The organism is Actinoplanes solisilvae (genome assembly GCF_003999975.1).
In the GTDB taxonomy this organism is placed as follows: domain Bacteria; phylum Actinomycetota; class Actinomycetes; order Mycobacteriales; family Micromonosporaceae; genus Actinoplanes; species Actinoplanes solisilvae.
The window spans coordinates 1-56,643 of sequence record NZ_RJAC01000012.1 but is presented as its reverse complement, the minus strand read 5'-3'; the positions used below and the strand labels follow the sequence as shown (position 1 = coordinate 56,643).

Genomic DNA, 56,643 nt, shown 5'->3' with positions numbered 1-56,643 from the left:
GCCGTAGCCACCGCGACCAGCGCGGACGCCGCAGTCGGCTGCCAGGTCCGCTACGCCGTCGCGAGCACCTGGCCGGGCGGCTTCGGCGCGAGCGTCGACATCACCAACCTCGGCGACCCGCTCACCGGCTGGACCCTCACGTTCACGTTCACAAGTGGACAGACGATCACGCAGCTCTGGAACGGATCGGTCACCCAGTCCGGGTCGGCGGTGACCGTACGCAACGCCGCCTGGAACGGCTCCCTCACGACCAACGGCACCGCGAGCGTCGGGTTCAACGGCTCCTGGACGGGCAGCAACCCGGCGCCCGCGTCGTTCGCGCTGAACGGCACGCCCTGCACCGGCACCCCGACGACACCACCGACCACTCCCCCGTCCGGCGGGCCCGTGAAGATCATGGCGCTGGGCGATTCGATCACCGGTTCACCGGGCTGCTGGCGTGCCCTGCTCTGGCAGAAACTTCCCGCCGCCGACGTCGACTTCGTCGGCACGCTCCCCGGACAGGGCTGCGGCTTCCCCTACGACGGCGAGAACGAGGGGCACGGCGGCGCGCTGGTCACCACCGTCGCCGACCAGAACCAGCTCGTCGGGTGGCTGGCCGCTTCGGACCCCGATGTCGTCCTCATGCACTTCGGCACGAACGACGTCTGGAGCAATCTCGCGCCGTCGACGATCCTGGCCGCGTACACCCGCCTGGTCTCTCAGATGCGATCCGCGAACCCGGCCATGAAGATCCTCGTGGCTCAGATCATCCCGATGAACGCCTCGAACTGCGCCGAATGCGGCCAGCGCGTGGTCAACCTGAACGCCGGCATCCCCGGCTGGGCGTCCGGCCTCTCCACGGCCGCGTCTCCGATCACGGTCGTCGACCAGTGGACCGGTTTCGTCCCCGCCACCGACACGTACGACGGTGTCCACCCCAACAACGCGGGCAGCGTCAAGATCGCCGACCGCTGGTACCCCGCCCTGAGCGCCGTGATCTCGTAATCCGCAGGCGGGCCGTCGCGAGATCAGCCAGGCTCGGGCGCCGCGAAGATCAACCGGGTCGGCCGCCGCGAAGATCAAGCGGGCCGGCCGCCGCGAAGATCAAGCGGGCTGGCTGCCGCGAAGATCAGCCGGGTTCGGGGGACACCAGCGGGACATCGGCGTCGCAGTCGGGGCATCGCGTGCGGCCGAAGAGGCGTGTCACGGCCGTAGCCACCGCGTCCCGGCCTGCTCCCACAGCCTCGGCATGGACGCGGACCGCCACCGGAGAACTCAGCCCCGGCGAGATGGCCGGGTCGGTGAGGTCGACGAGGGTCTCCTCCCCGCATTCCGGGCATTCCACGTCGACCTCGCCGTCGAGAACGCGGTCGAGTTCCTTGCCCCAGACCTCGTCGCCGTCGAGGCCCAGCACGGCCTGCTGCAGGTGAACGAACATCTCGTCGCTCGAAGCCGTCGGCAGGCACTCCGTGGCCAGCGCCCGCAGGGTCGCGATGTCGCCGGCGTGGACGGCCCGGTCGGCGTCGGTGGCGTCGACCGCGATGAACCCGGCCAGACACATCGCCTGCTCCCGCGAGCGCGGCGTGAAGCTCGCGCAGGTCTGCGCCAGCCAGGGCAGCAGGGCCGCGCTCGCCGGGTCGCAGGTGCCCTGGTGGCACGACTGCTGCCAGATGTCGTTCCAGGCCGGGGAGGCGGGGTCGGCGGCCGCGAGATCGAAGATCGTCACGCAGGCACGGTAGCGCGCTGATGGCTCCACTCGAGCAGCGGCTGCAGGGCGGCCATCAGCTTCTGCCCCTCGGGCGTGGGGTCGTACAGGATCTGGACCGGGGTGCTGGGAATGACGGTGCGGGTCATCAGGCCCTCGGACTCGAGTTCCTTGAGGCGCTGGGCCAGCAGCCGGTCGGAGATGCCGGAGACGGCCTGGCGGAACTCGCCGAAGCGGCGGGCACCGCGCAGGGCGGCCAGCATGATCGCCCCGGTCCAGCGGCGCCCGACCAACTCCAGCGAATCTTGGAACAGGCGGCAGCTTGGCTCGTCGATCGCTTCGAAACGGTTGTTCACTTACCAAAGGTTAGCGACTAACCCAAGTTTTGGCCACTCGGCCCCGCGTTCCGAAACTGGGGAGCATGACCGAACACCCCATCACCTTCGGGGTCAGCGCCGACCCGTCCGTGGCCGCGCTCCGCGAGACCCGAAACCTGGCCCGGCTGGCCGAAGAGACCGGCCTCGAACACCTGGCCTTCCAGGACCACCCCTACCAGCCCACCCACCTCGACGCGTTCACGCTGATCGGCCGCCTGTCCGCCGAGACGACGCGGCTGCGCTTCCTCACCGACGTCGCCGACATGCAGCTGCGCCCGCCCGTAATGCTGGCCAAGACCGCCGCCTCGCTGCACGCCCTCACCGGCGGCCGCCTCACGCTCGGGGTCGGCGCGGGCGGCATCCCCGACGCGATCAATTCCATGGGCGGCACCGGTCGCACCGGGAACGGCCTGGTCACGTACGCGGAAAGCTCTTTGCTGACGCTGCGCCGAGCACTCCGAGGCGGCCCGGTTCTGCCGCCGAACGCCCGGCAGCCGTACGCGGCGGGGCCGTCCGCGCCGATGCCGATCTGGCTCGGCAGCCAGAAGCCGCGCATGCTCGCGCTCACCGGCCGGCTCGCCGACGGCTGGATCTCCCCGCTCAACATCTATGTCCCGCCGGCCGAGGTGCCGTCACGGCAGAGGCTGATCGACGAGGCGGCCGTGGCAGCAGGTCGTGATCCACGCGAGATTCGCCGGATCTACAACGTCATCGGCACCATCGGAGCTTCCGGCGGCGGTCCGGGACTCAACGGCGGCGTGCGCGAGTGGATCGACACCCTCGGCACCTGGCGCGACGAACTGGGCTTCGACACGTTCATCTTCTGGCCGGTCGGCGACACGCTGCGCCAGGTCGAGAAGTTCGCCACCGAGATCGCCCCGGAGGTGCGGCGATGAAGATCGTGACCGCGGACGACTCCCGGTACGCCCTGCTGCGTTCGAGCTATACCCGCACGTCCAGCCCCGCCGTGGTCCTGCTCCCGACCAGCGCCGAACAGGTGCGACAGGCCTTGGCGTACGCCCGGGAGCGCGGGCTGCCCATCACGGTGCGCAGCGGGGGCCACGGACTGGCTCCCCGCGACTCCGACGGCGGCGCGGTGATCGACCTGTCCGGGCTCGACCGCGTCGACGTGCTCGACCGGGCGAACCGCCTGGTGCGGGTCGGGGCCGGCGCTCGCTGGGCCCGGGTGGCGGCGGCGCTGCGCCCGCACGGCCTGGCGATCAGCTCAGGCGACCACGGCAACGTCGGCGTGGGCGGCCTGGCCACGGGCGGCGGGGTCGGCTGGCTGGTCCGCTCGTTCGGCCTGACCATCGACCGGGTCCGCGCCGTCGACGTGCTGCTGGCCGACGGCACCCTCGTACGGGCCGACGCGTCGCACGAGCCCGACCTGTTCTGGGCCGTCCGCGGGGCCGGGGCCGGTGTGGGCATCGTGCTCGCCATCGAGATCGAGGCGGCCGAGGTCACGAACGTGGGCCTGACCCAGCTCGCGCTGCTGGCCGACCCGGACGGCCGCACCCTGACCCGCTGGCGCGACGCCGTGGCCGAGGCACCCCGTTCGCTGTCCACGATGGCGATGCTCATGCCGTACGGCGACGCCACGGTGCTGCAGATCACCGCGGTCACCGCCGACGGCGATCTCGGCCCGGCCCGTCCACTGACCAAGATCGGGAAACTGCTGGACTCGAGCAGCGGCGTGGTGCCGTACACGTCGCTCGTCCCCACCGCCCATCTACACCCGAACGTGGGTCAGCAGCCCGCGACCACCACCAACGGCCTGCTCACGCTCGACCGCGGCTCGGCGCGCGCGCTGATGACCGCGTCGAACAGCGCCTTCGTGCAGCTCCGCTCGATGGGCGGCGCGGTCAACGACGTCCCGGCCGAGGCCACCGCGTACCCCCATCGCCACCAGGACACCCTCGCGGTGGCCACGGTCTTCCCGCCGCACGGCGCCCGCGTGCTGGACGCGACCTGGCGCCCGGTCGCCCGCCACGCCGACGGCGCCTACGTCAACTTCGAGTCCCGCCCGGCCGAGCACTTCGACCGCGTCTACCCCGGCGAGACCGGCGCCCGGGTCAGGAAGCTACGCCACCACTACGACCCGGTCGGCGTGCTGAGCCCGCCCGGCTGACCGTCGCGACGGCGGGCGTACTCCCAGATGTACCGGTCGATCTCGAGGGGCTCGTCGTCCGGGCCCGACTCGAACAGGATGCGGTGCAGCTCGGCCGAGGTGCCGCGCTCGGCCAGCAGCCACATCTTCGCCGGTTCGGTGGCGTAGCCGAGTTCCTCGAAGTCGCCGATCGCGGCCCGCCACAGGTAGTCACGGTCGAACCAGCGCAGCAGGACGGGAAGCCGCTCGCGCAGGCCGGCGGCGATCCGGTCGACCACGGGCCCGGGCTGCGCCCCCGCGTCGACGACCCACTGGTCGGTGCCGTCACCGTCGTCGGGCGGACGCACCCGGCCGAAATAGGTCGTGTGCGACGTGTTCGGCCGTCTGGTCGCCGGGAGGTCGCGGTCGTGCACCTGCCACTGCCAGTAGGGCGCCAGCAGGAAGCCGATGTTCACGTAGAAGCGGGTCTCCCCGAAGAAGGCCTTGTGAGACTGCAGGTCGACGATGACCACGTCGCCGGCCGGGCTGTACCGGCGGAAGACGTGACCATCACGCTCGAGCCCGAACTCGGCCAGCCGCTCGGCGAGCAGGCGAGCACAGGCGGTCAGTACGGCCTTGGTCATGAACGATCTCCACGGTCGGCGAGCCCCGTTCCTATCACAGCGGGGTACGGCGCCAGCGCGGATCCGCAGTTGGCCGAGCTCTGCTGCTGCGGCACCGGCGTCTTGGCCTTCTCGTCGATGTAGACGATGTCCGGCTTGCCGTCCTGCTTGCGGGAATCGTGATATTTGCAGCCCAGCCAGGCCCGATCGACGCGAAACTATGCCCTCTCGCGGGCGGTGATCAGCTGGACCTCCAGGGGGGCGCTGACCGAGCCGTCCGCGGCCAAGTAGGGCGCCAGCACCACCCGGCAGTCGGCGACGATGCGGGCGTGGGTGGCGGCGTCCACATGGCCGCTGACGGGGAGCAGCTCGGCGTGCAGGAAGGTGTCCAAAGTCGGCAGGTGGGTGGCGCTCATCCAGGTGGTGAAGTGGTCGATGTGCCAGCCGGCGCGGGTGCACAGATCGGTCAGCAGGGCCGGGTCGCCGACGTTGAAGTAGGCGCCGATCACCGCGGCCACCGCCGGGCCGGCGTGGCGGGCCACCACCTCGGTCAGAGCGACGTAGCCGGGGCTGGCCGCCAACCGCCCGGGCACCTGCAGTCCGAGGCGGCCGCCGACGCGGGCCATCTCGCGCAGCACGCCCACCCGGTCGGGGAAGAACATCAGCGCCGCCTGGGAGACCACGACGTCGAACGCGCCGTCGGCGAACGGCAGTTCGAGAGCGTCGCCGAGCTGCCAGTCGAGGTCGGGGCGTTTGCGGCGGGCGATCGCCAGCATGGCCGGGTTGAGGTCGAGGCCCGTGACGCGGCCGGCGGTCGAGGCGCAGGCCACGGCTCCGGTGCCGCAGGCGACGTCGAGCATGGTCTCGTCGACGGCGGGGGCGACGGCTTCGATCAGGCGGCGGGCCCAGCCGGCGAACAGGGCGGGCACGAACGTGGACTCGTAGAACTCGGCGGCGTCGGCCGGAAGTGCGTACGTCATGTTCTCAGGGCACACCCGGACGGGCCGAAGGGACAGTCCGGTTTCCGTACTTGCGCGGCCGGTGCATGGTGAACGGGTGCGGGGCTACGGACAGTACTGCCCGATCGCGTTGGCCGCCGAGGTCTACGCCGAGCGGTGGACGCCGATCATCATCCGGAATCTCGATCTCGGCTGCGAGCGGTACACCGAGATCCTCGAGGGCGCGCCCGGCCTGCCGCGCAGCGTCCTCTCCCAGCGGCTGCGCCTGCTCGAGCGGGCCGGGGTGGTTCGCCGGGAGCGGGCCGGCCGCGCCACCTCCTACCGGCTGACCGACAGCGGACGCGAGCTGGCCCAGGTGGGTGACGTGCTCGGCGGGTGGGGCGCCCGCTGGCGTACGGCCGATCCGGAGCGCCAGGACCCCTATCTCGCACTGTGGACGATGGCGCGCATGATCGACCCGGACGGGCTGCCGCGGGCGCGGATCGTGGTCGAGTTCCGGATCACCGACCGGCGGCCGCCGAACCACTACTGGCTGGTGCTGGCCGCGACCGGCAACGAGGTGTGCGCACAGTCGCCGGGGTTCACCGAGGACGGCGTGGTCACGGCCGACGTCGCCACGGTGGTGCGGTGGTACGCCGGGCAGGGCACGATCGCCGTCGCCGGGCCGCCCTGGCTCGAACGCCTGGTCACGCAGTGGGGCAGGCTCAGCCCGTACGCCAGGAGCAGGTGACGCCCCGGTAGGGCGGGCCGGGAGTGAACCGGTCGATCTGCCGCACGGTCGTCTCGCCGCGCTCGAGCCGTTTGCCGTTCCAGGTCCAGCGGATCTCGGTCGTGCGGGCTCCGGCGCGGTCCAGAGCGGCGCCGCCCTCGACGAGTTCGGGCTTGCCGTCGCCGTTCACATCCGAACAGCCCATCCCCGAGGTGTACGTCGGTGAGGTGCTCACGGTGAACGCGGGGCTGATCAGCACAAGGCCGTCGGAGGTCAGCGACAGCAGGCGGAAAGTGCCTCCCGTGCCCAGCGCGACCTCCTCCCCCGGTTCGCCGTCGAGGTCGAGATCGGCCAGCACGGACGGGTTCTCGTCGCGGCTCAACAGCAGCGCGAGATCCGACACTCGTCCAGCGGCCAACACCGCGCGGGCCGTCCAGCGGTCATCGCGGCGATAGAGCAGCAGCGTGTCGGCCTTCCCGTCGCCGTCGAGGTCGGTGCGGACGGCGCTGCGGCAGAGCGAGTCGGGTGGCAGGAACGCGTTCACGGCGCTACCGCACCGCGTGCCGCCGAGCCGCGCCAGACCGGTGGCGGCCGCGGCCGGGAAGTCGCCGGGCGGCAGGTTGTGGGTGAGCGACGTCCACGTGCCGTCCATCGCGACGCACAGGCGGTAGTTGCGGCCGAGCGCGGCCGTCTGGCGAACGATGCCCACGTCCTCGGGCGGCACGCCCATGTCGGTCAGCCGGGCCGGATAGGTGAGCAGGTTGGGGTCGGCCAGCCCGTAGACGAAGCCGTCGCGGGCGGTCTCGTCGCACGGCCAGCGCAACGGCGGCGTCGTGACCAGGGCGGCGACCGCCTCGGTGACCTGCTCGCCGTCCAGGCTGGTGTTGGTGAACACAAGACCGGCGGCGGGCAGAGCGCCGACGAGGTCGTCGCGGCGCGCGGCGGCGTACAGGCGCTCCTGGGTGTTGATCACCGCGGCCGGGATGGCGCCGCCGGGCTCGTTGAGCGCCTTCTGCGGGATGACCGGGCTGCGGTCGGCGACGACCTGCCTCTCCCCCGCGTCGAGGGCGTCACCTCGACCAAGAGCTTCGAGTACGGAGGGCAGGCCGCGGATCGCGGTGACGACAGCGCGAGTGACGGCGCCGCGCTGCTGCTTCGCGAGCTCTTCGGGGCCCTCGGGCGGGACCGGCCAGCCCGCCAGCGCGTCGGTGACGCAGGTCTGCACACGGTCGGTCTTGACGGTCAGTGCGCAGCGGACGGCTTTGACCGTCACGGGCGGGGGGACGTACGCGTCGCTCATGACCTCGACGACGTATTCGGCCGTCGCCACGTCGAGACCGCCCCGCAGCGCGAAATCGACGGTCGCGTAGCCGCCCGGAAGCGCCAGGTCGAGCGAGCCGTTGCCGGGCAGGAACGTGTGGTCGCGGTCGGACTCGGCCAGCCGGCGCCACACCGTGCCGGCCACGGTCGGCGGGCCCGCCGGGGTCACCCGCATCGGCGGATAGTCGCCCAGCTCGGCGAACTGGCCGGACGCGCGGTTGCTGGTCATCCGCATCAGGGCCGCCCGGTCGGCGGCGCCCGCGGCCACGCACGTACGCACGACGTCGCCCTCGGCATGGACGGTCCAGCGGTCCGAGCGGGTGGTGCCGCAGTCGGGACCGGTCGCGTCGTGGGCGCCCGAGCCGGCCAGAAGATCAGGACCCCGCACCACCGTACGGCCGGCCGACGTGATCGACAGGGTGCCGACGGTCGCCGTGATCGTGCCGGCCACGCGGTCGACCACCCCGCCCTCGCCGTTCCAGCCGCCGACGACGTCGCGTGTCACCAGCGTGGCCAGGTCGCCGGTGGCGTCGACTGCCTTCTCGCCGGCCTTCTCGCCGGCCTTCTCGCCGGTCAGGGGCAGGGTGACGGTGGCCGAGGTGCGCAGCTCCGCGTCGCCGAGTGCGATGTCGACCGGCTCGGTGATCCAGGTCAGCCCCGGCGGCGCGGAGATGCTCGGGCGGGGCGCGATGCGCACCTCGGTGTCGCGGCTGAGCGCTCCCGGCTCGAACCGGACAGAAACCCCCGACGGGGTGGTGATCGTGCCGCCCGAGGCCGCGCTGATCTCGGCGACGGTCGCCGGGGAGCGCAGCGACCAGGCGACGACGCCGACTGTCGCCAGGAGCACGGCCGCCACGACCGCGGCCAGGGCCACACGCACGAATCTCCTCCTGGATCCTGAGGGATCCACGGTAGGAACGAGGCTCAAGTGCGGTGCACCTCCGGACGGGCGTTATTTGACGGCCAACTCGCCCAGCTCGGACCAGTCGTCCTGGTCGACCGACTGGCTCACGATCTTGGGCGTGGCCCGCAGATAACGCGGCAGGTCCTGCTGGGCCTGCTTGAAATGGGCCGATCCGACGTGCGCGGCACCGGCGTCGCCGTCCCGGAAGGCCTCGACCAGCACATATTCGGTCGGGTCGTCGAGGCTGCGGGACCAGTCGAACCACAGACAGCCTTCCTCGGCCCGGGTCGCCGCGGTGAACGAGCCGGCGATCTCGGGCCACTTGTCCGCGAACTCTGGCTTGATCGGGAACTTGGCGGTAATAAAGATCATCGGGGCTTCCCTTTCGCGCAAATGGTGAATGGCGTTCCGTCTATCCTCGCCCGGCCAGCACGCTGAGGAGCATGACGGTTCTTCAATCCGTCGAGCGGGCGATGCGCGTGCTCGACCACATCGCCGCCGCACCCGGCCCGGTGCAGGCCAAACAGATCGCCGCCGCGCTCGGCCTCACCCTGCCGACCACCTATCATCTGCTCACGACCCTGGTCAGCGGAGGCTATCTGGTCCATCTGACCGAGGAGCGGGCGTACGCCCTGGGGCACCGCGTCGATGACCTGGCGCGTGGACTGCACCGGCAGATCGAGGCCCCGCCCGAGGTGCGGCGGGTGACGTCGGTGGTGCACCGCGAGGCGCAGGCCGCGTCCTACTACGCCACCCTGCGCGACGCCGAGATGATCGTCGCGCACGTGGCCGAGTGCCCGGCCCACCCACGCATCCGGCCGCTGGCGGTCGGCTTCCATCAGGCGCCGCACGCGACGGCGTTCGGCAAGCTGATGCTGTCCCGGCTGCCGGTCGACGACCGCGAGACCCTGCTGGAACACACCGGAACGCCGGCCGTGACCGCCGCGACGGTCATCGACCGAAGCCTGCTGACGCGCCAGCTGCGCCAGGTGCGCGAGACCGGCCTGGCCGTCGAGGTCGACGAGTTCCAGGACGGCCTGACCTGCATGGCCGCCCCGGTCACGGACGCCGTCGGCCGCTTCGTGGGCGCCGTCGCCGTCTCCATGCCGACCACCCGCCTGCGCGACGACCGCCGCTCCGTCGAACGAGCCGTACGCCTCGGCGCCGTCCGGGCCACCCGGGCGATAGCCCTCTCCACCGCCACCAGAACCGGCCGCCTCCTCTGAAGTTGTCAGGGGCATCACCCCCGCCTCCCTGTGGATAAGTCGATTTGTCCGCTCCCGCCGCCCTACTCTCAGGCCGGCCCCCTGGGTGGGAGGGGTAGGGCTGGTGAGAGGGCTACGGCACGAGGATTCCGCGGCCCTGCAGTCGCCCGGCTTCCAGGTCGTCCATCGCCTCGTTCACCGCGGTCAGCGGATACGTGCGGGTGTGCAGCGTGACCTTGCCCTGGGCGGCGAGGGTCATCAGCTCGTCGAGGTCGTTGTACGAGCCGACCAGGTTGCCGATGATGTTGCGTTCGGTGGAGATCAGGTCGATGGTCGGGATGTTCACCGTGCCGCCGTAGCCGATCACGTAGTAGCTTCCGGCCCGCCGGGTCATCGTGAGCCCGAGCTTCTCCGCGCCCTGTTCGCCGACGAAGTCGAGCACCACGTCGGCACTGTCGGTCAGTTCGTCCCCGTTCGCGACAACCTCGTGGGCGCCCAGCTCGCGGGCCAGTTCACGGGCCTTCTCGTTGGGGTCGATCACGACGACCTCGGCCGCGGTCATGGCGACCAGGCACTGGATGCCGATGTGGCCGAGCCCGCCCGCCCCGATCACCACGCAGGTCCGGCCCGGGTAGAGCAACGGCACCGCCTTCCGTACGGCGTGGTAGGCGGTCAGCCCCGCGTCGGCGAGCGCGGCCACCGCCGCCGGTTCGAGGCCGTCGGCCAGTTTCACCACCGAGCGGGCGCTGGTCAGCAGATATTCGGCCATCCCGCCGTCGCTGTCGATGCCCGGGAAGCGGGAGTTCTCGCAGTGCACGTCGTCGCCGGAGCGGCAGGGACGGCACAGGCCGCAGGTCACCAGCGGGTGCAGGATGACCGCGTCGCCGGGGGCCACGTTCGTGACCGCGCTGCCGACCTCGCGCACCCACCCGGCGTTCTCGTGCCCGATCACGTACGGCAGCTGCACGCCGGACTTCTCGGCCCACTGCCCCTCGATGATGTGCAGGTCGGTGCGGCACAACCCGGCCGCGCCGACCTGCACCAGCACGTCGAGCGGTCCGGTCACCTTGGGCTCGGGCACCTCGTCGATCGACGGTCGTTTGCCGTAGGAGTGCACTCGGACAGCCTTCATCGGCTTCGCCTCCTCGCGTCTGCCGGTGGGTCGCGGGTTCCACGGCCCACCGGCAGCCTGCGCAGGAGCGTGCTCAGTGCGTAAGTTCGGGTTCAGATGATGACAACGGCTCCCCCGGTTTGTCGGTCGGGTCGTCGTGTTTGCGGGCCAGTCTGCTCGGCCACCACATGTGCCGGCCGATGTCGAGGTTGAGCGCGGTGACCAGCACCGAGCGCACGATGATCGTGTCGAGCAGGACGCCGAAGGCCACCGCGAACCCGATCTCGACGAACGCGACCAGTGGCAGGCTGGCCAGCGCCCCGAACGTGCCGGCCAGCACGATGCCGGCCGAGGTGATCACGCCACCGGTGGCGGCCAGGCCGACGACGGCGCCGCGCCGGGTGCCGTGCTGGTGGGCCTCCTCGCGCACCCGGGTCATCAGGAAGATGTTGTAGTCGATGCCCAAGGCGACCAGGAACACGAAGACGAACAGGGGGAACGACGTGTCCTCGGCCGGGAAGCCGAAGATGTGCCGGAAGACGAGCGTGCTGATGCCCAGCGCGGCGGCGAAGGAGAGCACGACCGTCGCGATCAGGATCAGCGGCGCCACGATCGCCCGCAGCAGCAGCCCGAGGATCACGAGCACGACCAGCAGCACCAGCGGGATGATCAGCCGGTTGTCGTGGTCGTTGGCGTTGTTGATGTCGAGGATGATCGCGGTGCCGCCGCCGACCTTGGCATCGGCGCCGGGCACGGCGTGCACCGCGTCGCGGACGCGTTCGACGGTCTGCTGCGCGGCCTTGCTGTCGGGGGCCTCGGACAGCGTTCCGTCGATGAGGGCGAGGTTTCCGCGGACCACCGGTTCGGTGACCTCGGTGATGCCGGGGACCGCGGCGAAGGTCTGCCGCACCTGCGCGGCGCTCGCCGCGTTGGCGATGACCGTGACGGGCTGGCCGCCGCCGGCCGGGAAGTGCCGGGCGAGGGCCTGTTCGGCGACGGTCGACGGCTGTTCGGTGGTGAACTGGTCGGCCTGGCTGAGCCCGGTCGCGTTGAGCTGGAGCAGGCCCAGGGCCATCGCGCCGAGCACGACCGAGGTGGTGATCCAGACGCGGCGCGGGTGGCGGGCGATGCGGCCGCCCAGCCGGGCCCAGAAACCGGTCGTGGTCGGCTCGGGAGTGCCGAACTTGGGGCGGACCGGCCAGAACAGCCAGCGGCCGAAGATCACCAGCAGGGCCGGGAGCAGGGTGACCATGGCGGCCAGGCCGACGACCACGCCGATGGCGGCGACCGGGCCGAGCCCACGGGTCGAGTTCAGCTCGGCCAGGGCCAGGCAGGACATGCCGATCGCCACGGTGGCGCCGCTCGCGATGATCGCCGGGCCGGCCCGGTGCAGGGCGAACTGCATGGCCTCGTGCCGGTCGTCGTGGCGGCGCAGTTCTTCGCGGTAGCGCGCGACCAGCAGGAGCGCGTAGTCGGTGCCGGCGCCGAAGACCAGCACGGTGAGGATGCCGGCGCTCTGCGCGTTGACCACCAGGCCGGCGTGTTTGGCGAGCAGGTAGATCAGGCCTTGGGAGCTGGCCAGCGCCACCCCGGCGACCGCGATCGGCAAAATCCAGAGGACGGGGCTGCGATAGGTGATCAGCAGGATGATCGCGACGATGAGCAGGGTCGTGTAGAGCAGGGTGCCGTCGATGCCCTCGAAGGCGCCGGCCGAGTCGGCCGCGACCGCGACCGGGCCGGCCAGGAAGACCTGGACGCCGGGCGGCGCGTTGGCCTCGGCGATGCCCTTGATGCTGTCGGCGATGCCGGGCAGCGCTTCCCAGCCCTCGTCGGAGATGCGGACCGGCACGATGGTCTGGATCGCGGCCTTGTCCTGCGACTCGATCGGCCCGACCACTTGACCGGTGACGTCTTGGACGCCGGCGAAGGCCCGCGCGTCGGAGGCGGCCTTGGCCCGCAGGGCGTCGGTGACACCACCGGGCTGCTCGTAGACGATGATCGCGGGCGCGATGTCGTCGGGCTGGAACTGCCGCTGGAGGTCGACGACCTGCGTCGACTCCGCCCCGCCGGGCAGCCATGCCGAATTGTCGTTCTTCTGGACGCTGGTCAGTTTGCCCGCGAGCGGGCCGGCCAGCGCCAGCACGACGATCCACAGCGCGAGGACGACCCATTTCGACCACCGGCCGCAGACGAGCCTCGCCACCCCACCAGTTGCCATCCCGATCCCCCCGAATCGTGGTGCGAACTTGGCGGAGCGTAATCCTGTGCGCGTGACCACCAGAAGACCTCTGTCGGACACTCAGGGTTATCTCAGGGGTGATCCTCGCCACCTTCGTCCATGATGGCCCGACATGTAGGGAATCGTCGGCCCAAGCGGTCAGGTCGCGGCGAGCACGACCATTTCGGCATAATCCTGCGGGTGACCAATTGGGAATACGCGCGGCTCGAATACCGCGCCGCCGGCACGCTCGGGGCCGACCGGTTCATGGACTGGACCGCCACCTTCCACCACCCCGGCGGCACGCTGCGCTGGGGCACCGACGAGCGCTACGACGACCTGCGCCACCTCAACCGGGCGGGCGCGGCCGGCTGGCAGGCCTACGACCGGGCCGCCATGCACGTGCACAACGAGCCCCACCGGCTCAGCAGCGTCACTTATTCGATGCGCCGTCCCGTGCCGTAAAGCTAATCTCTCCCCGTGAGCAGGGAGACCGGACGCAAGTTGATCGCCTCGAACAAGAAGGCGCGGCACGACTACGCCGTCCTCAAGACGTACGAGGCGGGCATCGTGCTGGCCGGAACCGAGGTGAAGTCGCTGCGCGAGGGCCGGGCGTCGCTGGTCGACGCGTTCGCCCAGGAGCACGAGGGCGAGATCATGCTCTACGGCCTGCACATCGCGGAGTACGGCTACGGCAGCTGGACCAACCACGTGCCGCGCCGCACCCGCAAGCTGCTGCTGCACAAGACCGAGATCCTCAAGATCCTCGCTCAGCTCCGCGACGGCAACGGGCTCACCCTGGTGCCGCTCTCGATGTATTTCAACGAGGGCTGGGCCAAGGTCGAGCTCGGGCTGGCGCGCGGCCTCAAGTCGTACGACAAACGCCAGGTGCTGGCCGAGCGCGACGCCAAGAACGAGATCGCCCGGGAAATGGGTCGACGCCTGAAAGGCCGCACCTCTCGGTGAAGACCGGCACGCCGTTGGGGACCGTTTCGTTTGCCATGCGGTGACGGAGAAAGCTGGTTCCGTGTCACGGCTTCCTCCCCGCAACACCGCGGCGACTCGGTCCGGATCACGTGGGTGGTCAACCGCAGCGGCGGCGCGACGATCAAGGTGCAGCGCGGCCTGAAGGGTGACGGGTGGTTTCGTGTCCCCCGTCAGCCCCGCCGTTACCCCGAAATGCCGGTGAGGCCGTCCTCGCACCGGCCCCGGACAGCGGCTTTGAGCTGCATCAACTCTCATTCTAAGATCACCTGGTGGAATTCGGACTCAACACGTTCGGCGACGTCACCGCCGGCAGCGACGGAAAGAGACTTCCGTACGCACAAGTGATCCGCGACGTGATCGAGCAGGCGGTGCTCGCCGAGCGGGTCGGGGTCGACGGCTTCGGCCTCGGCGAGCACCACCGCGACGACTTCGCGGTCTCCGCCCCCGAGATCGTGCTGGCCGCCATCGCGGCGCGTACCGAGCGCATCAAGCTCGGCACCGCGGTCACCGTGCTCAGCTCGGACGACCCGGTGCGCGTCTTCGAACGGTTCGCCACGCTCGACGCGGTCTCGCGCGGCCGCGCCGAGATCATCCTGGGCCGCGGGTCGTTCACCGAGTCGTTCCCGCTGTTCGGCTTCGACCTGCACGACTACGAGAAGCTGTTCGAGGAGAAGGCCGACCTCATGGTCAAGCTCCTCGACGAGGGCCCGGTGACCTGGTCGGGCACGGTCCGCCCACCGCTGACCGACCAGCAGGTCTATCCCAAGACCGAGTCCGGCCACATCCGTACGTGGATCGGCGTGGGCGGCAGTCCGGAGTCGGTGGTCCGTGCCGCCCGGCACGGCCTGCCGCTGGTCCTGGCGATCATCGGCGGCGAGCCTGTGCGGTTCGCGCCCTACGTCGAGCTCTACCATCGCGCCCTCGAGGAGTTCGAGCAGCCGCAGCAGCCGGTCGCCGTGCACTGCCCCGGGTTCGTCGCCGAGACCGACGAGGAGGCGATCGAGACGCTCTGGCCGCACGCGCGCAACATGCTCAACCGCATCGGTCGCGAGCGGGGCTGGCCGCCGCTGAGCCGCGACCGCTTCGAGATCGACGTGCGCGACGGGGCCTGGCACGCCGGTTCGCCCGAGACGGTCGCCCAGAAGATCGCCCGTACGGTGCAGGAACTGGGCATTCAGCGCTTCGACCTGAAGTACTCGGTGGGCACTCTGCCCCACGAGAAGATGATGAGCGCGATCGAGCTCTACGGCACCCGGGTGCTGCCTCGCGTGAAGGAACTGCTGGCCTGACGCGAAAGGGCCAGGCGGATCACCGCCTGGCCCTTTGCTCAGCTACCGCTTACTGCTGTTCGTCGTCGTCGCTCGACTTCGCCTTGGCGTACGAGCCGACCTTGTACTGCTTGCAGAGGGCCAGGTACTTGCCGACGCAGAGCTTGTTCTCGGGGACGAAGCTCGGCACGACGTCGTTGATGTTCTCGCGGAAGATCGACGTCGGCTTCAGGCTCTCGAACGGCACGTAGGCGCCGGACTCCGGGTCCTTGATGGTGGGACCGACCTCGGGCTTCTTGCCGTTGAACAGCTCGATCGCGAGGTTTGCCGCGGCCGTGGCCTCGGCCTTCACGGCCTTGTAGACCGTCATGCACTGCTCGCCGGTCAGGATGTTCTGCAGACCTTCGAGCGTGGCGTCCTGGCCGGTGACCGGGACGACACCGTTCAGCTTGTGCTTGCGCAGCACCTTGATGACCGCGTTGCCCATGCCGTCGTTGGCCGCGAGGACACCGCGAATGTCGGGCGCCTGTCCCAGCATCTGCGTGAAGATCTTCTCGGCCTCGTCGTCCTTCCACTCCGGCACCCACTGCTCGGGGCCCTTGCGGTAGGTGGCCTCGTCGTACTTCTCGTTCAGCGGCTCGTCGTAGCCGGCCTTGAACAGCGTCGCGTTGTTGTCGGCCGGGGAGCCGTTGAGCTGCGCGATCAGCGGGTTCTCGGCCTTCTTGGCCTTCAGGCACTTGATCAGGCCCCACGCCTGCTGCCGGCCGACCTCGTTGCCGTCGAAGCTCACGTAGTAGTCGGCGCCGCCGTTGAGGGTGAGCCGGTCGTAGTCGATCGTGGGGACCTTCTTGGCCCGGGCCTTGTCGAGGACGGCCTTGCCGCTGACGGAGTCGAGGTTCGCGATGATCAGCACCTTCACGCCGCTGTTGATCATCGACTCGCCGATCTGGACGAACTTGGCCCGGTCGCCGTTGGCGTTCTGCATCTCGACCGGGATCTTGGCCGCCTTCAGAGCAGCCTCGAGATACTTGGGGTCCTCGTTGGCCCAGCGGGTCGAGCTCTCGGTGTCGGGGAAGATCACGCCGACGCGTGCCTTGCCGCTGCCGGTGCTGGTGCTGCCGCTGTCGTTACCGGTGTCACCGGAATCACCGGAGTCGTCACACGCAGTCATGGTGGCCGTCGCCATCAGGCCGACGGCGGCGATAGCCAACAGTCTCTTGCGCATTGGGGGGTGCGTCCTCTCCGATGAAGCTCGACCTGTCGAAGGCTCCGAATGGGCCGACCAAGTATCGGGTAGACCCGGGTGCATCCGACAGGGGGTACGGGGCCGGAGAGAAAAATAGTTCATTTCCCGTCCGTGAGCACCTTTACATCACAGTCGGTACAGAAAAACTTGATCTTCGCAGGTCAGCGTTTCGATTCCCTTTCCTTTCGGCCCGCCGCTCGGCCCGCCGCGCCGCCCCTCGCCACGCCGAACGGCCGATGCCATCCCGGCCGAACGGCGAACCCGCTCCGCCGACAGGGCGGCATAAACCGCCAAATCAGGCGACGGCGGTCCACGCCCGACAAATGATGCCGCGCTGCGGGGAGCGCGAGGACGACCGCGACGCCGGCGTGAGGGCTCGGCAACGACCCGCGCCGGCGAATTCGCGGGCTTCCCCCACCCCGTACGGTCGGCTTTGATCTCTGAGTGTATGGAGTGCGGGAGGATGGTTCGATGGGGCTGAGCAGCCGGGTGGCGACGCGGGACGACGTCGGGGCACTGCGGGAACTGATCGATCTGGCGATCGCGGAACTGTCGAAGGCGTTCCTGGACGATGATCAGATCAGGAGCAGTACGGCGATCATGGGGCTGGACACGCAGCTCATCGACGACGGCACCTACTTCGTGATCGAGCTCGACGGGGCGCTGGCCGGGTGCGGCGGGTGGAGCCGGCGGGCGACCCTCTACGGCGGTGACCACTCGACGCAGCGGGACATCGCGCTGCTCGACCCGGCCACCGACCCGGCCAAGGTGCGCGCGATGTATACCCATCCCGACTTCGCGCGGCGCGGCGTGGGGCGGATGATTCTCGGGCTCTGCGAACGGGCCGCCGCGGCCGAGGGCTACACCCGGCTCGAATTGATGGCGACCATGTCGGGCGAGCCGCTCTATCGCAGCTACGGCTTCGAGGAGATCAACCGGATCGAGGACGCCCGCGGCGGCGCCCCCGTTCCGATCGTGCGAATGGGTAAGAAGGTGAGGATTGTTCAGGGCGGTGGAGACCAGGCTTCCTGACCTGCGGCTGAGTGCAGCTCCAGGCGGGCCCTGAACAACCCTCAATCACCAGTTGACGGCGATGTATTTCGATTCGAGGTATTCGAGCAGTCCCTCGTGGCCGCCCTCACGGCCGATGCCGCTCTGCTTGACGCCGCCGAACGGCGCGGCCGGGTCGCTGACCAGCCCTCGGTTGAGCCCGACCATGCCGGCCTCGATCGCCTCGCTGACCCGCAGGCCCCGGGCCAGGTCGCCGGTGTAGACGTACGCCACCAGGCCGTACTCGGTGTCGTTGGCCAGACGGACGGCCTCGTCCTCGCCGGTGAAGGTCACGACGGGGGCGACCGGGCCGAAGATCTCCTCGCGCAGGATCGCCGCGTCGGAGGCGACCCCGGTCAGCACCGTCGGCGGGTAGTAGTAGCCGGGACCCTCGGGCCGGGCGCCGCCGGTCTCGGCCGTGGCACCGGCCTCGATCGCGCCGCGCACCAGCGCGTCGACCTTGGCCACGGTGTCCTCGTTGACCAGCGGGCCGACCTGGGTCTGCTCGTCGGTGCCGGGGCCGACGCGCAGCGCCGACATGCGGGCCGACAGGCGGCGCGAGAACTCGCCGGCGATCGACGACTCGACGTAGAAGCGGTTCGCCGCCGTGCAGGCCTCGCCGCCGTTGCGCATCTTCGCGATCAGGGCCCCCTCGATCGCGGCGTCGAGGTCGGCGTCGGCGAAGACCACGAACGGGGCGTTGCCGCCGAGCTCCATCGACGTGTTCACGACGTTGTCGGCCGCCTGGGCCAGCAGGATGCGGCCGACCTCGGTCGAACCGGTGAACGACAGCTTGCGCACCCGGGCGTCGCGCAGCATCCGCGAAACGACCTTGCCCGAGCTGCGCGAGGGCAGCACGTTCACGACGCCGGAGGGCACTCCCGCCTCGGCCAGGATCGCGACCATGGCCAGTGCGGTCAGCGGGGTGTCGCTGGCCGGTTTGAGCACGACTGTGCAGCCGGCCGCGAGCGCCGGGCCGATCTTGCGGGTGGCCATCGCGGCCGGGAAGTTCCACGGGGTGACCAGCACGCAGACGCCGACGGGCTGACGCACGACGAGGATGCGGTTGGCGCCGGACGGGGCGGTCGCGACCAGGCCGTCGCCGCGCACGGCCTCCTCGGCGAACCAGCGGAAGAACTCGGCCGCGTACGTCACCTCGCCCTTGGCGTCCACGAGGGCCTTGCCGTTCTCGAGGCTGATCAGCTTCGCGAGCTCGTCGGCCCGCTCGGTCATCAGCTCCCAGGCGCGGCGCAGCGCCTCACCCCGTACGCGGGGAGGGGTCGCCGCCCACGCCGCGCCCGCCTCGGCCGCCGCGTCGACGGCGGCGATCGCGTCGGCCTCACCGCCGTCCGCGACCGAGGCGATGACGTCACCGGTCGCCGGGTCGATCACCTCAAAACGGTTGCCGGAGGACGCGGGGACCCATTTGCCGCCGATGAAGAGTTCGGTTTCCACGCCCACAGCATGGTCCACGTCTCTTTTCGGCGCTACGGCTCGCGGGTATTCGCAGGCCATGACCGCTGCGCAGACGGAACAACAGGACCGCAGCTTCTTCGGACAGCCGCGGCCGCTGGCCAATCTCTTCGGCGTCGAGCTGTGGGAACGGTTCTCGTTCTACGGCATGCAGGGCATCCTGCTGATCTACCTCTATTACGAGGCGGACCGCGGCGGTCTCGGGATCAACCAGGGCACGGCGGCCGGCATCGTGGGGGCGTACGGCGGCTCGGTCTATCTCTCGACGGTGATCTTCGCCTGGTTGTCGGACCGGCTCTTCGGCCCCGAAAAGGTGCTGTTCGGCAGCGCGATCCTGGTCATGGCCGGGCACATCGGGCTCGCGGTCATCCCGGGCGTGCTCGGCGTGACGGTCGGCCTGATCCTGGTCGCGCTGGGCAGCGGCGGTGTCAAGGCGACCGCGACCACGCTGGTCGGCGGGCTCTACCGGGAGGGCGACGAGCGGCGCGACGCGGGCTTCTCGATCTTCTATCTCGGCATCAACCTGGGCGCGCTCGTCGGTCCGCTGCTCACCGGGCTGCTGCAGGAGGAAATCGGCTTCCACTACGGCTTCGGGCTGGCCGCGGTGGGCATGGCGATCGGTCTGACCCAGTACGCGCTGGGCCGTAAACGTCTGCCGGCGAACGCGAACCACGTCGCCAACCCGCTGCCGGCCAACCGGCGCCCGATGGTCTACGGCATCGCCGCGGCCGTCGTGATCGTGATCGTCGTGCTGGCCCTGACCGGGGCGCTGCCGGCGGACCGGCTGTCCGACATCGTGATCGTGCTCAGCATCGTCGCGGCCGTCGCCTACTTCGTGGTGATCCTGACCAGCCACCGGATCAACGTCGTCGAGCGGCGGCGGGTGCTCGCGTTCATCCCGATGTTCATCGCCAGCGCCGCGTTCTGGTCGCTCTACCAGCAACAGTTCACGGTGATCACGATCTATTCGGACACGCGCCTCGACCGGAACCTGGGCGGCTGGGAGTTCCCCGTCTCCTGGGTCCAGTCGATCAACCCGGTGTTCATCATCATCCTGGCCGGCGTGTTCGCCACGTTGTGGACGCGGCTCGGTGACCGTCAGCCGTCGACCCCGGTCAAGTTCGCCGCCGGCACCGCGATCATGGGCGTGGCGTTCCTGTTGTTCCTGCCGTTCGCGATGACGACCAAGGTGCCGCTGCTCGGCCTGGCCGGAATTCTGCTCGTCTTCACGATCGCCGAGCTGCTGCTCTCGCCAGTGGGCCTGTCGGTCACCACGAAACTCGCGCCCGAGGCGTTCCGTACGCAGATGGTGGCCCTGTTCTTCCTGTCGGTCGCTCTCGGGACCGCGCTGTCCGGAGAGCTCGCCGGCTACTACAACGCCGACGACGAGGTCGCCTACTTCGGCATCCTCGGTGTCGTGGCGATCGTGCTCGGTGGCACTCTGCTGGCGTTGACGCCGATGCTCAAGCGGCTCATGGGCGGGGTGCGGTAGCCGCCACCTCGGCCATGCGCGCGATCGCCACCGCGGCGCGGACGAAGTCGTTGGCGGCCAGGTCGCCGATCGTGTTGATGCCGAACGCGAGGCTGAGGCCCTGGGCCTCCTCGTCGCTGACGCCGGAGAGGGCGGAGACGGGGGCGTTGACCAGGTCGGTCAGCGGCGTGTCACGGAAGGGTTCGTCGAGCAGGGCGTCGAGGTTCACGGGCACGGGCATGGGCAGCCTCCGACGTGGTCGGTCCGTGGGACGCCCGCAGCATGCCACGCCCGCCGCCCGGCCTGCCGTCCCGTTTCGGATGGCGCGCAAACACAACACGATTGCCAAACACGCCCGGGTTTTCGAACCTCTGACACCTCTCGTCTCGTACGGTAGGTAGTCACGTGACGCGCCGGAAATTCACCCTCACAAAAGCCGCGAGTGCCACAATCAGGGTAGGGGTGTTCCGGGGAAGGGCGTGGCGTGCTGAGATCTGGCGAGCCCTACCGACGAAGTGACTCACTTCCATCGTGGACTCCCAAGATCGAGAGTATCGAGAATAGAGAGCGGTCAGCCGAGCACGACGGCCGCCAGGCGCGGGAGGGCTTTTAATGGGCGAGGCCGGCACCCAACGCGTGGCCAGGGCTTCCGACGGCCGGGATCTCACCTTCGAGGAGACCGGGGACCTGCACGGCTCCCCCGTCTTTCTCCTGCACGGCACCCCCGGCAGCCGGCTCGGACCGAAACCTCGCACGGGCGTTCTCTACCGTCTCGGCGTGCGGCTCATCAGCTACGACCGGCCCGGGTACGGCGGATCCACCCGTCAGGAGAAGCGAAGCGTGGCCGACGCGGCCGGGGACATCGCCGCGATCGCCGACCACCTGGGCATCGACACGTTCGCGGTCGTCGGCCGTTCGGGCGGCGGGCCGCATGCCCTGGCCGCCGCGGCCAGACTGACCGATCGGGTGAGACGAACCGGCGTCCTCGTCGGCATCGCACCGTCGGACGCACCCGGTCTCGACTGGCTCAACGGCATGACGGACGCCAACGTCCGCGAGTACGAGGCCGCCGACAACGACTGGCCGAGGTATGTCGAACGCCTCCGCCTGCAGGCCGACCGCGCCCGGCGCAACCCGGACAGCATGGTGGACCTGTTGCGACTGGAGATGACCGCTCCCGATCTCCGGGTCACCGACGACGTCATGATCCGTCAGCTGCTGACCGCCACCTATCGGGAGGCGCTCAGTCAGGGCCCGTTCGGCTGGGTCGACGACGTCTTCGCGTTCCGGTCGGCGTGGGGCTTCGACCTGCGCGACATCACCGGCACGGTGCTGCTCTGGCACGGCGCGGACGACAACTTCTCCCCGGTGAGCCACGCGCGCTACCTGGCCGCGCACGTTCCCTACGCGGAGATTCAGATCCAGGAGGACGCCGCCCACTTCAGTGCGGTGGAGGTCCTGCCCGAGATGCTGCGGTGGCTGGTCGACGACTGGCCGGCTCCGTCCTGACCGGAAGATCAGAACGGATGCGCGTCGAGCATCCGGAACAGGTCACCCGAGTCCCGCCCGGCGGCGGCCATGCACCGCAGGGTGTCCGGGTGGTCCGGGCCGAGCACCATGCGGTGGCGATCCACCAACGACTCGACCAGCGCGGGCCGCTGCGGCCCGCCCCGAAGAATCGCCAGGTTGAGCTCGCAGGCGAGAGTGTGCGGGTGCGAGTCGCCGAGAACGGTTCTCATCTCGTCCACGATCTCGGCGGCGAGATTCCCCGCCGGTCCCCGCTCACCGATCGCTTGCTGGGCCACGGCCAGGTTGTTCCCGGCGACGAGTGTGTGCGGGTGCCGGCGACCGAGCTCGGTGGCCCGCGCCAGCCTGATCTCCTCGAACTCGCTCAGGCAGGTCGCCGCCTCACCGAGGGCGAAGTGACTCACGGCCAGGCCCGAGCGGCACGCCAGAGTGACCGGGTTGAACGGTCCGAGAGCCTCGAGAAGCTGCTCGTACGTCTCGTCGAGAAGTTCCGCGGCTTCGGCGTGCCGTCCGACGCAGCCGAGCGACACCGCCAGGTTCACCCGCGCGCCGAGAGTCAGATGCGACCGGGAGCCGAGGACTGACTGGTAGCGGCGCGCGATGTCGTCGAGCAGCTCGACCGACCGCGCGTACTCGCCGGCGTCGCGCAGGTCACGACCCAGGTTCGAGCCGGCGTTCAGGGTGTACGGGTGGCCCTGGCCGACCAGAATCGTCCACTGTTCGTAGGTGTGCTGATCGCGTTCGAGGGCGGTGCGGAAATCACCGGCCAGGCGGTTGGTCGTGGCCAGGTTGTTCAGCGCCAGCAGCGTCCGCGGAAAGCTCTCGCCGTAGTGCTCCACCCATGCCAGGTACGTCTTCTCGTCATGCCGGAGGGCGTCCGCGTACCGCCCCGACGCTCGCAGATCACCACCGAGTCCTCCGGCGGTCATCAACGTGTGCGGGTGTTCGCGGCCCAGCACCTCGACCTGTTCCCGCAGAACGGCTTCGTCGAGCACGAGGGCCTGCTCGAACTGGGCCGTCTGCCGCAGCAGGTTGGCGATGTTGAACCGCAGGTGGAGGAGCTGCCGGTGCAGCGTGTCCCCGTCGGCGGCCCACGCGGTCGCCCACTTCTGTTCCATCCGGCGGCCGAACCGCAAGCCCTCGTCGAACCGACCGGTGATCCAGAGATGGCGCAACCGGTCGATCATGAGCTGGCGGACCGTCTCGTCGGCACAGTCGGCGGCCCCCGACATCTCGAGATGGGGCCAGAGCATGTCGAAACGCGACCAGGAGGCAGGGTCGTCGATCTCGTGCGGCGGACGGGAATCGGCGAGAACACGGTGGATCCGATGACGGGTGTCGTCGCGGTCCGTCTCGGTCATGCGGCCGCGAACGACGTGCTGCAGCAGCCGGTGGACCTGAATCCTGCGGCGTGACACGTCGAGCTTGACCAGGGCCAGGCGGTGGAGATGTTGTATCAGGGCAGCGCGGTAGTGCCGGTCGGAGGCGAACGGATCGAGATCGACCAGCGCCGTCGCCAGGTCGTGGCCGTAGACCAGCTCCAGGGGAATCTCGGGGGCGAGCATCGAACACAGCTCGAGCAGGCGATAGGCGGCGGCGGACCGCTCGCGCAGCAGGTCGAGCGAAGCGGTCCAGACCTGCTCGACGGCCTCACCCGGACCGGTCAGTTCCACACGGCGCAGGAACTCCCCCACCGGCTCGCCCGTCTCGGACAGCCACGCACCGGCGTCGGCAACCGCCAAGGGCAGATCGCCCAGGAGGTCGGCGAGCCGGTCGGCCTCGTCGGCTCCGATCATGGGCAGTCGCCGGCGCAGATGTTCGACGCTCTCCGGCCGCTGGAAGACGTCGACCGGCATCGGCAGCGCCCGGTCGCCCCACCGGTTGTTGCGGGAGGTGACCAGCACGTGCCCGGATTGCCGCGGGACGAATTCGAGAAGCTCGTCGACGTCCTCCGCGTTGTCGAAGATCAGCAGCCAGCGGGCGTACGGCTCGCCGTCCTCGAGCGCGCCGATCACCTTGCGGACCTTGTCCTCGACACCGGAGCCGGCCGTGTTCAGGCCGAGCTCCTGGCCCAGCTCGGCCACCTGGGTGTCGACGAACGTCGTCATGTCGGCGTCGACCCACCAGACGACGTCGTAGGCGTTGCGGAACCGGTGCGCGTATTCGAGCGCGAGCTGGGTCTTGCCGGTGCCTCCCATTCCCTGCAGGACCACCGGCATCCCCACGCCGCCGCGCAACCCGGCGCGAAGCCCGAGGAGGAATTCCTTACGACCGGTGAACCGACCGTTACGGCTCGGGGCGTTGATGACGACCGGGCGCTCGCCGGGGAAGCGCGTGCCGATGGCCGACAGATCCGGCTTCTCGCCCGGCCACAGCCCGACCAGCCGCAGGGTCCGTTCCACCGCGACCTCGGCGGGCTGACCCGCGAGGAAGGCGGAGGACGACGGGGCGAACGACGGCAGCGGCGTGACATCGTCCACATAGATCGCCAGCGAGGGTCGCAGGGCCGACCGGTCGCGCGTGATGATGCCGGCGAACGCCGCGGCGTTGGCATGGGAGATCAACGTCAACGACCGGGCCGCGGCCGTCGGAGGGGCGCCGGTCGGCCCGTTCGGGTCGTGCACGCTGACCCCGACCGCCTTCAGCACGCCGCCGATCCACTCCGCCCAGGCCTGATCCTCCGCCGCGTAGCGCAGCGTGACCTCGTCGGAGACCTCGAACAGGGAACGGACGAACCGTTTGGCCGTCCTGATCCGCAACGTCTCGTCCATGTGCGGCAACGCCACCACGTCGCCGTCGGTGATGAACCGGGTGAGTTTCTCGTAGGCCGCCAGCAAGGTCGCGGACTGCCCGGGACGGTCGGCGAAAGTCGCGAGAGTTTCCTCGTAGGCGTAGAACGGCTGGTACGGCACCTCGACCGCGTTCCAGTAGCCGGCCCGCTCGCTCGCCGTCAGGCCGGCGGGCATCCCGGGAAAGCGCCGCCGGGCGAATGTGCGGCCCGCCTCGGCCTTCTCCTTCTCGGCCGGGTCGACCCGCATCGGCACGGGCAGGACCCTGATCGGCGGCCGCACGCCCACGGGCCGGCGGGTGACCACCTCGGCGATCTTGGCCGCGCCGTCGATGCTCTGCGCGTTCAGCGCGAAGCAGTCGACGAGCACGTCGGGCAACTGCACGCTGCAGATGTCGGCGACGTCGCTGAGTCCGCTGCGACTGTCGAGCAGGGCGTAGTCGTAGTTGGCGCGCATGTCGGCCGCGAGCGCGTCTATGAAGGCGCCACCGTTGTGCTCATGGTAGAAGTCGTCCCAGTTGATCGCGTTGAGGAGCGCGGAGTATTCGCGGTTCTGCCGTCCGGCGGAGAGGAGACTGAGCCGTCCCCCCGGCGGGAAGTGACCCCAGTCGAGCGTGAACGCGAACGCGTTGACCTGGGCGAAAGCCTTGTACCAGCCGTCCTCGCGGGGGAACGGCCGGGTCGACTCGTATTCGTAGGAGCGGATCATGTCGATGATTCCGGCGGTGGCCTCGGCCTTCTCCACCCCGAGGAACGGTTCGAAGAACCGGTGCAGCCCGGGCGACTCGAGATCCCAATCGGCGACCAGCACCCGCTTGCCGTTCGCGGCCAGGATCCAGGCGACATTGGCGAGCGCCATCGTGCGGCCCGCCCCACCCTTGAACGAGTAGAAAGTCACGACCTTGCCGTGACGTTGGTCAGTCATCGAGCCTCTTCCGTGCGGCGCAGGTCGCCAAGCCTCGGAACCGGGATCCGGTCCAGTTAACCACCGTGACAGCGCCGAACGCGGAAATGCCTGGGAGAATCCCGTCAACCGGCCGCGGATCCGCTCGCCAGGGTGCCTGTTCCCCGACGCCACCCGCCACCGTTCGGAAATTGGCCGTCGGAACGGCGGTCCTTTCCGGCCTACCGTGGGCGCCATGACCGTGGGATTTGTCGGGCTCGGGGTGATGGGGCGGCCGATGGCGGCGAACCTGGCCCGCGCCGGCGTCGAGCTGATCGTCTGGAACCGCACCGATCGGGGCGACACCCCGCCCGGGGCGATCCGCGCGAGCACGCCGGCCGACGTGTTCGCGAAGGCCGGCGTCGTCATCCTGATGCTGGCGACCGAGCAGGCCATCGACGACGTGCTCCCGGCCTCGCTGGCCGGCACGGTGGTCGTCCACATGGGCACGACCAGTCCCGAACACTCGAAACGGCTGGCGGCGGCCGTGGCGGCGGCCGGTGGGGGTTATGTCGAGGCGCCCGTCTCCGGGTCGCGAGGGCCGGCCGAGTCGGGATCGCTGATCGCCATGATCGCGGGAGAGGAGCAAGACCTTGACCGCGTACGGCCCCTGCTCGCCCCGATGTGCGCTCAGGTGGTCGACTGCGGGGCCGTTCCGGGCGCGCTGCTGATGAAGCTGGCCGTGAACACGTTCCTGATCAGCATGGTCACCGGGCTCGCCGAGGCCTTCCACTTCGCCGCGGGGCACGGGCTCGACACCGAGGTGCTGCGGCGGGTGCTCGACGCGGGACCGATGGCCAGCGCCGTCTCGCGCGGCAAGGCCGGCAAGCTGGTCGACGGGGACTTCGACGTGCAGGCCTCGATCCGCGACGTGCTCAAGAACAACGAGTTGATCGTGGCGGCCGCGCGCCGCCGGGGCCTCGCGTCACCGCTGCTCGACGTCTGCCGGGACCTGTACGCCTCGACGGCCGCACTCGGGCACGCCGAGTCGGACATGTCTGCGGTCGTCAAGGCGTACCGCCACTAGTATTTCCTGGTGGCGAAGTATTTCGACGTTCATCCGGACAACCCGCAGGCCCGCTCGATCCGTCAGGTGGTGGAGATCGTCCGGGCGGACGGGTTGATCGCCTACCCGACCGACTCGTGCTTCGCGCTGGGCTGCCGGATGGGTAACAAGGAGGGGCTCGACCGCATCCGCGAGATCCGCCACCTCGACGACCGGCACCACTTCACGCTGATGTGCCGCGACTTCGCGCAGCTCGGCCAGTTCGTGCAGATCAACAACGCGGCGTTCCGCGCGGTCAAGTCGGCCACCCCGGGGCCCTACACGTTCATCCTGCCGGCCACCAAAGAGGTGCCGCGGCGGCTGCTGCACCCGAAGAAGAAGACGGTCGGCGCCCGCATCCCCGACCACGTCGTCGCGCAGGCGATCCTGGCCGAGCTGGGTGAGCCGCTGGTGTCGAGCACGCTGCTGCTGCCGGGCCAGGACGAGCCGATGACGATGGGCTGGGAGATCAAGGAAACCCTCGACCACGTGCTCGACGCGGTGGTCGACGCCGGCGACTGCGGCGTCGAGCCGACCACGGTCGTCGACCTCTCCGGCGGCGAGCCCGAGATCCTGCGCGTGGGCTCGGGCGACCCCTCCCGCTTCGAATAACCCGTCAGGTCGAAAGCGCGCCGTCGGCGCCCAGGGCCAGGATGGCCAGTTCGCCTCGGTGGTCGGTGGCGGTCAGGCGGTGCTCGTCGAGGCGTTGCAGGGTGGCCAGGCCCGCGCCGAACTCGCCGACCAGGGTGGGGCCGGCCGGCGGGCCGGTCCAGTCGACGGTCCACGACCAGAGGCGCACGTCGTGCGAGGCGGCGACGACCACGGTGGTCTCGGGCGTGCCGAGCAGGGCGACCGTACGCACCGGCTCGGGGGCCCGCAGGGTGATGCCGCGCTCGACCTCGAGGACGGCCGGGTCGAGGCGGGCCACGCGCACGGCCTGGTGGGCGGCCGAGACGACGACGCGGTCGGCGAGGGCGTCGATCGCGCCGACGCGCAGGTCGTGCTCGACGACCACAACGCGGGCACCGGGCGGGCCCGCGGTGACGACGCGGCCCTCGGCGGCGAGCACGGCACCGCGGAACGGCCGGGTCGGCGTGGCCGGCGTGGACGGGGCGAGGCCGGGCGTGAAGGGTTTGCCCGAGGTGGCGTCGATCAGGTGCGGGCGGGCGGCGAAGGCGGCGGTGGCGAGCACCGGGCCGCCGACGGCGAGAGATCTCGTACGGATCGTCGGGTCGCTCAGGCGCCACACCGGGCGGCTCTCCGCGTCGACCGCGAGGACACTGCCGTCGTACGCCCCCGCGAGCACATGCCGCCCGTCGGCCGACCACGTCACCGAGCGCAGCGGGCTGTCCCCGGCCCGGATCGTGCGGATCGGGTCGAGGTGGGCGTTGCGCAGCTCGACCGTGCCGTCGCGCCGGGCCAGCGCGAGCGTGGTCGCGTCGGGCGACCAGGCGCAGGCCTCGACGGCGGGGGCGGCCCGCCCGGCGAGCGGGGCGCGGTCCTGGGCCAGGTCGCGCACGGCCACGAAGCCGTTCGTGCCGACCGTGGCGACCAGGCCGGTCGGGCTCACGTCGAGGCGTACACAGTCGTCGATCTCGCCCAGGTAGGTCTCGCCGAACGCCTGCCACACCGCCGCGCGCCCGTCGCCGAGAAGGCAGAGCAGGTGCTGACCGTCGGGCATCCAGGCGACGTCGGCGACCGCGGCGGGGTGTCCACCGAGGACTTTCATGAGGTACGGCGGGCGGTCGTCGACGACGCGCCACACGGCGGCCGTGCCGTCGGCCGAGCCCGTGGCCAGCAGGTCGGAGGCGCCCGGGTTCCAGGCCGCGGCGAGCACGGCCGACCGGTGGGCGAATTCGGTCAGCGTCACGGGGCGGGAGGGGTCGCTCGTCTCCTGCACCATGACCGTGCCGGCCTGGGTGCCGCCGGCCAGACGCATGCCGTCGGCCCGGAAGGCGACGCAGCTGACCGGCGCGGTGGTCCCTGGATTCACGCGACATATGCTGGACATCGCCGCGCATGCAGTCAATACCGCATTCGGGCAATACCGTACCCGGTCCGCGACGATCGATCACAGAACCGGTTGCAGCCTCAACAAATCGTCACGCCGGTAGGGCCAGGGTCCCGCGGTGGGCAGCTCGCCCGCCGCCTGCTCGATCGCCGCCCGCAGCCGGGCCCGCTCCCCCGCCGGGTCGTGGTGCCAGGCGGTGCTCCACACCCGATGCAGCCGCCAGCCGAGTCCGGTGAGGATCTCCGCGGTGAGCCGGTCGCGGTCGCGGGCCGCGGCGATCGAGCCGTAGAGCGGGCCGTCGCACTCGACGCCGAGCACGAAGCCACCGCCGGGGGCGTGCCGCCGCACCCCGATGCCGACGCGGTATCCGTCCGTGTTCAGGGCCGCCTCGGCTCGGAACCCCCAGCCGCGAATCGTCTCGAGCACCGACGTGACCAGCGGATTCGCCGCGACGGTGGGGCCTGCCACGGCGGCCGCGCCGCGCTCGGCGTAGTCGAGATAGGCGGCGAGCAGTCGTACGCCCGGGTTGGTCGACGGCGGGATGTCGCGGGACCGGACCGACGAGATGATCTCGACGCGGCGCCGGGCCCGGGTGATCGCCACGTTGAGCCGGCGCCAGCCGTTGGGTTGGTTGAGCGCGCCGAAGTTGCTGCTGATGCGGCCGTTCTCGTCGCGGCCGTAGCCGATCGAGAAGATCATCACGTCGCGTTCGTCGCCCTGCACCGACTCGAGACTCTTGATGAAGAAGCCAGTGAGCCGGTCGCCCTCGAGGAGCCGGTCCAGGCCCGGATGGCGCAGCGCGGCGCGTTCGAGGGCCGACTCGATCGCCTCGGCCTGGGCCACCGAAAAGGTGACGACGCCCAGCGACAGCTCGGGGCGGGTGGTGAGGCACGAGACGATCCGCTCGGCGACCGTCTCGGCCTCGATCGGGTTGTCGCGCGCGCCGCCGCGACGATAGACGCCGCCGGCCGGGACCAGATCGATTCCGGTCTCGGGGTCGGCCCCGGCGCTGGGGAAGGTCATCAGCCGGCCCTGGTAGAACCGGTGGTTGGCGAACGCGATCAGGGCCTCGTGGCGGCTGCGGTAGTGCCATCCGAGGCTGATGCGCGGGAACGCCCCGCAGCCCTCGGCGAGCTCCAGGATCGATTCGAAGTCGTTGACGTCGGTGCCGTCGTCCTCGTCGGCGCGGGTCGAGAAGAACGAGGTCGGCGGGAGCTGCCGGTCGTCACCCGCCGCGATCAGCGCGTCGGCCCGGTAGATGCCGTTGATCGCGTCGGCCGGCGCGATCTGGGACGCCTCGTCGAAGATGACCACGTCGAACGTGAGGTCGGCCGGCAGGAACTGGCTGACCGCCCGCGGCGACATGAGGAAGCACGGACGGGCCGCCTGCACGGTTTGCCGCGCGCGGGCGAGCAGATCCCGTACGGAGCAGTGGCGGGTCTGCTTGCTGCCCTCCCGGCGTAGCAGGGCGATCTCGTCGGCGACGCTCGGCTTGCGGGCCTCGATCGCCGCGGCGATCGTGACGGGCGCCTCGGCGGCCAGGGCGGCGTCGAGGCGGCGGAACTCGTCGACCAGGTGATCGTGCTCGACGCCGCCGAGGGGGTGCAGCCGCTCGTCGTCGCGGATCACGGCGTCGGCCCAGGCGGTGAGCACGGCCCGTTCGACCTCCTCGCGGAATCCGGTGCCACGCTCGACGCAGTGCGCGATCGTGGCGGCGGGCAGCACGCGGCGGGCCCTGTCGTAGCCGAGCCACTGCTCCTGGCCGTCGACGTCGTCGAGCAGCGTGGTCAGGAACGCGCCGTCGTAGTCGTCCAGCGCGGTCGCGAGCCCGGGCCGGCGGGTGGGGGCGAAGGCGGCGAGGACGCTGTCGCGGGCGTCCTCCCAGGCGCCGATGCGTTCGGCGAGCCCGGCGGCGCCCGGTCTTTCTTGAAGTGCCGCGGCCTGTTCCGGGCTCAGCGCGCGGTCGACGCCGTTCGGGAGCCGGCGGGCCGCCCTGGCCCAGGCGACCGCGTCGTCCAGGTCGTCGTGGCCGAGCTCCGGAGCCGGGTCGTCCGCCACGGCCTGCTCCTTCTCGGCGGCCGCCTTCTTGAGATCGAGCAGACGACGGGCCTCGTCGAGGTCGACCTCGCGACCGGTCGCCCGGTCGAACGCGTGCAGGACCGCGGCGGCCTCGGTGAGCGGGGCGGCCCGGGCCCGGCGGTCCTCGACGGCGTCGCGCAGCAGGTCGGCGGGCGGCTGGCGCTCAGCGACCGTACGGGCCCGCCGGGCGAAACGGATGAGCGCGGGGTCGGGATCGGGGCGGCAGATCTGGTCGGCGACCGACGGCAGCGACTCCGGCGGGGCGAGCCGCAACAGGTCGCCCGCCGTACGCAATGCCTCGTCGATCGCGGACGGGTCGCCGTGCTGGTAGCGGCCGAGCAGGGGTGCGTGCTGCCGCTCGACGACGGCCCGGTGACGCAGCGCCCGCTGCCAGCCCACGGCGACCCCCAGGTTGGCCACGGCCTCGGCGGGCGACACGGTGGGCAGGGCGAACGCGGCGACGGCGTTCCAGTCCCGGCGGTACGCCCCGAGCAGCTTGCGCAGGCCGCGGTGCTCGTGGACGAGGCGCTCGGCGAGCTGTTCGACCGGCTGGTCCACGATGGACTCGGCGAAGTAGGCCCGGCACAGGGCCCCGATCGCGGCGACCGTCTCGGAGCAGCGACGCAGGACGGCCGCGGCCGAGGAGACGGCGGTGAGCACCCCGGGGCCGAACCAGAACGGCTCGGGACGATGGGGCCGGTCGGCCAGGGCGGCCAGGGCGGCCACCCGCGCGAGATCGCCGAACGTGACCACCGCGGGCAGGCCGAGGCGGGCGGCGATCGTGGCCGCGTCCCGTACGACCTCGTCGATCGTGCCGGCCTCGGCGGTCAGCAGGCGGGCGGACACCTCGGCGGCGTGCGCGGTGAGGGTGCCGGGGTCCAGGGCGGGTGGTTCCTCGTCGGGGACGTCGGGCCAATCCACGCCGGCGGCTTCGCGTACGGCGGTTCGCGCCTGACGGGCGGCGGACAGCAGACGGCCGCGGCGCTCGGCGGCCCGCGCGATCGGCTCCAGGGACGGGGCGGTGAGCCACTCGTCGGTCACGACGGCGGGGCGGTGGGCGGCGTGAGTGACGAGGGCGGCGAGGCGTCCGGCGTCGGACGGGTGGGTCAGCGCGAATGCCTCGGTCGTGGTGGCGTACGTCTGGGTCTCGCCGGCCAGATCTCTCAGGGCGTGCCGGGCCCGCCGAAGGGTGTCGGTCAACGGGTTCTGCTCGGTCACGTCGCGCCAGGGGAAGCGGTCGCCCTCCTCGGCTGGGCGGCGGCATCGGGCCAGGTCGTCGGCCGCCTCCAGCAGGCGCTGCACGAGTTCGGGGGTCAGCGTCCGCGGGTCGACGGCGGGCATCGGGCCGGCCGCATGCGGTTCCGTGCGGCGGGCGCATTCGCCGATCACGTCATACAGGCTGCGGCCCAGCGGCTCGCGGCGCTCGTTCATCGCGGTGGCGTAGGCGTCCAGGCGGTCGCGCAGCTCGTTCAGCCGTTCCCGGTCGACTTCGCCGGTCGGCCGGGCCGGGCCGGGTGTCGTCTCGTCGAGGGACGCGGCGAGGGTGCGGGCGACCTCGCGGCGGGTCGTCTTGTGGCTGTGCAGCTCGAGCAGGTATCGGTCGAGGCCCACGCCGGCGAGGCGGTTGCGGACGACCTCGAGCGCGGCCGCCTTCTCCGAGACGAACAGGACGCGCTTCCCGGCGTGCAGGAGGCAGCCGATCATGTTGGCGATCGTCTGGGACTTGCCCGTGCCGGGCGGGCCGTCGAGCACGAAGCTCTGGCCGGCGACGGCGGCCTCGACGCAGGCCCGCTGGGTGGCATCGGCGTCGAGAACCAGCGGAAGCTCGCGCTCCGGCCCATGTCCCGGCCGCTGTGCCGGCCCCGGTTGCGCTCCCTCGGCCGTACGCGTCGGTATGCCGGCCCACCCACCCGGGAGAGGTGGCTCGGAGACTACGCCGCCGGTCGAACCCTCTCGCGGTTGTCCACCGGGCTTCTTCGTGCCAACCTGGCCGGCCAGGGCCTCGACCAGCGGATGGGTGACGACGCGCCGCTCGTTGTCGAGCAGGTCGCGGTACATCGCCTCCTTGTGGAAGCTGAAGCACGACAGCAGCACGCCCTCGGTGATCTCCCACGCGCGGTTGCTGACCGTCGACCGCAGCTTCTCCAGACAGGCGCGCACGTCGAGTTCGGCGAGCCCGTCCACGTCCGGTGTCGCGATGCCCATCCGGCGCAGGCGCAGGGCCAGGGCCGGGTTGACCACCGGGTCGTCGCCGCGCACGTGCAGCCGGGGTACGTCGCCGGGGCCTCGGGCGGTCAGCTCGGCCGGGAGCAGCAGGATCGGGCTGGTGAAGGCCGCGTCCTCCTCGTCGCGCCAGTGCAGGGTGCCGATCGCCAGGTGCAGGGTGGCGATGCCGCGGTCGAGGAGGTCCTGCCGCGACCTGCGCATCAGGCGGCGCAGGCGGGTGCCGAGGGCGGAGGCGCTCAGGTTGGTGCGGAACAGGCCGCCGGGTTCGGGCCGGGCCGCGTACGGGAGGAAGCCGTAGTCGCGGCCGTCACGCAGGGCGCCGACGATCTCGGGCGCGGCCGGGCCGGCGATCTCCAGGGTGCTGCCGGCCGAGCGGCGACCGGTCAGCAGGCGGTTTCCGGCGTCGAGGTTGACCAGCCCGTCGCGCCAGGCGCGGACTGCTGCTCTCGGCGTTTCGGCCACCATACTGTCGATTTCATCAAGTCCGACCGGTCTCGCGCCGATAAAGCGGAAAATCAGAAGTACAGCTCTTCATCCGTTTTGTGATAGTCGCGCAGCTCGTCGAAGCGGCCCGCGTCAGCCAGAGACACCCAGGACGGGTTGCCGAGCAGCACGCGGCCGAGCGCGATGAGGTCGTACTCGCCGCTCGTACGCCGGTCGACCAGCTCGCGCATCCGGTCGGAGGTGGCGAAGTCGCGGGTCAGTCCGATCGAGCCGACGGTGATCGACGGGAGGCCGGTGAGGTGCTTGGCCCAGCCGGCGAGATTACGGTCGCTGCCCGCGAAGGCCGGCTCCCAGAAGCGGCGCTGCGAGGCGTGCAGCACGTCGGCGCCGGCCTGCCGGAAGCCTTCCAGGCTCACGCCGAGTTCCGCGGGCGTCGAGGCGATGCGCGCGCTGTAGTCGCGCTCCTTGAACTGTGAGAAACGGACGATCAACGGCGTGCAGGCCGGGATCTCGGCCCGCACGGCGCGGATCACGTCGGCTGGGAAGCTGAGGTGACGGCGGGACGGGTTGGTGACCGGCCAGAGGAACTCGTCCAGCAGGTAGCCGTGGGCGGCGTGCACCTCGACGGCGTCGAAGCCGGCCCGGACGGCGACCCGCGCCGACTCGGCGTACGCCCGGATGAGGGTGTCGAAGTCGGGGCCGGACATGGTCTGCGGGGTCCAGGCGGTTCCGGCCGGCTCGCGCCGGCTGCCCAGGTGCCAGAGCTGCGCGGCGATTCGGCCGCCGGCCGCGTGCACCTCGCTCGTGACGTGGCGCCACCCGGCCTCGGCGGCCCCCGCGGTGAGCCTGGGCACGGCGGGCTGGTGGCCGGCGCTGGGGTGGTCGACCAGCACGCCCTCGGTGATGATGAGCCCGACACCGTTCTCGGCGCGGCGCCGGTAGTAGGCGGCGACCTCGGGCGTCGGCACGCCGTGCGGCGAACGCTCCCGGGTCATCGGGGCCATGACGAACTGGCTGTTCAGCGGCAGTCCGGCGACGGTGACCGGCTCGACGAGGGCGGTTGCTGTGGTCATGCGGTTACGCTAAAACTTGACACCCGTGTGAGGGTCAAGCGTTTTCTGGAGGATTTCCGATGCGGATCGGCGACCTGTCCGCGGTGACCGGCGCGAGCGCGCGGTCGCTGCGCTACTACGAGGAGCAGGGCCTGCTGGCGAGCACGCGCAGTGGTGGTGGTCAGCGGCACTATCCGGAGTCGGCGGTCGAGCGGGTGGGGCTGATCCAGTCGCTGCTGTCGGCCGGCCTGAACAGCGCGACCATTCAGGACGTCCTTCCCTGCATCAACAACGAGGCCATCCGTACGCCGTGGCTCGCTGAACGCCTCACATCGGAGCTCGACCGGGTGACCCGCCAGATCGACGACCTGAACCGGACGCGGGAAATCCTCGCCGGACTGGTGGAGCGCTACCGCGTCGGTTAGCCGCCCCCTTCGACCAGTCTCAGGAAACCCGCAGCGTCGTCACAGGCTGTACTGGACTCGGGGACCTACCGTGGTGGGTACGAGTTCAGGGAGGCTGAATTGAGCGGTTCCGTCAAGAGGTTCCTGCTGTCGATGCTCGCTTCGAAGCTGCAACGGCGGTCGGGTGGCGGACACGGCGGCATCGCCGACGGGCTGTTGCGCGAGGTCAACCACCGGATCGCCCGCTCGCAGGGGCATCACCACCGCGGCCACGGTCACTACGGGCCGCCGGGGGCCTACGGGCACCCGGGCGCTTACCCGCCAGGGGCTTACGGGCACCCGGGCGCCTACCCGCCGCCGGGAGCTTACGGCCATCACGGCCACTACAAGCATCACGGGCACTACAAGCATCACGGCCACTTCAAGAAGCGCCGCCGCTGGTAGGGGAGCTCATGAACAGGGGCCGTCCGTCCGGTGTCCCCCGGCATCGGACGGGCGAGCCCCGACGGGCGTCCCCGGCGCGCAGCGCCAGCGCGCGCCGGGGTCCCTGCAGCTCACCGCGGCCGGTCACAGGTCGAGCAGCTCGACCGAGACCGTTGCCACGTCGCCGATGTCGAGGCCCTGCGCCTGGCGGACGGCCCGTTTGATGGGCAGCACGTAGGCGCCGGTGCCGCCGCCGGGGAAGATCGAGGTCTGCCAGTGGCTGGTGCCCAGCGAGACCTTCACCCGCAGCGAGCCGAAGCCGCGCCGCAGGCCCTCGCTGCGGTCACGGATCTCGTCGGACGCCTCGACCGGCAGGCTGACGAAAGTCCAGGTTTCTTGCTTGCGCGCGGCCCACAGCCACAGCTCGCTCTCGAAATCGACCACCACCGTCCGAGCATGGCACGGGGGTACGACAATCCCGGAGATCAGGCGGCCGAGCGGCGGTCATAGCCGGCCCGGCCGGCCACGAGCAGCAGCGCGACCAGCGCGGCGGCGGCGACGCCCGAGCCGGTGAAGACCAGCGCGGTCGACAACGCGGGGGCGGGGTCGGTGACGACGTACCAGTTCGGGTTGTCGACGTCGTATCTCATCGTCTCGACGAACTCGCGGAAGAGCATGTAGGCGGGCGGGGCGGCCGCGATGAACCCCGCGGTCGCCTGCAAGGTCACCGCCCAGCGGCGTGCGCGGCCGGCTCGGCGTACGCGGGTGGCGACGGCGGCGGTCAGCAGCCAGCCGGCCAGGGCGCCCAGCACCAGGCCGCCGATGGTGAACGGGCGGATGGCCGCGGTCTCTTCCGTCCAGACGTCCAGGCTCACGTCGGTGTCTCCCAGCCCGGTCGTGCTGCCGCCGATCAGGGTCAGGCCGCCCTTCGTGGCTCGCCACGACGCGGTCCGGCCGGGGCCGAGCGCGCCCCAGGACCCGTCGTCGTTGATCACGACACCCAGTCTCACGGCCTGCGAGCTGTACGAGACGACCCGCCAGCCCGCGGCGGCCACGCTTTCCCGGGAGCGGTCGGGCACCTCCGAGCCGTGGGCGACCGCTGTGGTCACCGGCCCACCCATCGCCGTACGGTCGTCATAGACCTCCGGGCGGGAGACGCCCATCGACTCGATCAGTGCCCGCAGGTCGTCGTGGGACGTCACGTTTTCGGCTGTCTGCCAGCCCAGCCAGCGCCCGCCGATCGCGCCGGGCGCGGCCAGCGCGATCGCGGCCAGCACCGCGGCCAGGATCGGTGCCGGTCGTAACGGCAGCCGGAATCGCTGACGCAGCCCACAGAGGACCAGATGCAGCCGCGCGCCCCGGCTCGGCAGTTGATCGCCGGAGACGTCGAGCAGCGTGGTCACGATCTCGTCGCCGTGACGCCGCCGGTAGTCGCGGGGGTAGGCCAGCAGGAGGCGGCGGCAGTGCCGTTCGGCTGGACTCGAGGATCTCGCCCCGGGACGGCCGGCCGGGGTCACTGGGCCAGCCCCAGGTTGCCGAGACCGCCCAGGCCCCGCTCGGCGGCGTCGGCGTGGCGACGCAGGCGGGCCACCTGTTCGGCCAGCGCGGCCGCGCCGTCGGAGGTGAGGCGGTAGTAGCGGCGCAGCCGGCCGTCGACGGCCTCTTCACGGTCGAGCTCGACGAGGCCCTGCTCGGTGAGGCGGTCGAGGGCGCCGTAGAGGGTGCCGGGCCGCAGCACGACGTCGCCCTCGGAGAGCTGCTCGACGGCGCGGATCACCCCGTAGCCATGGGTGGGTTCCGCCGCGAGGGCGGTGAGGATCAGAAACGTGGGCTCTCGCACGCCGAGCGACGTTACGCTCAACGTCATATAACGTCAACCGTCATATCGAGAACGTCGGTCCACGTGAGAGCGTGCTCGACCCAGTCGGGAGCGGGGCCGGCCTGCGGGCCGAACAGATAGCGGTGCTCGACGATTCCTCGCAGCGCCTGATGCACGTCGAGCTTGTCGTCGATGAAGTGCGTGATGCCCAGCTCGGCACAGTGGATCGCCTTGTCGGGGCGGCGTCGGCAGAACCGTACGTTCTCTCGGGGAATGCCGGTGCGGGCGGCGAAGTCGTGGTGGTCGAGCCACATCAGGGAGTTGCGCCGCACCCGTTCGCCGCATTTGGAGATCAGCCACACCTGGTCGAACCGAGGCGCCAGGCGGGCCAGCGCGGCGAACGCGCCGGGCACGGCCGGGGTGGTGAGCATGCGGGCGGTGTCGCCGCTGAAGAACCGGGTGTCGGCGCCGCCCTGCGCTCCCCCGTCGATGATGACCCGGCCGATGTCGACGCCGAGCCGGATGTTCCGCGTATTCATTCCTCCAGCGTGGCGCCCGCGACGCTAGGACAGAACTAGCAAAGTTTGCTCAGCTATAGGTCGCGGTTATACGTACGGAAGACAGAAGAGCGCGTCCGGGGTGCGCGAGGAACCGAAACGCCCGGTGTACGCGACGCCGGCCGCGTATTCGTCGTCGGCGCACTGGCCCTTGTAGTGGCCGGCCGCGAAGTCACCACCCGGGTTGCCGGGCGGGCGGTTGTCGCCACGGTCGAACCACACGGTACGACCCACGTCAGCGCGGCTCGTTCCGGCGCGGGCCGACGGCGACGTGCCGCACAGCGCGCTTGACACGGCCGCCCCGCGAACGGCGTAGCCGACCAGCAGCGAGCCGGCGGGGCACTGCAGCTTCGTGTAGCCGCTCGCCCAGTCCCGCGTCACGTGCCGTTCGTCGCGCACCACCTGGGTCGACTCCCACGCGCCCGCGGTCACGCACAGGCCGCGGTTGCCCGTATGGCTCAGGCCGATCAGCCGTTGCCCGTCGGGGCAGGCCGACTTGCGGGCGCCGCTGTCCCAGTCCGCCTCGCCGCGCAGACGCAGTGAGGCGACGAAATCTCCGTGGTCGGGGCTCAGCATCGAGCGCGTCACCACCGGTTCGATGACACCCGTCCGTCCCTGGGTCACCAACCTGGTCCAGATCTCGCTGCGCCAGTCCCCTGTGGACAATGTGCCCGCACGGTCCCAGAAGAGCAGCCCCCAGCCGTTCGCCGCGCGGTTCTCGGTCCACCCCACGGCGGGCCAATAGGCGAAGTCGGCGTCGGCCTGGACCAGATAGTCGGTGAACGCCTCAAACCACGCCCGCTGCGCGGAACCCGGCGGAGCGTTGCCGTCGACGCCGAACTCACTGATCCACACCGGTGCCGTGAAATGCTGCCCCGGCTCGTCCGCCACGAAGAACGCGTCACGCCGCAGCACTTGGAACAGTTCGTCGCGGCTCAGATCCCGATAGCGCGGATCGCTCGTCTCGCCGATCCCGGTCGCGCCGCTGTGATTCGGCCCCGTGTAGTCGTAGAAGTGCGCCGCATAGACCAGCTTGTTCGAGGCCACCAGCGTGTGTGACAACGATCGTACGGGCCGCAGAGTCGGTCGCTCGTGCGGGAAACCGTCGACCGGGATGCCGGTCCAGTTGATGCCCTCGACGATGATCAGCAACCGCGGATTGGCCTCGCGCAGAATCCGGTCGCCGAGCCGCTGCGACGCCGCGAACCAGTCGTGATCGTTGCCCCGGCCCCAGTTCGGGTCGTCCATGACCGTGCGGCGCACCTCGTTGTAGAGGTCGGCCCCCACGACCCGCGCGTTGCCCGCATAGCGGCGCACCATGAACAGCCAGGCGTCCTCCCACGCCTGCGCGGACTGCGACGTGTTCCACCGCTCGTTGCCGTCGACGCCGCAACACCACCGCGTCGTATTCGTGTGATTGTTGAGAATGACGGCGAGGCCCGCGCCGGTCAGGGCCGCGACCACCTCGTCGTAGACCTGAAGCGGTGTCCTCCCCCGCAGGCCCGGATTGGCCGCTACCGCCGAATCGGCCACCGGCTGCGCGTCGTTGACCATCTCGCTCGAGAACGGCAGTCGCACACTGTTGACGCCGATGCCCCGGAAACCGTCGACGATCGCGCTGATCGGCGCCCGGTCGAGCCCGAGCGGCACCCGGCCCGAATCCTCGCCCGCATGATGTCCGTCGCCCTCGGCCGTGCCGCTGGCCCCGTGCCAATTGACCGACCGCAGTTTGAAACGCATCCCGTCGGCGTCCACGACGTAACGGCCGCGCGTACTCAGCGGCGCGCTCCAGCCCGGGTCGACGGCCTGCGCCGCAACCGGAACACCCGGGAGCGCGGCGGCCGCCAGAACCAACGGAACCAGAGCCGCCCAACCGCCCACAATGACCTCCATGCATCGAGATCTGTCATTGTGTTGCAGGCGCGGGACCATGTCGAGCCCGGCCGCGAAAACCAGCAGCCGACCGCCGTTGCTTCCCGCGATAATGACCGCCGTGCAGATCACGCGACTGGCGGAAACCGATGAACGGCTCGCCTGGCTGGGCGCCGCGCCCGACGGCCGCCCGCTCGGCACCGCGTTCCTGTGGCTGCCCGGCTCGGAGATCCAGCTCCACGTGCACCCGGCCGAACGGCGGACCGGCGTCGCGACCGGCCTGCTCCACGACATCGCCGAGGTGGCCACGGCCCGCGGGCTGCGCACGCTGCAGACCGAGCAGATCGCGTACGGGTCGGAAGGTGATCACTTCTGCGAGGCGCTCGGCTTCCGGCGCGTGCTCGGGTTGACGTACACCCGGCTGAATTTGACCGACGTTGTTGCCCCGCTGGTCGACGAGGTGCCCGGCTATCGTCTGGTGCACTGGGAGGGCACGGTCACGGACGATCTCGTAGAGACGTTCGTGCGGGCGCGCTCGGCGATGGACGACATGCCGATGGGCGAGGCCATCAACGTCACCTGGCCCTGGGACGTGGCCCGCCTGCACGCGGTGGCCGAGGTGGTGGCGAACCGCGACGAGACGCTGTGCACGACGGCCGCCCTGACCACGGATGGCGAGATGGCCGGCTTCACCGAACTGGTCGTCCCCGCGTCCGGCGGCGGCGATGCCCAGCACTACGGCACCGGCGTCCTACCCGCCCACCGCGGCCACGGCCTGGCCCGCTGGATGAAGGCCGCCCAGATGACCCGGGTCCGCACCCGCTTCCCCGCGCTGACCGGCCTGCTCGCCGACGCCGCCGACGACAACACCGCGATGCGCCACATCAACGAGGCCCTCGGCTACCACCCCACCCACCGAACCACCATCTACCAGCGCGACCTCACCTGACCGGTTGTGATGTGCTGACGAGCGTGAACGCAAAGAGTGCCGGACCGCTGGTCTCGATTCCGTTGGACCGGGCGGTTGAGGTCGCTCGGCTCATGGAGAGCATTGTCGCCTCGCTGGACCGAATCGGCTCTCGGCAGGCGGCGGGGGACGGTGACGCTCGCACGCTCGACCGGTTCGTCACCGAATGGCTGGTCGGGCCGCGTCTCTCCAGGGCCCGCGGGGTTCTGTGGGACGCGATCGCCGAGGTCGTCGGCGAGGAGGAGGTCGAGGCGATCGCGGAGTCGACGCCCCACTTTCCGGACCCTGTTCCGGACGAGGTTCGGGCGCTGCACGAGGAACTTCGAAAGTGGAACGAGGCACACGAGCACCGCCCCTACGCATAAGGGCGGTGCTCGTCGGCGGTCAGCGGCGGATGGCGAAGGACACCCAGGTCGGGGTTGAGGGCTTGCGGAGCAGGGGCATGCGGGCCTCGGACGGGGTGCGGTCGCCCTTGCGCTGGTTGCACGGGTAGCACGCGGCGACGGTGTTCAGCCACGAGTTGGCGCCGCCTCGCGAGCGGGGCAGCACGTGGTCGATGGTCGTCGCGGCGCGGTTGCAGTAGGCGCAGTGGCGGCCGTCGCGGGCCAGCACGCCGGCGCGCGACCAGGACGGGCCACGGCTGTGACGCCAGCGCGTGACCACGTACGTCACCAGGCGCACGACGGTCGGGACGGGCCAGACGCCGATCACGCCGTCGGGGCGGGCCTCGTGCACCTCGGCCACCTGCCGCACCAGCATCCGTACGGCGTGCCGAAGGCTCACCCGGTGCAGCGGCCCCAGGTCGGCGTTGAGCACCAGCACATCACTCACCGGGTCACCTCCTTGTGGACAGCCCGGTCAGCGAGGGGGACGCTAGCCGGGTGGCAGGCCGGGACGCACGGCTACGCCGCCGTACGACATGACGAAGAGCATCCGATCTCCTGTAATCCCGGCCAGTTGGTGATCTCTACGGTAGGGATCGGCGCGCCCCCGGACAATGGATTAACCATCCGGATGGACGACGATTTTCAGCCCGGCCAGGACGCGTCGATCTCTTCGATGATCAACGCTTCCAGCACGGACAGGCCTCTGTTCTCCGGCGCGCAGTGCGGGCTGTCGCGTCTCGCGGCGGCCGCGGGGCTGATGTCGCGAAGGTCGATCTGTTGCGGATCGGCATCGGCCAGTGCTTCGACCAGCCGCAAGGTCGCCTCACGGGTGGTCCTGGCGTAGGCCTCCCGCAGACGCCCGATCTGCGCCCGCAGGGAGACTCCGGCCTCGGGACAGGCGGCGACGAGCGCCGCGAGGAAGAACTTTCCACCCTCGGATTCGTCGTCCCATCGCCCGGTCAGCCGCGGGAGGGCGCCGGCCACCGCGCGGCGGGCCGCGACGGCCTCGGGCGCCTCGACCTGGGTGTCGGCGCCACGGCACAGGTCACGGCGCCCGACTGTGGCGATCGAGAACAGATGAACGAGAATCCAGGCTCGCTGGTAGTCGCCGACCCTCTCGTCCGTGGCCAGGGCGACGAAGCCGGGTACGGCGGCGGCCGTGTGCGGGTAGCAGAAACCCTGGTGCAGGGCCCCGTCGACGAGCACCTCGAGCAGCGCGCCCGCGTCGGGCGCCTCCTCGTCGTCGGCGTCGGGCACGTGCTCGGCGAACGCCGCCCACTCGGCCCATTCGTCGGGGGTGGCTCGGTAGGTCAGCGGTTCGATCATCGCGAGATCTCATCACAGGGCCGGGTATGAAGTCAGCCGTTGGGGTGCACGACGACTTTCAGGCCGGTTCGGGCCGCCGCCGCGGCGAACGCCTCTGCCACGTCGGAAAGGCCGTGGACGTCGGAGACGACGGACGCGAGATCGACCGCACCCGAGGCGGCCAGGTCGATCGCCCGCGGGTAGACCTCGCCCATCCGGCGGGCCAGCACCAACGTCAACCCCTTGCGGCGGGCGATCGACGCGCTGAAGGTCGTGTGGTCGCCGTCGGGGATGCCGACCAGCACAACCCGGGCGCCCGGTTTGGCCAGGCGCAGAGCCGTGTCGACGGCGGCGGGCGACCCGGACACCTCGAAGACCACGTCGGCGACCGGGTCGCCGGAAGCCGGCACCGCCCCGAACTCCAAAGCGGCCGCCAGGCGGTGTGGCAGCGGCTCGGCGGCCAGCACCCGGGTCGCGCCGTGCCGGGCGGCCAGCTGCACGAGCAGCAGGCCGATCGGTCCGCAGCCGACCACCGCCACCGTCGACGCCATCCGCACGTGGCCCAGGTCGAGCGCGTGCAGGGCCACCCCGAGCGGTTCGAGCATGGCCCCGTCGTCGTAGCTGAGCTTGTCGGGCAGCGGGTGCAGCCGGTCGGCCGGCCAGGTCAGGAACTGACGCAAACCCCCGTCGGTGCTCCCGTGCCCGGCGAAGACGATGTTCAGGCACAGGTTCGGCCAGCCGTCCCGGCACGGCTCGCAACGCAGGCACGGGATGGCCGGGTCGATCGCCACCCGCACGCCGTCGTCGGGCCCGCCCCGGATCACCCCGGCCATCTCGTGCCCGAGCACCAGCGGCGACGACGTGACCGCGTCCCCGATCCCGCCCTCGGTGAACCAGTGCAGGTCGGACCCGCAGATCCCGACCGACGTGACCTCAACGAGACGAGCGCCCGGAGAAGCCGAAGGCAGCGAGTCATCAAGCAGCCGGATGTCACCGGCGCCGAAAAGACGTGCAACACGCATCAACACACCTCAACCCTTGACGGCCCCCGCGGTCATACCCGCCACTATGCGCTTGTTGAAGAACAAGAACATGATCAGCGGAGGAATCGTGATCAGCAGGATGTCCATGAACAGCAGGTTGTACTGGGTCGAGTAGGAGCTGGAGAAGTTGTAGAGGGTGAGCTGAACGGTGGCGTTCTGATCGCCGGGCAGGAAGTAGAGCGGGTTCACGAAATCGTTGAAGATCGTCACCGACTGGACGACCACGACCGTGATGATGACCGAGCGCAGCAGCGGCAGGATGACCCGGAAGAACAGCCGCAGCGGTCCCGCGCCGTCGATGATCGCCGCCTCGTCGAGCTCGCGCGGCACGGTGGCGATGAACGCCCGGAACAGCAGCACGCAGAACGACAGGCCGAAGGCCACCTCGATGAGGATGAGGCCGGGCATCGTACGGAAGAGACCGAGTTTTTGAAGGACCCAGATCGTCGGCACGACGGCGGGCGGGATGATCAGGCCGGACAGCACCATGAAGTTGATCAGGCCGGTCCAGCGGGTGCGGCGCCGCTGCAGCACGAAGGCGACCATCGCGGCCAGCACCACCAGGATCGCCACCGACGCGACGGTCAGGATCGTGCTGTTGATGAACGCGATGATCAGCATGTAGTCGCGGGCCTGCACGACGTCGATGAAGTTCTGCACGAAGTGGAACTGGGTGGGCCAGGAGAAGTCGAGCAGCGACGCCTCCTGCCGGCTCTTGAGCGCGGTCAGCACGATGAACGCGAACGGCACCACGAAGACGACCAGGGACAGCAGAATGGCCACGATGCTGAGCAGCGGCCGCTTCCTGGACAAGGACGAGGCGGTCACAGGTCCACCTCCTTGCTGTTGAGATAGCGCGACAGCGGGAAGATGATCGCCGTCACGAGCAGGAAGAGGATGACGTTCCCGGCGGTCGACAGGCCGTAGAAGCCGGCCTGGTACTGCTTGTAGATGACCGACGCGATCACGTCGGACGTGAAGCCGGGCCCACCGCGGGTCATGGCCCAGATCAGGTCGAACGACCGCAGCCCGCCGATCAGCGACAGCAGGATCACGGTGAACGTCGCCGGGCGGGCCAGCGGGAGCACGATGCTGCGGAAGTTCTGCCAGGCCGAGGCGCCGTCGACGCGGGCCGCCTCGAAATACTCGCCCGGGATCGACACGATGCCGGCGATGTAGATGAGCGTGGCCAGGCCGACACCCTTCCACACGTCGACGAGCGCGACCGAGACCAGGGCGTACGAGGGATCGGTGAGCCAGCCCGGCCCCTGGATGCCCAGCAGCGCCAGCGACTCGTTGATCAGCCCTTCCTCGGGGTCGAGCAGGATCGTGAACGTCAGGCCGACCCCGATCGTGCTGACCAGCACCGGGAAGAAGACGACCGAGCGCAGGTAGCCGCGGGCCATGATCTGCGAGGTGAGCAGCACGGCCAGGCCGAGGCCGAGCACGACCTTGAGCCCCGAGGTGATCACCGCGTAGACGACGGTGTGCCACAGACCCGAGACCAGCGCCGGTTCCTGGAAGAAGGTGACGTAGTTGTCGAACCCGATGAACTGGGAGTCGAAGATGCTCCACCGGGTCAGGCTGAAGTAGAACGACGTCACCGTCGGCACGAGGAACAGCACGGCGTAGACGATCGCCGCCGGCAGGTAGAACCAGTGCGGGTACGGGCTGCGTTTGCGCCCGCCCGGGGCGGGCCCGGAGGCGTCGCCGCGCGTCCGGGCCGCCCGCTGAACAGTGGTGTCGGTCGCCACGAGACCTACCAGCCCTCGAGTCCGAGCTGCTGGGCCTGCTTCTTGACGTCCTCGTCGTAGAGCTTGGCGGCCGCGTCGGACTTGCGGATGCCGGAGCCGACCTCGACGCAGATCTGCTCGAGCGCCGGGCCCTTGACCGGGGAGAGGAACTCGAGGGCCAGGCTGGACGCGCCCGGCTTGTCGATGTAGGTCTGCATGTCCTTGACCGCCTGCGGCACCGACTCGGGCAGCTTGCAACCCTTGACGGCGTACGGGCCGGTCGGCTGGGTCGCCGTGCCGAGGGACTCGCAGCCTTCGGGGCTGGCGACGAACCCGAGGAACTTCTTGGCCGCCTCGAGCTTGGCGCCGGTCGTGCTGCTCGGGATGTAGAGCCCGTTCGGCGCCCACACGGTCAGGCCGTTCTTGGCGGCGTCGGCGCCGGGGATCGCGAACAGCCCGATCTTGTTCTCGGTGCCCGGGTTGTCGGCGATGAGCTGGCTGAGCATCGCGGACAGGATCGGGTACTGCGCGCCCTGTCCCTTGGCCAGCTTGTTCAGCCCGTCGGTGAGCTTGGCCGAGGCGAAGTCCTTGTTCACGTAGCCGGCGTCGTGAACCTGCTGAAGGTGATCAAAGCCCGCCCGGGCCGCGGGCGTGGTGGCGTACTTGGCCTGGTTCTTGGTGTACTGCTCGGCCCAGCCCGGGGAGGCCGCCTCGACGTTGTGGTAATCACCGAGGATGAACAGCTGCGAGGTCCACGTCTCGCCGTACGTCTGAATGACGGGGTCGACGCCGGCCGCCTTGAGCTTGGCGTTGTTGGCCTGGAACTCGTCCCAGGTGGTCGGGGTCTTCAGGCCGTTCGTCGTCTCATCGATGGCTCCCTTATCGGTTGTCGGAGGAGAGGAGAGAGTTCAGGCGGGCGGCGAGCTGGTCGCCACCGGGAATGAAGCCGTGGGCGGTGGCGGCGTCGGCGAAGCGGGCCGCGGGCATGTCGAGGTAGCGTTCGAGCCGGTCGGCCAGGGCCGCTTCGTCGTCCGCGACACCGGCTTCCCGGGCCACGGCGACCACTTCGGCCCAGCTCGGCGCGTGGTCCATGAGCTGCCGGATGCTCGGCTCGGCTTCCCGATCCGCCGATCGGGCCGGGTCGGGCACAACCCAGGAGTGCGAGCCCGGACCGACACCGATCTCCTCGCCCGCCAGGTGCACCGTCGCCGTCGTTCCCACCGGCACCGTCACGTCCAGCCGCAGCTCTCCCTCGCTCCGCCTCCAAGAGACAGAGGCTTCCCCGTACGGGGTGAGGTGCCGGGCCTTGGCGAAGGTGAGCTCACCGGTCGGCAGCGGCCGCACCTCGATCCGGCGATACCCGGGCTCGGCGGGCGCGAGGCCGGCCACCCGGCGGTGCATCCAGTCGGCGACCGCCCCGAGCGCGTAGTGGTTGAACGACGTCATCTGCCCCGGGTTGATCGACCCGTCCGGCAACATGCTGTCCCAGCGCTCCCAGACCGTGGTGGCGCCCATCGTCACCGGGTAGAGCCAGCTCGGCACCCCGGTCTGCAGAAGCAGCCGATACGCCAGCTCGGGCTCGCCCGCGTCGGTGAGCGCGTCGGTCATCAGCGGCGTCCCGACGAACCCGGTGCTGATGCGGAAACCGGCGACCCGCACGAGGTCGGCCAGCCGACGTCCGGCGTGTTCCCGCTGCTCGGCCGTGGGCAGCAGCGCCCACTGCAGGGCCAGCGCATAGGCGGTCGGCGCGTCGCTGAGCACCCGCCCGCCCTCGGTCACGTATTCGCGGGCGAACGCCTCCCGAACACGCCGGGCCAGCTCGCCGTACTCGCGGGCCACGGCCCCGTCGCCGATCGCGAGCGCGGCCTGGGCCACGACCTCGGCCGAGCGGGCCAGGTGGGCGGTCGCGATGACGTCGGGGTCGGCCTTGGCCCGGAACGGGTCCTCGGGCGGGGCGGTCGGGTCGAGCCAGTCGCCGAACTGGAAGCCACCGGCCCACAGCAGGTCGGGCCCGGCGAGGGCGGCCATCTTGTCGACCCAGCCGCGCATGCTGGGCAGCTGCCGTTCGAGCAGGCCGCGGTCTCCGGTGCGCTGATAGAGCACCCACGGCACGATGGTCGCGGCGTCGCCCCACGCGGCGGTGGCCTGGCCCGGCTGCCGGATGACGTCCGGGATCACGTACGGGACCGAGCCGTCCTTCTGCTGCTCCGAGGCGAGGTCGGCGAGCCAGTTGGTGAGGAAGCCGGCCGAGTCGAACAGGAACGACGCGGTCGGCGAGAAGACCTGGATGTCGCCGGTCCAGCCGAGCCGCTCGTCGCGCTGCGGGCAGTCGGTCGGCACGTCGACGAAGTTGCCGCGCATGCCCCAGACGACGTTCTCGTGGAAGCGGTCGAGCAGCTCGTTCGAGGACTCGAACCATCCCGTACGCCGCAGGTCGGACCCGACGACGACGGCCTCGATGTCCTCTTTGTTCAGGCCGTCGACACCGGTGACCTCGGCGTAGCGGAAGCCGTGGAACGTGAGGCTCGGCTCGAGCACTCTTTTTTCCGGGCCGTCGAGGATCCACTCGTCGGTGGCCTTGGCGGCCCTCAACGGGCGGGTGCCCAGCTCGCCGTCCTCGAGGACCTCGGCATGGCGTACGACGATCTTGTCGTCTCTGTTGCCCTTCACTGTCAGGCGCACCCAGCCGACGAGGTTCTGGCCGAAGTCGACGAGCGTCTTGCCGGACGGGGAGGTGAAGACCTCGACCGCGGGGAGGACCTCGGTGATCCGTACGGGTGGGCCGTCGGGGGCGACGAGCAGGGTTTTGTCGGCGTCGAGTTCGTCCACCGGGGTTTCGCTGCCTTCGTTCCGCCGCAGGTCGGTGGTCTGGCCGTTGTAGAGGTCGTCGTCGACGATCGTGCCCTCGCGGGCGGTCCAGTTGCCGTCGGTGGCGAGGGTCCGTACGGTGCCGTCAGCCGTCTCGACCTCGAGCTGGGCCAGCAGGGCGAGGCGGTCGCCGTACAGGCTGTGCTGGTTGCGGAAGCCGAGGTAGCCGCGGAACCAGCCGTTGCCGAGCTGCACCTCGAGACGGTTGACGCCCTCGGCGAGCAGCGCGGTCACGTCGTGGGTGCGATAGCGAAGGCGATGCTGGTAGGCGGTCCAGCCCGGGGCGAGCTGCTCGTCGCCGACCCGATGGCCGTTGAGCTCGGCGGTGTAGAGGCCGTGCGCGGTGGCGTACAGGCGGGCCTTGACGATGCCGGCGGGGAGCTCGATGACGCCGGCGAGGACCGGGGACGGGCTGCCCCAGGCGCCGATCTCGCGCGGGCTGACGAAGCGCGCGCTCCAGTCGGCCGGTTCGAGCAGCCCGGCCTCGACGGTGGCGGGCTCACTCCACCCACTCCAGCCTGCGGTATCGCCGGCCCTGACCCGTACGGAGGCCGCCTCCCTCGACGTGAGCGGCGCCCCCGGCCAAGGCACCAGCACCTGCTCGCCGGACGCGATCTCGAAGACCTCGGCTCTTTCCCCACGCGGGCCGTCCTCGGGGCGCCCGGCCTCGTCACCTTCGGCCCTACCACCGACCCTCTCGACGTGGCCTCCCTCAGCACCACTTCCCTCGACGTGCTCTGCCTCGGTACCGCTTCCCTCGACGTGGCCTGCCTCGGTACCGCTTCCCTCGACGTCGTCGGCCCGACGGAGCTCCGCCTCGCCACTGTTCACCCCATCGTGATCAACTTCGCGGGCGGCGGCGGTGCGGGTGATCTCGATCTGGTAGCGGGTCTGGGCGTAGCCGTCGGGGGCCGTCGCGACCTGCCAGGAGATGCGCGGGGTGGCCGTACCGAGGCCGAGGACGGGCGCGGGGTGGTGCTCGAAGCGGAGGGCGTGGGGGGCGGCGATTTCCGGCATGACACTCCTGTACAGCAACGACTCGCCGCTGAAACGATTCAAGAACCGACGCGGCGAGGAGGCGAGCAAGATGTTTCGTTTTCGTGGCGAGAAGGTTTCGCTTGACCCCGATCCTCTGGGTCGCCGCAGGCCGCGGCATAGCCCGTGATGAACCGGAGGTAGCACGAAATTCACCTGGGGCCTACGGTGGGGCATGTCCGAAGACCCCCCGGTCGAGAACACCCGGACCCTGCTGCACTTCATCGACGGGTCGGTGGCCTACGCCGGTCACTACCTGCACGAAGACACGCATCCGGTGCACACGCACAGCTTCGTGGAGATCGCGCTGGTCATCTCGGGAACCGGGGTGCACCACAGCCTCGCCGGCCGTCAGGAGCTCACCATCGGCGACGCGGTCCTGCTGCGTCCGGGCGTGTGGCACGGCTACGAGAACTGCCGCAGCCTGGTCCTCTACAACTGCTGCTTCTCGACCGAATTGTTACAACGCGAGCTGGCCTGGACCCGCCAGGATCCCCGGCTGGGCCACCTGCTCTGGACCGGCCCCTACTCGGGCCAACGTCGCGGCATCCTCTATACCCACCTGACCGACGACGCCGCCACCGCCTGCCTGGAACACCTCGACGGCCTGCAGAAACTCCGCACCGTCCCGGCCGCCGACTACCGCGGCGACATGATCGGCCGTCTCACGCTCTTCCTCAGCACCCTGGCCCGAGTGGTGGCCGACGCCTCCAACGGCTCGGCCGGCACCCACCCCGCCGTGCTCGACGCGATGCGCATGATGGAGGATCGCCCCGCCCACCAGTGGACCCTGACCGAGCTGGCCGCCGAACTGCACCTGGCCCCCGGCTACCTGGTCCGCCTCTTCAAGGCCGCGACGGGCCTGCCCCCGATGGCCTTCCTGTCCCGCCACCGCGTCGAGCTCGCCGCGACCCGCCTGCTGCACACCGACAAGCCCATCAACCGCATCGGCGAGTCGGTCGGCTGGCCCGACCAGAACTACTTCGCCCGCCGGTTCAAGTCGCACTACGGGTTGAGCGCGTCGCTCTATCGCACCCGCTTCACCCACGCCAATAAGCACTGAGAACTGCCGGCCGAAGACCGGCGGTGCGCGGCAGCCACGTGGTCTCGCATGGCTGTTCACGGTCGCGTCCGGCGGTTTCCTTTCCACCCGCACGAGGGTGGAAAACATCAAAGCCCGAAGTCCGACGGAATCTGAGCCGCCTTCCTCTCAAAAGCATCGCCGACCGGGTCCCCCGCACGCAGCAGCTGCTCCAACCCGCGTTGCTCTTGAAAGTCGTGATCCGGCCTGCCATAGCTTTCCACCGATCGCGCCAAACGGTCCGCCAAGTCACCCAGACCGAGGTATCGAAATCCCGCCACAGCACGTTCGAACCCGGCCGGCTCGACAACTGCCATCGCCGACCCGAGACCACCGCCCAGGATGGAGTTGTAGACCCTCATGACATGGGCAAGCCTGGTCGTTCCGATCGGCGTGCCGACTGGAACCTCGCCTTCAGCCCCGAAGTCCACGGCATCGTCGTAAACATCATCCAGTGACATCGGAGCCATCCACATCCACCCGGAAAGTTCATAGCTTGCCACGCCGACAAGCTGACATCAGGCGTAGAGAACCGAATAGAACCCCCAGACGGCCCCGATCACCAGGCCGAGAAGGCCGACGACCCACGCGCCGTGCCGCCTGGCCGCGAAGAACAGCAGGACGACGTACGAACTCGCGATGACGGCGGACCACACTGCGGCAACCGGGACCCGCGCCGAGCTGCAACCGGCGGGTGCTGGAAACGTCAGCGAGCAGATGTCGTGGCGCGGGACGGCCAGCCACCAGAACGCGGCCCAGGCGGCCAACGCCAGCGCGCCGCCGCAGGCGGCCAACGCCCCGAGGCTCGCCCTGCCGTCCTCGCGATGCACAGATCGACGATAGACGTTACGTCAACGTCCGAGCATCAGGCCAGACCATCCGCAACTTCTCGGGAGAACCGTTGAGCCGCCCCGGATCCCCGCCCGGGGCAGACACCGTCGCGGTCTCGACGCACCGGCCCCCGGCCGCACGGTAGAACCGCTGTGCTGCCGTGTTCTGCCGCAGCACCCACAGGTACATCCCCGCCGACGCCGCCCGCTCGGCGACCGCCCCGGCGGCGTGGGCCAGCAACACCGTCCCCACGCCGCCGCGCTGCTGGTCGTGGACGACATGCAGGTTGTCGACCAGGCTCCCCCACCGAGTGTTCTCGTCGAGGACGACGTGCACGAATCCCACCAACCGCCCGGCGCGCTCAGCGACGACAGTGTGCGCGCCGGCCGCCGCGGCCAGCCGCCCTCGCCACACCCTGCGGCGGTCGGAGACCACATCCCCGTCGAGGAACGAATCGGCGTACGCGCCCCGGTAGTGGCGGCGCCAACTGTCGGCGTGCAGGTCCGCGATCCGGTCCGCGTCATCGGCGATCGCTGGGCGAAACCGCGGCGAATCCACGACAGGCTCCCTGACTCACGGCTTGCGCGACACGGTCGTGTCACACCTGGTCGTCACCCGGAGTACCCCGCCCGCGAACGGAGGGCTGCCGGCCAGCAAGCCGGGGCCGCGCGCTGACACTCATGACCGAACCCCGGCAACCTAACACCGCCGGCCCACCGGTGTCGTCCCCAGCCTCCCCCTCACGACGCCGCTCGAAATCCTCTTCGGACGCGGGTGCCGGGCGTGTGATCATTTCCGGAGTGGCCAGCTTTCCCGCGACCGCGCGCCTGGTGCGGGACGAGAGTCTGAGCCCACAGTTGCGCCGGGTGAGGCTGGGGAACTGCCTCCACCACTTCGCGCCCTTCGGGTTCAAGGCCACGTGGAACTACCTGTCAGTCACCCACCGCGTCCCGGTTCGCGTCGAGGTTGATCCGGCGTCCCTGGTTCGTGCTCTCGACGACCTCGAGACGACCCGGGCGCTGGTGCTGCCGGGGGCAGCCGCCTTCGCTGCTCGCCGACGCGCGTTGAAGCGGCAGGGTCACCGGTTCCCGGCGGGTCTGCATCCGTGGAACTCCCGGGGGTTTTGCGGCCTCGCCTACTGTCCCGACCCACAGAAGTACCCGGCCGATCCGCTGCCCGTCGTGGTGAGCCGGGTGCTCGCCTCGTACGCCGCCGGCGTCGACCCGGCCGGGCGGTGCTTCGTCTGCGGCGGCGAGGATCGCCGCCCGCGAAGGGCCTGCCGCCACTGCGGCGTTCTCCCCGGCGGCCCTGGCGGCCGCGTCTGACGATCAGGTGGCGAAGAGCAGGTCGAGCTGGGCGTCCAGCGCGTCGAGGGCCTGCGCAGGCGTGTACTGGCCGCCCAGCAGGTAGAGGCCGAGTCCCTCCATCAACGCCAGCAGCCCGGCGGCCGCCACCGCACCGCCGCGCGGGAGCATCGACGCGATGAACTCGACGAACTGGGCGGTGCTGGGTCGCAGTTCGGCCGACGCCGCGGGGCGCACTGCCGTGTAGGCGAGGAAGGCCAGCGCGACCCGGCCGTCCTCACGGGTGGGGCCTTCGAGGGGCAGCAGAGCGGCGATCATCGTACGCAATAACAGGCGAGGAGTGGGGTCGGCGCCGAGCGCGTCCACGGCGGCGCGGACCCGGACCTCGCTGCGCTCGCTGATGGCGGCCAGGGCGAACACCATCATCTCGTCCTTGGTGTGGAAGTAGTGCTGCACCATCCCCGCCGACACCCCGGCCGCCTGCGCCACGTGGCGCAGGCTCACGGCTTCCAGGCCCTGTTCGGCGGCGACCTTCATCAGCGCGTCCGCGATCAGGCGGCGGCGCTCGTCGTGGTCGACCTTCTTCGGCATGTCGTCACTCCGCAAAGGCCTCGAGACGGGACCGGGCGGCGCGGACCAGGCCGTCCGGGTCGTCGGCGTACAGGCGCACCTCCTCGACCGGCTCCCCCGAGCCCTTCGGCAGGGCGAACGCGATCGGGCGGCGCAGCCGGACATCCACCGACGTCTGGCTGCCGACCACGACGTGCAGGGCGCCGTCCTCGTACTGGATGCCCTTGCTCGACGGCATCGAACGATAGCGCTTGCTGATCGACGCGATGTCGGCCCACCGTACGGTCATGTCGATGCCGGGGCCCATGCGCACGCGCAGGCCCTCGTCGACGACCAGGTGGGGATTCCGGATGAGGCCGCCGAGGAAGCCGAGCATCCACAGCAGGCCCCACACGCTGATGGCCAGCGTGATCAGGCGGGCCGGGCCCCACGGGATCACGTTCTTGACGATCAGGTCGAGGATCGGGATCTCCACGACGGACAGTCCGAGGAACACGCCCAGGATCGGCTTGACCACACCGAGATAGCCGAACGGTTCGCCGCCGTACAGCGGAACCGGGCGGCGACCGGCCCACAGGAACAGGTTGCGCCAGGTGGCGGCCTCGGCGGCGAGAGCGCGTCGGAGCAGGCTCATCGTCATCCCTCCACGACGGTGACGGTGCCGGCCGCGGCGTCGACGGTGACGATCTGGCCGGTGCGGAGAATGCGGGTGGCGCCGGGCACGCAGATCACGGCCGGGATGCCGTACTCGCGGGCGACGGTCGGTCCGTGCGCCATGATCGCGCCGGTTTCGGTGACGAGCGCGGCGGCGGTGAGGAACAGGGGCGTCCAGCCGGGGTCGGTGGTCGAGACGACGAGGATCTCGCCCGGTTCGAGGTGAGCGGTGGCCGGGTCGGTGACGACGCGTACGGGTCCTGTGGCTCGCCCGGCCGAGGCGCCCACACCCTTGAGGGCGCCGGGGTCCTGCTCGCCGGGCATGGTCGCCTCGACGTCGGTGCCGTCGGAGAGCAGAGCCACGGGTACGGATCGGCGCCGCGACTCGCGTTCGTAAAGGGCGCGACGGTCGGCGACCAACTCGCGCAAACCGCCGCCCAGGTCAGCGGCCACGCCCGAGCTCCGGGTCGCACTCTCCGCCTCGGCCAGGTCGAGGAACATGATGTCGTCGGAGCGATCGAGAATCCCGGCGGCGGTCAGGTCGGCGCCGACGGCGAGCAGGTGGCGGCGCATCTCGGCCAGCCGGTAGAGACCCGCGAACTTCCCCGACTCCCGCAGCCCCGACAGGCGACGAGCCCGCCCGAGCAGGAAAACAGCGAGACCACCGCGTACGGGCCGGCGCCGCCGGGCACGCTTGCCGAGCCCGCGCAGGGTGGTCTCGGCCTGCTCGGCGGCGCGGGCGAAGCGCTTGTCGGGCGCCTGATCGTCGTCGGTGACCCGCTCGTAGTTGGCCAGCGCGGCCAGCACCGGGGTGGGGTCCTCCGACCAGCGGGGAACACCGAGGTCGACCTCGGCGGCGGCGCGGTGCCCGTACGCGTCCAGGAAGGGTTTCAGGTTTTCGCCCGTGTGTGCGATTTCCCAGAGCTTGAGGTCCATCTCGATCGTGACGTTGTGGGGCATGCCGGCGAGGATCGTGTTGATCTCGCCGGGGCGGGCGACCGGGCCGAGCAGCTTCGGCGGCAGGGCACCGGCGAGCAGGCCGGCGACGATCGGCCAGAGAAGCGCGTCGGGGCCGTCGGACTTGTCCTCCTCCCGCAGCCGGGCGAACCGCTCGGCGGTGGTCAGCGCGCGGCCGTCGTCCTCGGAGTCGCGGCGGATGCGGTCGACCTCGGCCTCGAGGCGCGCGCGGGCCCGCTCGGGACGGGCCAGCGCGCCCAAGATCCCGCGGACGGCGCGACCGACCGGGGGCATGACACGAGCCTGCTTCTTCCGGGCCGGCCCGGGCGCGAAACGCGGGTCGTCGAGCACGTGCCGCATGGCCGCCTGCGCGCGCGGCCCGAAGTCGACGGCCAGCAGCGGGATGAGCCGGCGGCGAGCGGCCGGGTCGCGTACGAGATCGGTCATGTCGCCGTAGAGGCGCCCGCCGATGTCGGTGATCTCGACGGTGATGCCGAGCGGCGCGAGCATCCCCCGGATCACGTCCTTCAGGGTGTCCATGCCCATCGGCGTGACCGGCTGGAGCATCCCCTGCACGTGGCCGAACTCGAGGTAGACCCGCGGCGGCCCGTCGGTCGGCGGTGGCGCCGGGAAGAGCGTCGTGATCGGTCGCGACTGCAGGATCCAGAGCTGCCCGTCACGGTCGACGGCCCATTCGACGTCCTGCGGCGAGCCGAACTGCTTCTCCAGCCGCTCGCCTATGTTTTGGAGCGGATCGCCGTCCTCGAGAACGCGCCTGTTGACGTGTGTCGTGCCGCCGACGACCGCCTCACCGCCGCCCGGAGCCTCCTCGACGATCATCTCGCCGCGCCGCCCGGTCACGGGGTTCGCCGTGAAGAGCACCCCGCCGGTCACCGCCTCCACCATCCGTTGCACGACGACGGCCAAGTCAACCCCCGCTTGCCCGTACGCCGCCACGCGCGCATTCCCCGCCGAGGCGCGACACGTCTCGATCGCGGCGAACAGCGCGTCCTCGCCGTGCACGTCGAGCACGGAGTCGAACATCCCGGCGTAGCTGGCGTCGGGGCCGTCCTCGACGGTGGCGCTCGACCGCACGGCGACCGCTCCCCCGCCCAGGCTCCGATAGGCGGCCCGGATCTCGTCCTCGGGCAGCGCCCCGGTGTCGGCGGTGATGCAGAAGCCGTCCGGCACCCGTTCGCCGGCCCGCAACATCTCGCCCAGCCCGGCCGCCTTGCCCCCGACCAGCTCAACCATGCCGGCGGTGACATCCCGCAGGTCGACGATCCCCATCGGCCCTCCCCGTGTTGGCAATACGACTGCAATGTCAAAGGTAGCCGTTTTCCAATACAACTGCAACGCAAAACCGGGCTCGGACCCCTGATGCAGACCAGCCCGAGCCGTTTAAGCACGCCGCACCCCCGCTGACCCCAGGACCGGCCCGCGCCGCACAGCACCGCTGACCCCAGAACCGGCACACGCCGCTCAGGACCCGCACCGCAGTGCTGACCCAGAAACCGGCTCGCGCCGCACAGGCAAAGCCGCGCCCACCGCTGACCCCAGAACCGGCCCGCACCCCTCACACAGAACCGGCGCACCGCTCACTCAGAACCAGGCCCACGTGGCTGTGGACAAGGCCGTCGCGGGTGAGGCCGTTGTGGATAAGTCGGCCCCGGGGCTTGACAGCGAGCTAAGACCGCATCTCGATAGGGGTTGTTGAGGACCAACATCATTCGTTGTACGGGTGTGAGTGATGTGGAGAAGTACTGCCCGGAGTCGTTGTGGCAGCTCGTGCGGCCGCTGCTGCCCGCCCACCCGGAAAGACACCAGGGCGGTGGGCGGCGACGCATCGATGATCGGGTCGCGGTAGCGGCGATCGTGTATGCGTTGCAGACCGGCTGTGCGTGGAACGCGTTGCCCGAGTCGTTCCCGATCTCCCGGGCGACCGCGCATCGCCGGTTCACCGAATGGGTGGAACAGGGCGTCATGCAGGCGTTTCACCAGGCGACGCTGGACGTTCTCGGTGCC

The 56,643-nt window shown here is 70.5% G+C and carries 53 protein-coding genes and 1 riboswitch (1 of these 54 only partly in view); of the genes, 20 read left to right on the top strand and 33 right to left on the bottom strand.

What is annotated here, in order from left to right:
- Positions 1-987: the 3' portion of a cellulose binding domain-containing protein gene (locus EER30_RS49765; RefSeq protein WP_127503388.1), read on the top strand. 57 nt of this gene lie to the left of the window's left edge; the window shows 987 of its 1,044 coding nt (coding positions 58-1,044); its start codon lies beyond the left edge, outside the window; it ends in the stop codon at positions 985-987.
- Positions 988-1,111: 124 nt separating this feature from the next.
- On the opposite strand, the gene EER30_RS26845 is transcribed toward EER30_RS49765, so the two are convergent.
- Together EER30_RS26845 and EER30_RS26840 are read right to left on the bottom strand one after the other, a co-directional pair.
- On the bottom strand, positions 1,112-1,708 hold the full coding sequence (locus EER30_RS26845; protein WP_127503387.1) for a hypothetical protein: 597 nt from the start codon (positions 1,706-1,708) through the stop codon (positions 1,112-1,114).
- Positions 1,705-2,043, bottom strand: a complete 339-nt coding sequence (locus EER30_RS26840) for a winged helix-turn-helix transcriptional regulator (RefSeq protein WP_205650433.1) — start codon at positions 2,041-2,043, stop codon at positions 1,705-1,707. The genes EER30_RS26845 and EER30_RS26840 overlap by 4 nt, the downstream gene beginning before the upstream one ends.
- 65 nt (positions 2,044-2,108) lie before the next feature.
- Between EER30_RS26840 and EER30_RS26835 the strand changes: the two genes are divergently transcribed.
- Entirely contained in the window at positions 2,109-2,960 is an 852-nt protein-coding gene (locus EER30_RS26835) for an LLM class flavin-dependent oxidoreductase (RefSeq protein WP_127503386.1), read from the top strand.
- Positions 2,957-4,192 (top strand): FAD-binding oxidoreductase, encoded by a 1,236-nt coding sequence (locus tag EER30_RS26830; protein WP_127503385.1) that lies wholly within the window; start codon positions 2,957-2,959, stop codon positions 4,190-4,192. Before EER30_RS26835 ends, EER30_RS26830 begins: the two co-directional genes overlap by 4 nt.
- Here EER30_RS26830 and EER30_RS26825 read toward each other — a convergent pair.
- Together EER30_RS26825 and EER30_RS26820 are read right to left on the bottom strand one after the other, a co-directional pair.
- Positions 4,156-4,794, bottom strand: a complete 639-nt coding sequence (locus tag EER30_RS26825) for a DUF4304 domain-containing protein (RefSeq protein WP_127503384.1) — start codon at positions 4,792-4,794, stop codon at positions 4,156-4,158. The two genes, EER30_RS26830 and EER30_RS26825, sit on opposite strands and share 37 nt — an antisense overlap.
- 197 nt (positions 4,795-4,991) lie before the next feature.
- The gene (locus EER30_RS26820; RefSeq protein ID WP_127503383.1) at positions 4,992-5,753 is read right to left on the bottom strand and encodes a class I SAM-dependent methyltransferase; all 762 of its coding nucleotides are present in this window, start codon (positions 5,751-5,753) and stop codon (positions 4,992-4,994) included.
- A gap of 76 nt (positions 5,754-5,829) precedes the next feature.
- Here EER30_RS26820 and EER30_RS26815 point away from each other — a divergent pair, with 76 nt between their 5' ends.
- Positions 5,830-6,462, top strand: a complete 633-nt coding sequence (locus tag EER30_RS26815) for a winged helix-turn-helix transcriptional regulator (RefSeq protein WP_164842493.1) — start codon at positions 5,830-5,832, stop codon at positions 6,460-6,462.
- On the opposite strand, the gene EER30_RS26810 is transcribed toward EER30_RS26815, so the two are convergent.
- A complete protein-coding gene (locus EER30_RS26810) occupies positions 6,437-8,641 on the bottom strand; it encodes an FG-GAP repeat domain-containing protein (protein ID WP_127503381.1) in 2,205 nt (734 codons plus the stop codon). The genes EER30_RS26815 and EER30_RS26810 overlap by 26 nt on opposite strands.
- Before the next feature lie 72 nt (positions 8,642-8,713).
- Positions 8,714-9,037: a putative quinol monooxygenase gene (locus tag EER30_RS26805; RefSeq protein WP_127503380.1), complete on the bottom strand. Its 324-nt coding sequence runs from the start codon at positions 9,035-9,037 to the stop codon at positions 8,714-8,716.
- A 71-nt stretch (positions 9,038-9,108) separates the two neighbouring features.
- Here EER30_RS26805 and EER30_RS26800 point away from each other — a divergent pair, with 71 nt between their 5' ends.
- Positions 9,109-9,891 (top strand): IclR family transcriptional regulator, encoded by a 783-nt coding sequence (locus tag EER30_RS26800; RefSeq protein ID WP_127503379.1) that lies wholly within the window; start codon positions 9,109-9,111, stop codon positions 9,889-9,891.
- Positions 9,892-10,003: 112 nt separating this feature from the next.
- Here EER30_RS26800 and EER30_RS26795 read toward each other — a convergent pair whose 3' ends face one another.
- A complete protein-coding gene (locus tag EER30_RS26795; protein WP_127503378.1) occupies positions 10,004-11,002 on the bottom strand; it encodes an NAD(P)-dependent alcohol dehydrogenase in 999 nt (332 codons plus the stop codon).
- A 73-nt stretch (positions 11,003-11,075) separates the two neighbouring features.
- Positions 11,076-13,199, bottom strand: a complete 2,124-nt coding sequence (locus EER30_RS26790) for an MMPL family transporter (RefSeq protein ID WP_127503377.1) — start codon at positions 13,197-13,199, stop codon at positions 11,076-11,078.
- Between the two features lie 201 nt (positions 13,200-13,400).
- On the opposite strand from EER30_RS26790, the gene EER30_RS26785 reads away from it, so the two are divergent.
- The 3 genes from EER30_RS26785 (at position 13,401) to EER30_RS26775 (ending at position 15,475) form a co-directional block, all read left to right on the top strand.
- A complete protein-coding gene (locus EER30_RS26785; protein WP_097323815.1) occupies positions 13,401-13,664 on the top strand; it encodes a hypothetical protein in 264 nt (87 codons plus the stop codon).
- 15 nt (positions 13,665-13,679) lie between these two features.
- Positions 13,680-14,165 carry an SsrA-binding protein SmpB gene (gene smpB, locus EER30_RS26780; RefSeq protein ID WP_127503376.1) on the top strand — a complete coding sequence of 162 codons (486 nt, stop codon included), beginning with the start codon at positions 13,680-13,682 and terminating at the stop codon, positions 14,163-14,165.
- A gap of 287 nt (positions 14,166-14,452) precedes the next feature.
- Positions 14,453-15,475 carry an LLM class flavin-dependent oxidoreductase gene (locus tag EER30_RS26775; RefSeq protein WP_127503375.1) on the top strand — a complete coding sequence of 341 codons (1,023 nt, stop codon included), beginning with the start codon at positions 14,453-14,455 and terminating at the stop codon, positions 15,473-15,475.
- Between the two features lie 49 nt (positions 15,476-15,524).
- Here the strand turns inward: EER30_RS26775 and EER30_RS26770 are convergent, their stop codons facing one another.
- Positions 15,525-16,679, bottom strand: a complete 1,155-nt coding sequence (locus EER30_RS26770) for a sugar ABC transporter substrate-binding protein (protein ID WP_127503374.1) — start codon at positions 16,677-16,679, stop codon at positions 15,525-15,527.
- Positions 16,680-17,171: 492 nt separating this feature from the next.
- Between EER30_RS26770 and EER30_RS26765 the strand changes: the two genes are divergently transcribed.
- Entirely contained in the window at positions 17,172-17,732 is a 561-nt protein-coding gene (locus tag EER30_RS26765) for a GNAT family N-acetyltransferase (RefSeq protein ID WP_127503373.1), read from the top strand.
- Between the two features lie 45 nt (positions 17,733-17,777).
- Here the strand turns inward: EER30_RS26765 and EER30_RS26760 are convergent, their stop codons facing one another.
- Positions 17,778-19,205, bottom strand: a complete 1,428-nt coding sequence (locus tag EER30_RS26760; RefSeq protein ID WP_240670319.1) for an NAD-dependent succinate-semialdehyde dehydrogenase — start codon at positions 19,203-19,205, stop codon at positions 17,778-17,780.
- Positions 19,206-19,263: 58 nt separating this feature from the next.
- On the opposite strand from EER30_RS26760, the gene EER30_RS26755 reads away from it, so the two are divergent.
- The gene (locus EER30_RS26755; protein ID WP_127503371.1) at positions 19,264-20,715 is read left to right on the top strand and encodes a peptide MFS transporter; all 1,452 of its coding nucleotides are present in this window, start codon (positions 19,264-19,266) and stop codon (positions 20,713-20,715) included.
- Here the strand turns inward: EER30_RS26755 and EER30_RS26750 are convergent.
- On the bottom strand, positions 20,696-20,935 hold the full coding sequence (locus tag EER30_RS26750; protein WP_127503370.1) for a hypothetical protein: 240 nt from the start codon (positions 20,933-20,935) through the stop codon (positions 20,696-20,698). The genes EER30_RS26755 and EER30_RS26750 overlap by 20 nt on opposite strands.
- A gap of 371 nt (positions 20,936-21,306) precedes the next feature.
- On the opposite strand from EER30_RS26750, the gene EER30_RS26745 reads away from it, so the two are divergent.
- A complete protein-coding gene (locus EER30_RS26745; protein ID WP_127503369.1) occupies positions 21,307-22,203 on the top strand; it encodes an alpha/beta fold hydrolase in 897 nt (298 codons plus the stop codon).
- A gap of 8 nt (positions 22,204-22,211) precedes the next feature.
- On the opposite strand, the gene fxsT is transcribed toward EER30_RS26745, so the two are convergent.
- Positions 22,212-25,934, bottom strand: coding sequence for an FxSxx-COOH system tetratricopeptide repeat protein (gene fxsT / locus EER30_RS26740; protein WP_127503368.1), 3,723 nt, complete (start codon positions 25,932-25,934; stop codon positions 22,212-22,214).
- Positions 25,935-26,148: 214 nt separating this feature from the next.
- On the opposite strand from fxsT, the gene EER30_RS26730 reads away from it, so the two are divergent.
- Positions 26,149-26,979: an NAD(P)-dependent oxidoreductase gene (locus EER30_RS26730; protein WP_127503367.1), complete on the top strand. Its 831-nt coding sequence runs from the start codon at positions 26,149-26,151 to the stop codon at positions 26,977-26,979.
- Positions 26,980-26,988: 9 nt separating this feature from the next.
- Positions 26,989-27,609, top strand: coding sequence for an L-threonylcarbamoyladenylate synthase (locus EER30_RS26725; RefSeq protein WP_127503366.1), 621 nt, complete (start codon positions 26,989-26,991; stop codon positions 27,607-27,609).
- A 4-nt stretch (positions 27,610-27,613) separates the two neighbouring features.
- On the opposite strand, the gene EER30_RS26720 is transcribed toward EER30_RS26725, so the two are convergent.
- From EER30_RS26720 to EER30_RS26710, 3 genes are all read right to left on the bottom strand, one after another.
- Positions 27,614-28,990 (bottom strand): WD40 repeat domain-containing protein, encoded by a 1,377-nt coding sequence (locus tag EER30_RS26720; RefSeq protein WP_164842491.1) that lies wholly within the window; start codon positions 28,988-28,990, stop codon positions 27,614-27,616.
- Positions 28,991-29,068: 78 nt separating this feature from the next.
- The gene (locus EER30_RS26715; protein ID WP_127503364.1) at positions 29,069-33,778 is read right to left on the bottom strand and encodes a DUF4011 domain-containing protein; all 4,710 of its coding nucleotides are present in this window, start codon (positions 33,776-33,778) and stop codon (positions 29,069-29,071) included.
- 50 nt (positions 33,779-33,828) lie between these two features.
- On the bottom strand, positions 33,829-34,830 hold the full coding sequence (locus tag EER30_RS26710) for an oxidoreductase (RefSeq protein ID WP_127503363.1): 1,002 nt from the start codon (positions 34,828-34,830) through the stop codon (positions 33,829-33,831).
- A 59-nt stretch (positions 34,831-34,889) separates the two neighbouring features.
- On the opposite strand from EER30_RS26710, the gene EER30_RS26705 reads away from it, so the two are divergent.
- Both EER30_RS26705 and EER30_RS26700 read left to right on the top strand, forming a co-directional pair.
- Entirely contained in the window at positions 34,890-35,234 is a 345-nt protein-coding gene (locus EER30_RS26705) for a MerR family transcriptional regulator (RefSeq protein WP_127503362.1), read from the top strand.
- A 99-nt stretch (positions 35,235-35,333) separates the two neighbouring features.
- Positions 35,334-35,657 (top strand): hypothetical protein, encoded by a 324-nt coding sequence (locus tag EER30_RS26700; RefSeq protein WP_127503361.1) that lies wholly within the window; start codon positions 35,334-35,336, stop codon positions 35,655-35,657.
- Between the two features lie 123 nt (positions 35,658-35,780).
- On the opposite strand, the gene EER30_RS26695 is transcribed toward EER30_RS26700, so the two are convergent.
- The 5 genes from EER30_RS26695 to EER30_RS26675 form a co-directional block, all read right to left on the bottom strand.
- Complete coding sequence (locus tag EER30_RS26695; protein ID WP_127503360.1) at positions 35,781-36,083, bottom strand: DUF1905 domain-containing protein; 303 nt, start codon at positions 36,081-36,083, stop codon at positions 35,781-35,783.
- 38 nt (positions 36,084-36,121) lie between these two features.
- On the bottom strand, positions 36,122-37,153 hold the full coding sequence (locus tag EER30_RS26690; RefSeq protein WP_127503359.1) for a hypothetical protein: 1,032 nt from the start codon (positions 37,151-37,153) through the stop codon (positions 36,122-36,124).
- Positions 37,150-37,476, bottom strand: coding sequence for a PadR family transcriptional regulator (locus EER30_RS26685; RefSeq protein ID WP_205650432.1), 327 nt, complete (start codon positions 37,474-37,476; stop codon positions 37,150-37,152). The genes EER30_RS26690 and EER30_RS26685 overlap by 4 nt, the downstream gene beginning before the upstream one ends.
- A gap of 23 nt (positions 37,477-37,499) precedes the next feature.
- Positions 37,500-37,994 carry a hypothetical protein gene (locus EER30_RS26680; RefSeq protein ID WP_127503357.1) on the bottom strand — a complete coding sequence of 165 codons (495 nt, stop codon included), beginning with the start codon at positions 37,992-37,994 and terminating at the stop codon, positions 37,500-37,502.
- A 66-nt stretch (positions 37,995-38,060) separates the two neighbouring features.
- A complete protein-coding gene (locus tag EER30_RS26675; RefSeq protein WP_205650431.1) occupies positions 38,061-39,905 on the bottom strand; it encodes a glycoside hydrolase family 5 protein in 1,845 nt (614 codons plus the stop codon).
- Positions 39,906-40,005: 100 nt separating this feature from the next.
- Here EER30_RS26675 and EER30_RS26670 point away from each other — a divergent pair, with 100 nt between their 5' ends.
- Both EER30_RS26670 and EER30_RS26665 read left to right on the top strand, forming a co-directional pair.
- Positions 40,006-40,833, top strand: coding sequence for a GNAT family N-acetyltransferase (locus tag EER30_RS26670; protein WP_205650430.1), 828 nt, complete (start codon positions 40,006-40,008; stop codon positions 40,831-40,833).
- A 23-nt stretch (positions 40,834-40,856) separates the two neighbouring features.
- Positions 40,857-41,216: a hypothetical protein gene (locus EER30_RS26665; protein WP_127503355.1), complete on the top strand. Its 360-nt coding sequence runs from the start codon at positions 40,857-40,859 to the stop codon at positions 41,214-41,216.
- A gap of 19 nt (positions 41,217-41,235) precedes the next feature.
- On the opposite strand, the gene EER30_RS26660 is transcribed toward EER30_RS26665, so the two are convergent.
- From EER30_RS26660 to EER30_RS26630, 7 genes are all read right to left on the bottom strand, one after another.
- Complete coding sequence (locus tag EER30_RS26660) at positions 41,236-41,682, bottom strand: HNH endonuclease (RefSeq protein ID WP_127503354.1); 447 nt, start codon at positions 41,680-41,682, stop codon at positions 41,236-41,238.
- A 197-nt stretch (positions 41,683-41,879) separates the two neighbouring features.
- Positions 41,880-42,563, bottom strand: coding sequence for a hypothetical protein (locus EER30_RS26655; protein WP_127503353.1), 684 nt, complete (start codon positions 42,561-42,563; stop codon positions 41,880-41,882).
- A gap of 32 nt (positions 42,564-42,595) precedes the next feature.
- The gene (locus EER30_RS26650) at positions 42,596-43,564 is read right to left on the bottom strand and encodes a zinc-dependent alcohol dehydrogenase (protein ID WP_127503352.1); all 969 of its coding nucleotides are present in this window, start codon (positions 43,562-43,564) and stop codon (positions 42,596-42,598) included.
- Between the two features lie 9 nt (positions 43,565-43,573).
- Entirely contained in the window at positions 43,574-44,413 is an 840-nt protein-coding gene (locus tag EER30_RS26645) for a carbohydrate ABC transporter permease (protein WP_240670317.1), read from the bottom strand.
- On the bottom strand, positions 44,410-45,339 hold the full coding sequence (locus EER30_RS26640; protein WP_127503351.1) for a carbohydrate ABC transporter permease: 930 nt from the start codon (positions 45,337-45,339) through the stop codon (positions 44,410-44,412). Before EER30_RS26640 ends, EER30_RS26645 begins: the two co-directional genes overlap by 4 nt.
- A 5-nt stretch (positions 45,340-45,344) precedes the next feature.
- A complete protein-coding gene (locus EER30_RS26635; protein ID WP_240670334.1) occupies positions 45,345-46,169 on the bottom strand; it encodes an ABC transporter substrate-binding protein in 825 nt (274 codons plus the stop codon).
- A 28-nt stretch (positions 46,170-46,197) separates the two neighbouring features.
- A complete protein-coding gene (locus EER30_RS26630) occupies positions 46,198-49,203 on the bottom strand; it encodes a family 78 glycoside hydrolase catalytic domain (RefSeq protein WP_127503349.1) in 3,006 nt (1,001 codons plus the stop codon).
- A gap of 193 nt (positions 49,204-49,396) precedes the next feature.
- On the opposite strand from EER30_RS26630, the gene EER30_RS26625 reads away from it, so the two are divergent.
- Positions 49,397-50,284: a helix-turn-helix transcriptional regulator gene (locus EER30_RS26625; protein WP_127503348.1), complete on the top strand. Its 888-nt coding sequence runs from the start codon at positions 49,397-49,399 to the stop codon at positions 50,282-50,284.
- 107 nt (positions 50,285-50,391) lie between these two features.
- Here EER30_RS26625 and EER30_RS26620 read toward each other — a convergent pair whose 3' ends face one another.
- Genes EER30_RS26620 through EER30_RS26610 form a run of 3 tightly spaced genes read right to left on the bottom strand, consistent with a single transcriptional unit; the run spans position 50,392 to position 51,691 of the window.
- Positions 50,392-50,805, bottom strand: coding sequence for a hypothetical protein (locus EER30_RS26620; RefSeq protein WP_127503347.1), 414 nt, complete (start codon positions 50,803-50,805; stop codon positions 50,392-50,394).
- 15 nt (positions 50,806-50,820) lie between these two features.
- Positions 50,821-51,132: a hypothetical protein gene (locus EER30_RS26615; RefSeq protein ID WP_127503346.1), complete on the bottom strand. Its 312-nt coding sequence runs from the start codon at positions 51,130-51,132 to the stop codon at positions 50,821-50,823.
- Positions 51,133-51,148: 16 nt separating this feature from the next.
- Positions 51,149-51,691 (bottom strand): GNAT family N-acetyltransferase, encoded by a 543-nt coding sequence (locus tag EER30_RS26610; protein WP_127503345.1) that lies wholly within the window; start codon positions 51,689-51,691, stop codon positions 51,149-51,151.
- Between the two features lie 13 nt (positions 51,692-51,704).
- Positions 51,705-51,819: riboswitch (SAM riboswitch) on the bottom strand.
- Positions 51,820-51,933: 114 nt separating this feature from the next.
- Between EER30_RS26610 and EER30_RS26605 the strand changes: the two genes are divergently transcribed.
- Positions 51,934-52,458, top strand: a complete 525-nt coding sequence (locus EER30_RS26605; RefSeq protein WP_127503344.1) for a hypothetical protein — start codon at positions 51,934-51,936, stop codon at positions 52,456-52,458.
- Positions 52,459-52,461: 3 nt separating this feature from the next.
- On the opposite strand, the gene EER30_RS26600 is transcribed toward EER30_RS26605, so the two are convergent.
- The 3 genes from EER30_RS26600 to EER30_RS26590 are packed head-to-tail and all read right to left on the bottom strand — an operon-like array spanning position 52,462 to position 55,908.
- Complete coding sequence (locus tag EER30_RS26600; protein WP_127503343.1) at positions 52,462-53,028, bottom strand: TetR/AcrR family transcriptional regulator; 567 nt, start codon at positions 53,026-53,028, stop codon at positions 52,462-52,464.
- 4 nt (positions 53,029-53,032) lie between these two features.
- Positions 53,033-53,641 (bottom strand): hypothetical protein, encoded by a 609-nt coding sequence (locus EER30_RS26595; RefSeq protein WP_127503342.1) that lies wholly within the window; start codon positions 53,639-53,641, stop codon positions 53,033-53,035.
- Between the two features lie 2 nt (positions 53,642-53,643).
- Positions 53,644-55,908 carry a PEP/pyruvate-binding domain-containing protein gene (locus tag EER30_RS26590; RefSeq protein ID WP_127503341.1) on the bottom strand — a complete coding sequence of 755 codons (2,265 nt, stop codon included), beginning with the start codon at positions 55,906-55,908 and terminating at the stop codon, positions 53,644-53,646.
- A 453-nt stretch (positions 55,909-56,361) separates the two neighbouring features.
- On the opposite strand from EER30_RS26590, the gene EER30_RS26585 reads away from it, so the two are divergent.
- Positions 56,362-56,643 (top strand): transposase (locus tag EER30_RS26585; protein WP_164842490.1); only part of this gene is annotated, 282 nt, incomplete at its 3' end.

Excerpts from the sequence above, each read along its gene's own strand:
- EER30_RS26835 (WP_127503386.1), top strand. The coding sequence starts at position 2,109 with ATGACCGAACACCCCATCACCTTCGGGGTCAGCGCCGACCCGTCCGTG.
- EER30_RS26830 (WP_127503385.1), top strand. The coding sequence starts at position 2,957 with ATGAAGATCGTGACCGCGGACGACTCCCGGTACGCCCTGCTGCGTTCG.
- EER30_RS26825 (WP_127503384.1), bottom strand. The coding sequence starts at position 4,794 with ATGACCAAGGCCGTACTGACCGCCTGTGCTCGCCTGCTCGCCGAGCGG.
- EER30_RS26820 (WP_127503383.1), bottom strand. The coding sequence starts at position 5,753 with ATGACGTACGCACTTCCGGCCGACGCCGCCGAGTTCTACGAGTCCACG.
- EER30_RS26805 (WP_127503380.1), bottom strand. The coding sequence starts at position 9,037 with ATGATCTTTATTACCGCCAAGTTCCCGATCAAGCCAGAGTTCGCGGAC.
- EER30_RS26800 (WP_127503379.1), top strand. The coding sequence starts at position 9,109 with ATGACGGTTCTTCAATCCGTCGAGCGGGCGATGCGCGTGCTCGACCAC.
- EER30_RS26795 (WP_127503378.1), bottom strand. The coding sequence starts at position 11,002 with ATGAAGGCTGTCCGAGTGCACTCCTACGGCAAACGACCGTCGATCGAC.
- EER30_RS26790 (WP_127503377.1), bottom strand. The coding sequence starts at position 13,199 with ATGGCAACTGGTGGGGTGGCGAGGCTCGTCTGCGGCCGGTGGTCGAAA.
- EER30_RS26770 (WP_127503374.1), bottom strand. The coding sequence starts at position 16,679 with ATGCGCAAGAGACTGTTGGCTATCGCCGCCGTCGGCCTGATGGCGACG.
- EER30_RS26765 (WP_127503373.1), top strand. The coding sequence starts at position 17,172 with ATGGGGCTGAGCAGCCGGGTGGCGACGCGGGACGACGTCGGGGCACTG.
- EER30_RS26755 (WP_127503371.1), top strand. The coding sequence starts at position 19,264 with ATGACCGCTGCGCAGACGGAACAACAGGACCGCAGCTTCTTCGGACAG.
- EER30_RS26750 (WP_127503370.1), bottom strand. The coding sequence starts at position 20,935 with ATGCCCGTGCCCGTGAACCTCGACGCCCTGCTCGACGAACCCTTCCGT.
- EER30_RS26745 (WP_127503369.1), top strand. The coding sequence starts at position 21,307 with ATGGGCGAGGCCGGCACCCAACGCGTGGCCAGGGCTTCCGACGGCCGG.
- fxsT (WP_127503368.1), bottom strand. The coding sequence starts at position 25,934 with ATGACTGACCAACGTCACGGCAAGGTCGTGACTTTCTACTCGTTCAAG.
- EER30_RS26730 (WP_127503367.1), top strand. The coding sequence starts at position 26,149 with ATGACCGTGGGATTTGTCGGGCTCGGGGTGATGGGGCGGCCGATGGCG.
- EER30_RS26715 (WP_127503364.1), bottom strand. The coding sequence starts at position 33,778 with ATGGTGGCCGAAACGCCGAGAGCAGCAGTCCGCGCCTGGCGCGACGGG.
- EER30_RS26710 (WP_127503363.1), bottom strand. The coding sequence starts at position 34,830 with ATGACCACAGCAACCGCCCTCGTCGAGCCGGTCACCGTCGCCGGACTG.
- EER30_RS26705 (WP_127503362.1), top strand. The coding sequence starts at position 34,890 with ATGCGGATCGGCGACCTGTCCGCGGTGACCGGCGCGAGCGCGCGGTCG.
- EER30_RS26680 (WP_127503357.1), bottom strand. The coding sequence starts at position 37,994 with ATGAATACGCGGAACATCCGGCTCGGCGTCGACATCGGCCGGGTCATC.
- EER30_RS26675 (WP_205650431.1), bottom strand. The coding sequence starts at position 39,905 with ATGGAGGTCATTGTGGGCGGTTGGGCGGCTCTGGTTCCGTTGGTTCTG.
- EER30_RS26655 (WP_127503353.1), bottom strand. The coding sequence starts at position 42,563 with ATGATCGAACCGCTGACCTACCGAGCCACCCCCGACGAATGGGCCGAG.
- EER30_RS26650 (WP_127503352.1), bottom strand. The coding sequence starts at position 43,564 with ATGCGTGTTGCACGTCTTTTCGGCGCCGGTGACATCCGGCTGCTTGAT.
- EER30_RS26630 (WP_127503349.1), bottom strand. The coding sequence starts at position 49,203 with ATGCCGGAAATCGCCGCCCCCCACGCCCTCCGCTTCGAGCACCACCCC.
- EER30_RS26625 (WP_127503348.1), top strand. The coding sequence starts at position 49,397 with ATGTCCGAAGACCCCCCGGTCGAGAACACCCGGACCCTGCTGCACTTC.
- EER30_RS26600 (WP_127503343.1), bottom strand. The coding sequence starts at position 53,028 with ATGCCGAAGAAGGTCGACCACGACGAGCGCCGCCGCCTGATCGCGGAC.
- EER30_RS26595 (WP_127503342.1), bottom strand. The coding sequence starts at position 53,641 with ATGAGCCTGCTCCGACGCGCTCTCGCCGCCGAGGCCGCCACCTGGCGC.
- EER30_RS26590 (WP_127503341.1), bottom strand. The coding sequence starts at position 55,908 with ATGGGGATCGTCGACCTGCGGGATGTCACCGCCGGCATGGTTGAGCTG.